Below are 57671 nucleotides of genomic sequence, written 5' to 3' on the forward strand. Positions count from 1 at the left end.
GCTTCATGCACTGGCTTTTAACACACTGTTGAGTTCTCAAGAAACGGACGCGTACACCATCACCCTGACCCGACCAACCGGTCCGGCAGAACTCCGGGGCGTTCCATTTCGTGTCACTATCTTATCGGAAGTGCCGGTTTCGTGTCAAACTGTCGGATTTCCGACTCTCGACTCGATCCCGCCGAACCCGCTAGGATTGCGACTGCCCCGTTTCCAGGGCAACCCCTCTAACTTACTCCAACATCCGGTCGTTGTCCAATCGTGCGGACACGCCCGATTTGCCGGGATCAGAGAGGGTTTTGCTGGGCAATTCGTCCGCCCCAGAAGGTTTAAACCTGGAACTTCGCTGCCCTGCGGAAAGAACACTACCAGGACTCTCACGTCACAGAGACAACTTGCCAACCATCCCGGAGACTCGCGCGTCCCAAACAGTCATAGGAAGTCGAAGCGCGCAACCAGACGTCAAGCCATTCGCAATCGACTCTGGATACGAAGTAGGCGCGAGGGTCAGGATCCTGACTCCGCCGTGGAGGTGAGCACCATGACCCGCTCGGAGTTCGACGACATCCGCGCGCACATCGACGCGGAGGCCGACCATCCAGGTGACCTACTGAGGGTTGCCAGGTCTCTGCTGAACGACCTTGAAGACGCACGCATGAGGGAGGCGACCCTCCGCGCCTACTATCTGCGTCTCCTCACCGCGGCTCGGGCGACGGTCGCCGCGGAGGCGGCCGACTATCCGGAGCCGTTGACCTTCCTCACCGACGAGCTCGCCAAGCGTGGCCAGCTCCCGACATCCGAGGACGAGGTGAACCGGATCCTCGCCGACGCCCATACCGCGGCGGCGTTGCTGGCCTGTCTCGAGGAGAACCCTCTTGGAGCCACCCCGATGGGCACCGGCGGGTCTCGCGCGCGGAGGTGTGCCGGCACAAGCCGTAGCCTCCCACGATGAGGCGTTCCGCGTCATTGACCTGGCCTTGAACCAAGATCTGTAAGACTCCAGGCATGTTGCAGCGAGGGCTGAATTGGGCTGCGGCGACCCTCGTGGGCGTCTTCGGCTTTGTCTGGACCGGTGTAGTGATGTTCGCGGCCGTCGAGACCTCGGGGTGGACCTGGATCGGGCAGGTCTCCTTCGGGGCCTTCCTCACCTGCTGGGCTCTCTACAAGGCGAGCCTGCTGGTACGCCGTACCAAGCCCAGTTTCGTCCCGAGACATCGCCGGGTGAGGGTCAGAGCCTGACGAACGTCATCGCGGGCCGAGTCCCGGCAGCCGCCGACCGGCGCCGGGTCCCGGCCCGTGGCGGTGCCCCGAAGGCCCCGAAGGCATGGCCGGGGATCGCCCCGCGAGCAGGGCCCTTCGGCCGGCGGAGCCCGAAGAGGCTACGAACCCGTCCGGAACGAGCGGAGTTCGTCGGCCACCTCCCGGCACGGCGCCCCCAGATCGAACCGGCTGAGGAGGTGGATGCTCTCCCCCGTGTCGATCTCCAGGAGTTCCGTACGCGAGGTGAAGCGGGTCCGCGTGTCCACCCGGATGCGCTCGACGGATCTCCACGGCACCCGTTCGGATCCGGCGAAGCCCTTCACCACGACGAGGCCCTCGCCGTCAGCGGTCAGCCGTACCGGAGCGAGGACGTCGCGCACCGCCAGGACCACCAGGACCACGGACGCGACACCCGCCAGGATCGCACCTCGGAGGTCGCCGAGGGTCAACACCGTGAGCACCGCGAAGGCGAGCGCGGCGACGATCTTCATGATGAGGAGGTCGCGGCGCACGCGCCAGCGCAGGACAGGTTCGGACGTTTCGGCCACAGCGGCACGCTACCCCTCGGACTCTGCATCTTTCGAAGTACCTCTCGAAGCACCTCTCGTCCACCACGCCCACGACGGTGTGATGCCCCGGCGCAGAAAGACGGTTCCGGCTGCCGGAAATGCGAAAGGCCCTGATCTCTGAGAGATCAGGGCCTTTCGATTGGTAGCGGGGACAGGATTTGAACCTGCGACCTCTGGGTTATGAGCCCAGCGAGCTACCGAACTGCTCCACCCCGCGTCGGTGTGTGTTTGAACAATATCCGGAATCCCCCTCCGGCTGCAAATCGGTACGGGAACGCGGAGTGGCGTGCCCCGCGCCGTCCCGTCCGCGAGGGCTCGTGCCGCGGGGTGATCGCCCAGGTCAGCATGGCCACGGGTGAGGGCGATGAGCCCGGGGCCACAGGGATGGGCCCGGGGCCACTGGCACGTGAATGACGGTGATGTCCGCGCAACCGGTCATCGACCGCGCGAAGCCCCCGAGCACGAAGTGCCACCGATGAAGAGGGCGTGGCCGGGGCGCCAGAGCACCACCGCGGTCACCGACCGGATGAGTCCGAGCAGGTGGACCGGCAGGACACCCGTGCCGTGGTGCGGGCTCAGGGCCTCCGTGGCGCCGTCGGGGCAGCGCCTGGCGGCCGCGGACCCTTGCGTGGCGATGACAAGCGCTGCGGGGCCGGACGGCCCCGGGTAGGGCCCGTGTCGTGGATCCGCGTACCCGCTGTGCGGGCGCGTTTCGCGAGACACGTATCCGGTCTTTGCTGGGAGCGGGTTTTTGGCAGAGGGCCTTTTTGAGGGAAAAGCCGGTCTTTCCCGGAAGGAGCGACAACACAAAGGCCCCGGTCGCCGTTTCCGGCGACCGGGGCCTTCTCTTGTAGCGGGGACAGGATTTGAACCTGCGACCTCTGGGTTATGAGCCCAGCGAGCTACCGAGCTGCTCCACCCCGCGTCGGTGTATGTCTTAACCATACCCGGCTTTGGTGGTGGGCGCGAATCGAATGGCGCTGGGCCCTCGGGTGTCTCCTAGGGACTCGGTGCGGGCGTCGATGTGACCGACGGGACCGGTGTGGCGGACGGTGTCGCCGACGGCGCCGGGGTTCCCGACGGCGAGGGCGACGGGGTGGGGGTAGCGCCCGTCGTCGCTTCGGTGCCCTTCAGCTTCGACAGCGCCGCCTGGAGCTCCTTCTGGGCGTTGCCGTAGTCGGTCCAGTTCGGCGGGTTGGCCTGGAGGGCCTTCTGCGCCTTGTCGTACGCCGCCTGTGCCTCGTCGATCGCCTGGGCCAGTGCGGTGGCGGGCTTGGCCTCCTCGGGCTTGGCCTCGCCGGGCTTGGCCTCCTCCTGTGGCGCCGCCTGGGTGCCACCGCCGAAGACCTGCTCCAGCGCGCCCTTGAGCGTGTCGGCCGAACCGACCTTGCTGCCGTAGGCCACCAGGACGCGGCGGAGGATCGGGTACGGCTCCTGGCCGGAGGCGGCCGCGATCTCCACGTAGACCGGTTCGACGTAGACCAGGCCGTCGGCGAACGGCAGGGTCAGCAGGTTGCCGTAGCGGACCTTCGCCTGACCGAGTCCGAGCAGGTTGAGCTCGCCGGAGAACTTGTTCTGGAAGTTGTTCTGTACCTGGCCCGGCCCGGGGATCGTGGTGTTGGACGGCATGCGCAGGATGCGCAGCTTCCCGTAGTCGGCTCCCGGGGTGGCGTCCACGGCCATGAAGGCGGCCAGGTTGGGCCCCTGGCGCGGTACGAACGTGGTGGTCAGCGAGAACGACGGCGCCGCGGTCTTCGGCATCTTGACCGACAGGTAGTACGGCGGCTGCTTGATGTCGCGCTCGCCCGACGACGGGTCGTTCGGGACGTTCCAGAAGTCCTGGCCGCTGTAGAAGGCGTTCGGGTCGGAGATGTGGTACTGGGAGAGCACGTCACGCTGGACCTTGAACAGCGCCTCCGGGTAGCGGAGGTGCTGCCTGAGCTCAGTCGACATCTCCGTCTGCGGCTTGATGACGCCGGGGAAGGCCTTGCGCCAGGTCTGCAGGATGGGGTCCTTCTCGTCCCAGGCGTACAGGCTGACGGTGCCGTCGTAGGCGTCCACCATGGCCTTCACCGAGTTGCGCATGTAGTTGATCTGGTCGCGCGGCTGCGGGACCACCAGGCGCGGGTCGGTGATGGTGTCGCGCGTCATCGCCTCCAGGCTCTTGCTCTGGGAGTACGGGTAGGCGTTGGACGTGGTGTACGCGTCGGCGATCCAGACCACCCGGCCGCCGACGATCGCCGGATAGGGGTTGTCGTCCAGGCTCAGGAACGGCGCCACCTTGGCGATCCGCGCCTGCGGGTTGCGCTCGTAGAGGATCTTGGAGTTCGTGTTGACGTCACCCGACAGCAGCAGGTTGATCTCGCCGTACTTGGCGGCGTAGAGCATCCGGTTGATGAAGGAGCCGACCGGGACCCCGCCCTTGCCGTCGTAGGTGGTGTTCTTCTGGCCGGTGCCGCCGCTCTCGGGGTAGTCGAGCTCCTGGTCCCGCTGGCCGTTGCCGCCTACGACGACGTACTCGGTCGAGCCGGGTGCCTCGCCGTAGTAGATCCGCGACTCCTTGAGCTTCGTCCGCTCCGCCAGGGAACCGGTGACCGGCATGTCCTTGGCGTTGAAGTTGGGCAGGCCCTCGGAGTCGACCTCGTTGCCGGGCGCGGCCACGAAGCCGTTGCCGTGGGTGTAGACGAGGTGCCGGTTGATCCAGTTGTTCTGCTCCGCCGGCGGTCCGGTGAGCTCTCGCACGGCCACGACGGTGTCGCGCAGCGTGCCGTTGGCGTCGGGGTAGCGGTCGACGTCGAGCGGCTCGTGGAAGTCGTAGTAACCGCGAATTCGCTGCTTCTGCTGGTAGGTCTTGGCGACCAGGCTCGGGTCGAGCAGGCGCACGCCGGAGATGGAGCTGTCGGCGGTGACGTTGACCTTGGCCGGGTCTCCCTGAGCCGTGTAGTCGATCACCTCGGCGTCGTTGACGCCGTAGGCTTTTCGGGTCGCGTCGATGTTGCGCTTGATGTACTCCTGCTCCTTGCCCTGCTGGTTCGGCTTGACCTGGAACTGCTCGACCAGGGCCGGGTATACCCCGCCGATCAGGATGGCCGAGAGCACCAGGAGCCCGAAGCCGACGCCGGGCAGCATTCCGCCGGATCGCACGACCCCGGCGAAGAACAGGACCGCGCAGATCAGGGCGATGACCGCCAGGATGCTCTTGGCGGGAAGCACCGCGTTGACGTCGGTGTACGAGGCGCCGTGCCGGAATCCCCGGTCGGAGAAGACCAGCCCGTACCGGTCGACCCAGTAGGCGATCGCCTTCAGCAGCACGAAGACGCCGAGCAGCACCGACAGGTGCGCCCGGGCGCCGCGCGAGGCGTGCACGCCGGGTGACTGGAGGCGGAACCCGCCGTACAGGTAGTGCACGATCGCCGCCAGCAGGGCGGAGAGCACCACCGCGACGAACAGGAAGTTCAGCACCATCCGGATGAACGGATAGGTGAACATGAAGAAGGAGATGTCGATCTTGAACTGCGGGTCGACCTCACCGAACGGCGTCGCGTTGACGAATTCCAGCCAGGTCTTCCACTGCCCGGAGAAGGACGATCCCGAGAACAGGCCGAGCACCGCCACGCCGATCAGGAAGATCAGCTTGCGGTGCGGGTCGAGGGCCATGCGGTACCGGTCGGCGCCGCTGGCGCCGCCGAACATCCCCGGGCCGAACATCGGCCGCATCCGGTACGCCATCAGCATGTTGCCGCCGACGATGCCCACCATCAGCAACGCGCCGACGATGAAGAGCAGGATCTGCGTGACGACCACACCGGAGAAGACGGCCGTGTAGTCGACCGAGTCGTACCAGAGGTAATCAGTGAAAATGCTGGCAAAGAGGAAGAACAACGCGACTATCGCGACCAGCGCGATCGCGACGGGAACTAACAATCGTGGCCGGCGGGGCAAGCGCATTGCCCTGCCGGCTCCGGGGGTCCGGAAGCTCAAGGCCAACCCCTTGTCGTAAGAGCACGGTCCGTGTCTGGCAACCTACACCGGCGGGAGTTGGGTCGCGTTCAGCCTTTCGGGCACGGTCCGGCCACAACGCCCGCTGGTCTCGGGTCCACAGGTCCAACGTACGAGAGGCCCGATGAGTGCCCCGCGACGAGGCCCGGGACCGGAAAACCTGATCTTTTTCGTGGATCGGGCGTGGCGTCCCGCTTTTCTGGCTTCTCCCCCGCCCGGTTCCGGGATCAGCCGGCCGGGCAGCTCGGCACGGAACCCGAGCCGGTGCGGAGCGCGTCGACCGCCTGGACGGCCTCGTGCAGGGTCGAGACCTTGACCAGCCTGAGGCCGGCCGGGATCGCCTTGACCGCCTCGGCGCAGTTTTCCGTGGGGGTGAGGAAGACCGTCGCCCCCGCCTTCCTGGCGCCGACCATCTTCTGCTGGATGCCGCCGATCGGGCCGACCTCGCCCTCCGCGGTGATCGTCCCGGTCCCGGCGATGGACCTGCCGCCGGTCAGCGCCCCGGGGGTGAGCTTGTCGAGGATGCCCAGGGAGAACATCATCCCCGCGCTCGGCCCGCCGACGTCACCGACGTTGATCTTTACCTGGAAGGGGAACTTGTAGCCGACCCGCATGGTGATGCCCACGATGGGGTTGCCGTCCCTGCCCGCGGCGGTCGGGACGGCGATGGTCACGCTCTGGGCGCCCCGGTTGACGATGAAACTGACCTGCTCGCCCGGCTTGTGCCTGCGGACGGAGGCGGAGACGGTCTCGCGGTCGGACACGGGCGTGCCGTCCACCGAGACGATCTCGTCGCCGACCTTGAACTTCCCGTCGGCCGGCAGGCCCTTCTCGGTGGAGGCCACGGTCACGACCGAGCTGTAGGGGATCTTCAACTCCGTCAGCGCCGCCGCGGTCGCGTCGTCCTGGGAGTTGGTCATCTCCTGGGTGTTCTGCTGCTCGACCTCCTTCGCGGTGGTCGTCGGAGGGAAGATCGTCTCCTCGGGCACGACCGCGATGGTGGGATCGATCCATCCCCTGAGCGCGCTGAAAAGGTCGATCCTGGTGCCGGGCCCGCCCTGGTAGGCGACGGTGACGAGGCTGAGCTTGCCTTCCGTCGGATACGTCTGGTGCCCCTCGACACTGATCACCGGCTTGCCGTCGACGTCGCCGATCGTGTTCTCGGTCGGCCCGGGACTCAGCACGACGTACGGCACCGGAAGCACGGCGCCGACCAGCGCGAGCATGAGCGTGAGGAAGCCCGCCACCATGAGGGTCAGCGCTCGTCGGGACATGGACAAAGCCTATGCCGTACGACAGGTCATGAAACCGCACCCGGACGCCGCCGCGCCGACGGCCGCGCACCCGCCGGCCGGGCTCACTCGCAGGCCCCGACCCACTCGGAGGAGCCGTCGGTGAAAAGCTGGTTCTTCCAGATGGGGACCTGGCTCTTGAGGTCGTCGATCAGCCTGCGGGAGGCCTCGAACGCCTCGCCCCGGTGTGGCGCGGCGACCGCCACGACGACCGCGATGTCGCCGAGTTCCAGGTCGCCGACCCGGTGGACGGCGGCCAGGGCGGTCACGGGGAAGTCCTTGGCGATCTTCTCGGCCACCCGGCGGAGCTCGTCCGCGGCGCTCGGGTGCGCCGAGTAGGACAGGCTCGTGACCGGCTTTCCGTGATCCTGCTCGCGTACTGTGCCGACGAAGACGGTCGTGCCGCCCGCGGCGTGGTCGCCGACGGCGGCGAGCACCTCGTCGACGGAGAGCGCGCTGTCGCGAATATCGAGCAACCGGATGACATCCACGCCGCAAAGCGTACCGCCCGGGAAAAACGGCCTTCGGCCGCTCACCCTCTCGGGGGCAGGCACCCGGGTCATCCTGCCTCGTCGTCCTCCACGCCCCCTGTGGACGACGCGAGCCCCTACGAACCCGCATGGTTCATGCGAACTCATACGAACCGGTACGCCAATCGCGGAACGTTCGCCCCGCGCGAACGTCAGGGGCGGCGCTTCTTGCGGGCGGCGCGGACGATCGCCGCGGTGCCGAGGACGGCGACGGTGGCGCCGGCCGCGGTGAGTGTGGCCTCCTTGCCGGACAGGCGGCGGCCCACGACGGCGTGCTTGCCCTCGCGCAACTCCAGGAGTTGCTCGAACGCGGCCTCGTTGCTCCACTGGGGCTTCCATCCGGCCTCGCGCAGCGCGGCGCAGTCGACCACCCAGGGGTAGACGACGTAGTGCAGGTCGGTGGCCGGGGCCGGGGTGACGCCGAGGCGGTGCAGGCGCTGGGCGGTCCCGAAGGTCAGCCCGGCGGGCAGCTCCAGCCGTCGCAGCCCGGAGATCTCCTCCACCTGCTCCTGCTCCAGCCAGCCGTCGCCGCCGACGGCCACCACCCCCGAGACCGTGCCCAGCGCCGCCATCTCAAGGGCCGAGACGAGATCGTCCACGTGGCAGAACTGCCAGCGGGGGCTGCAGCCCTTGACGGTCAGCAGCCTGGGCGCCTCGAAGTGCCGGGTCACCACGCTGTCGACGCCGGGACCGACCACCGCGGCGGGCCGGACCACGGTCACGTCGAGACCGGGATGGCTGCGCAGGGAGCGCCGGGCCAGCGCCTCGATCTCCAGGTGGTCGCCGACCATGCCCGTGTCGGGCTCGGCGGCGACCGCCGATCCCTCCGGCAGCGGGACGGGATTCTCGGGAACGGCGCCGTACACCATGGCGCTGGTGACCAGCACGACCCGCCGCACCCGTGCGGCGGCGCTGGCGGTGAGCACCGTCTGGGCCGCTCGCAGATTGTAGGCGCGCCGCTCCGCCGGGTTGACGTCGAGCGCGTAGTCGGCCGCCAGATGCACGAGCACGTCAATATCAGATATGCGGTTCGCCAAGAGCGGATCTCGGACATCGAGGACCCGCCAGGTGACGTCGGGAACATCACCACGCTGCTCGTCGATGGCCACGACCCTGCGGAAATCCGCAGACGAGGCGACCTTCGCGAGGAAGGCACGGCCTAGGCCCGAGGCGGCGCCGGTGACGGCGACGACGGGGGGCCGGGAGCGTTTCGAGGTAGGCACCAGGTCCTCACTTTGCACTGACCCGCCATGCGACGGATAACGTGGCGGATGTGGACTCCTCCATCCTGCACGAGGTAGAGCGGTGACTGACTTGCCAGGTCGGGAAAACGACCCCAACGAGAATCCGTTCGCCATGTTCGGCAACCCGGAGCAGATCGCAGCGGCAATGCGCCAGTTCGCCGACATGCTCTCCGCTCCGCCGACCTCAGGTCCCGTCAACTGGGACATGGCGAAGAACATCGCACGGCACGTCGTGGTCGCCGAGGGCGATCCAAGTGTCATGGAGGGCGAGCGGCGCCAGATCGTCGACGCCCTGAATCTGGCCGATCTGTGGCTCAACGAGGCCACCTCCCTGCCGAGCGGGGTGAGCAACCCCCAGGCGTGGAGCCGTTCCGAGTGGATCGAGAAGACCGTCCCGGTCTGGCAGAAGCTCTGTGACCCGATCGCCGCCCGCATGGTCGAGACCATGAGCGGCACGCTCAGCGCCACCGGTCTGCCCCCGGAGGCACAGGCCATGGCCGGGCCGCTGATGGGGATGATGAAGCAGATGGGCGGCATGATGGTCGGCCAGCAGATCGGCCAGGCCGTCGGCTCGCTCGCCCTCGAAGTGATCGGCTCCACCGACATCGGCCTGCCGCTGTCGGACAACGCCGCCCTGCTGCCCGGCGGCGTCGCGGCGTTCAGCCAGGGTCTGGAGACTCCCTCCGAGGAGATCCGCCTCTACCTCGCCCTGCGCGAGGCGGCCCACCACCGGCTGTTCCAGCACGTGCCGTGGCTGCGCGCGCACCTGCTCGGAGCCGTGGAGGAGTACGCCAAGGGCATCACGGTGGACGCCTCCGCGCTGGAGGAGCAGCTCCGCGGGCTCGACATCAACAACCCCGAGCAGCTCCAGCAGGCGCTGAGCGGCGGCAATCTGCTCAAGCCCGAGGAGACCGAGCGGCAGAAGGCCGCCCTGTCCCGGCTGGAGACCATGCTCGCCCTGGTCGAGGGCTGGGTCGGCACCGTCGTGGACGGCGCCGCGGACGGCAAGCTCCCCTCGGCGACCGCGCTGTCGGAGACCGTACGGCGCCGCAGGGCGACCGGCGGCCCCGCCGAGCAGACCTTCGCCACGCTTGTCGGCCTCGAACTCAGGCCCCGCCGCCTGCGCGAGGCCGCCGCCCTGTGGCAGGCCCTGGAGGCCGACCGGGGCGTCGACGGCCGCGACGCGGTCTGGAACCACCCCGACCTGATGCCCACCGCCGACGACCTCGACAACCCCGAGAGGTTCGTACGGGGCGAGCCCGAGCTCGACCTGTCGTCCCTGGAGGGGACCCCGCGGCAGGAGCCTCCGGCCGCCCCGGGCGAGGACGGCGACGACGGGAAGGGCCGCGAGGACGACGGCGGCCGGGACGGCGGCGTGTGAGCCTGCGCGCCGACGCGAAGGAGGTGCTCACGGGATGGACCGCGCCCACGGCGGAGGAGGAGATCCTTCGCAAGGAGTTCCTGGAGCACCTCCACGCCAACGAAGACGCGATGTGGCGCGAGTGCGTCCCGGGCCACCTGACGGCCACGACCGCGGTGCTCTCCCACGACGGCGAGCGGGTGCTGCTGACGCTGCACCCCAAGGCCGGGATGTGGCTGCCCATGGGAGGGCACTGCGAGCGCGGCGACGCCTCCCTGGAGGCGGTGGCGCTGCGTGAGGCCACCGAGGAGTCCGGCATTCCGGGCCTGCGGCTGCTGCCGGGCCCGCTCGCGCTCGACCGTCACCTGGTCTGGTGCCACCCGCCGCACAGCAGCCACCTCGACGTCGAGTACGGCGCCGTCGCCCCCGCCGGCGTGGAGGCCGTGATCAGCGCCGAGTCGCTCGACCTGCGCTGGTTCCCGGTGGAGGAGATCCCCGAGCTCTCCGACGAGGCGACCCGCCGCCTGGCCCGCCGCGCCCGCGAGGTTCTGCGCTCCACGTGACCGGACGCTCGGCCTCGTGCGGCTCGGCGACCGGTTCCGGGCCGTCCTGGGCGTGCCCCGAGGGCGTTGGACCGTTTTACGCGTGTCTCACCTTTCCCCGGATATCTTCGTCCTCATCAGGCTGTACGGAGCGGATCGGGGCACTGTGAGTGTGGACATCGTGGCTGACAGGGGCGTCGAAGGCGTCGGAGGCGTCAGAGGCGTCGGAGGCGTCGGAGGCACAGTCGTGCCGCCGGCGCGGCGCCGCCGCCGGAGGATTCCCAGAAGCCTCGCCTGGGCCGTGGTGACCCCGTTCGCCGCCTGGGCGGTGGCCCGGGTGGCCGGGCTCGAACGCGACTCGCTGACCACCCAGCTCATGACCGGTACCCCGTACGTGGCCGCGGCCTCGCTCGTGCCGGTGCTGCTGTCCGCGCTGGCCCGCAACCGGACGGTGACGGCCGTGGCGCTGGTCACCGCCGCGGCGCTCGGCCTCAGCGTGCTCCCCAGGGCCTTGCGCTCCGGGGAGGCCGTGACGGGGACGCCCCTGCGGGTGCTGACGCTCAACACGCTGTTCGGGCGCGCCGAACCCGGCGCCGTGATGGATCTGGTCCGGCGCCTGAACCCGGATGTGCTCAGCACCCAGGAGCTGACACCGGGGATGGTCGAGAAGCTGGAGGCGGCCGGACTGGGGAGGATCATGCCGTACCAGGTGCTGGAGCCGGAGTGGAGCGCCGGGGGCAGCGGCCTGTACGCGCGGTATCCGCTGACCCCCAGGAAGAACCTGTTCGAGGCGATCGGGCACAACATGCCCGCCGCGCTGATGACCGTGCCCGGCGCCAGGCCCGTCGAGATCGTCGACGTGCATCCCTTCCCGCCGCTGGGCAGGCAGGTGTACGACTGGACGGCGGCGCTGGACGCGCTGCCCTCCGCCGCGCCCGACACGATCCGCGTCCTCGCCGGCGACTTCAACGCCAGCCTCGACCACGCGGCCATGCGCCGTTTTCTGAGCCGTGGCTATCTGGACGCGGCCGACAGCGCCGGGGAGGGCCTCACCCCCACGTGGCCGGTCAACAAGCGCGTCCCCGCGCTGATCACAATCGACCACGTCGTGGTGGACCGGCGGGTGGGAGTGAACGCGGTCAGCGTGCACAGCGTTCCCGGCACCGACCACCGGGCCGTCTTCGCCGACCTACGCCTGCCCCCGCCCTGACGGGCCGGGCACCAGGGCACCCGGTCTCGCGGGCCGTCTGAACCACCCTGAGCCGCCTGGACACTCGGACGGCCGGATACTCGGACGGCTCGGACGGGCGACCAGGCGCGCGATCACCCGAGGCCTCAGGGCGAGAGCAGCGCCCGTGTGTTGTCCCAGCCTTCCAGGCCCGGGTCGAGGAGGCGGATGTCGCCGGGGGTGCGCAGGCGGTGCCAGCCCGGGCCCCTCGCGACCATACGGCTGCCGGGCGCGGAGGCGCGGAGCGTCTTGATCGGATCGAGGTCGTCAAGGCCCACCGCGGCCCAGTCCGGATAGGGCAGGTGGGCGGCCAGCGCGACCGTGCCGCCCCCCGCGTCCGGGCAGACGGCGATCCTGGCCCTGCCGAGCTCGCGGAAGAGCTTTCCGATGAGCAGCGGGGGCAGGTCGGGCGCGTCGGCGCTCAGCAGGACCGCCTGCTCGCCGTACGGCAGGGCCGCGAAGGCCGCCTCGACCAGGGCGCTGCCGGAAAGATCGGGGATCTCGACGACCGGGGTGCCCGGCCAGACGATCTCCTCCATGCCCGGGACGCTCGTCACCACGACGGGAGAGACGAAGTCCAGGCCGGCGACGAGCTCGTAGGCGTCCTCGGCGACGGCGGTGAGGAAGTCGGTGGCGTCGACTCCCGGAGGAGCCGCGTCCGCCACGGAGGGCGTGACGAGAACGGCCACCACTCGGTCTTCCGTCAACATTCCTCCGCGGAACCGTGGGCCGCCGTGGAGAATCCCTCCAGGAAGCCCCGCGCCCGCTCGGCCTTGGGATAGCGTTCCACAAGCGCCCAGAAGCGCGAGCCGTGACTCGGCACCAGCAGGTGGACGAGCTCATGCATGATCACGTAGTCGACCACCCACGACGGCATGCCCCGCAGCCGCGTGGAGATCCTGATGGTGCCGTGATCAGGGGTGCACGAGCCCCAGCGGTGCTGCTGGTTCTCCACCCAGCGCACGCTCGACGGCTTCGCCTCCCCGCCCAGATAGCGGGCCGACAGATCGACGGCCCGATCGAGCAGATCGTCGTCGGAGGGACGTCTGCGCTGCTCCTTGGCCGCGAGGCGATCGAGCATACGGCGCACCCATTGTTCCTCATCGGTGCTACTCAGACCGGCGGGGAGGAGCACGATCGTTTTCTCGCCGTCGCGGTACGCAGAAACCGTCCGCCGGCGGCGAGAACTGCGGCGGACCTCGACTGTCTCGGGGGGCACATATGAACGGTAGCCGAGAATGGCGAATTCACACCAGGGGGTAGAACACGTTCCCGCTGGTCAATCCCCGTTCGTCGATTGTTCAACACGGGTGATCAACTATGACCGTGACTTATCTAATTAACCTGGATATCAGCCGTCTCATGCGTTGCCGAATCGCGGAGCCCGTCGTTCTCTCTGGGCCGCCAGCCCTTCAAGCATGTCACCGGAGATCATCGTGACCGGCTGGGCGAGGGATTCCCAGCGCAGCGCGGCGTCGAGGTCGGCGTGCCCGCCACCCGCCAGGGCGATCTTGGTGAGCCGGGTGGCGGCCGGCGCGCCGGCCGCCGTGCGCGACGCGATCCCCATCACCTCGGCCATCAGCGACTCGCGGGGAAACGCCCTGGTCACCAACCCCGCGGGCGCCGCCTCCGCGCCCGTCAGCGTCCGCCCCGTGAGCAACATCTCCCGGGCCACGCCCACCCCCGCGACCCTGGGCAGCAGGTAGGTCGCCGCCATGCCAGGGTGCAGGCCGAGCGAGGTGAAGGGGACGAGCAGCTTGGCCTCCTCGGCGGCGTAGACCAGGTCGCAGGCGAGGGCGAGGCACAGTCCCGCTCCGACGGCCGAGCCGTTGACGGCGGCGATGGTCGGCACCTCCAGGTCGGCGATCGCCAGCCAGGTCCGGTAGAAACCGAGCATCCGCTCGCGAAGTGCGGGCACTCCCTCGGCGGCCCGCTCGGCGAGCCAGGACAGGTCTCCTCCGGAGCAGAACGCGTTTCCCGCCCCGGTGACGACGACGCACCGGAGGTCGCGGTCCGCCGCGAGATCGGCGACGGCCAGCCGCCACCGGGCGGTCATTCCCTCGGTCATCGCGTTGCGCCGATCGGGGCGGTTCAGAGTGAGCACCGCGACGCCGTCGTCACGCCGGTCGACCAAGAGCTCGTCCATGCCGGGGAGCGTAACCCACGCTCTCCCGCCCACCACCTCCCGGGGCCGCCCGCCCCTCGCCTGCCTCCGCAGCCTCTCCGGCCCGCCCGCCCCCATCGTCCCCATCCCTCCCGTCGCTCTCGAAACCATCCGGCCGTCTCCCCTGCCGTTTCCCGTCCCGGAAGGCGAGACGGATTTCCCGCTCCGGTGAGCGGAACGGGCGTCCCTCGTCCGGGAGAGGCGGAAGCCCCCACGTCCCCGAGACGGGCGCATCCACGGGACGGAGGGGGCGGAAGGCTCGTTTCGGATCGGCCCCGGGGGCGGGTTATCCACAGGGCGGGAGTTATCCACAGGCGCGGGAAAAGGAGTCCGGGACCGTGCGGGGCCATGCCACGCTGGCACACCCGGCCACCCCCGGCCGCCCCCCGGCCTGCTCGTCCCCCGCTCACCGGCTCATCCGCAGGCCGCCCCGAGGAAAGGTTCTCCGATGCGACCACGTCTGAAGCCCGCTCTGCGCCGCGTCGCCCGCGACGGGCGCACCCTGCAGTTCGGGCTGCATCCCCGCCACGCGGTGGTGCTGACCGACCTCGAGCCCGAGGTCCGCCGCTGGGTGGAGAGCCTCGACGGCGTACGGGATCTCGCGGGCGTGCTGGCCGGCGCCACCGAGGCGGGTCTCGGTGAGGAGCGCGGCCGGACCCTGCTCGACCTGCTGGTCAGCCGTGGCGTGGTGGACGACGCGGGTGCGGGTCCAGGCCCGCTGCGCGCGCTCGCGATGGCCGAGCGCGATCGGCTCCAGCCCGATCTCGACGCGCTCTCCCTCACCCCGGGCACGATCGACGGTGGGCTCGCCGCGCTGGAGCGCCGGCGAGAGGCCCAGGTGCGGGTCTACGGCGCGGGCCGGGTGGGCGCGCAGGTCGTCGGCCTGCTCGCCGCCTCCGGGGTCGGCCGGATCTGCGTCATCGATCCCGGTACGGCGCGGCGACGGGATGTCGTCCCCGGTGGCCTCGGCTGGACGGAGGTGGGGATGAGCAGGCAGGACGGCGCGGTCGCGGTGGCCAAGAGGCTGGCGCCCGGTCTTACGGCCTGGACCGGCGACGGGGCGGCCCAGCTGGCCGACGGGGCCAGGCCTCCGGACCTGGCGGTGCTCGCGCCGGTGGTGCCGCTGGACGGTCTCCTGGTCAGGGAGCTCGTCGAGTGGGAGATACCGCATCTGCTGGTCACCGCCTTCGAGGGCTCCGGGTCGGTCGGCCCCCTGGTGCTGCCCGGACGGAGCACGTGTCTGCACTGCCTGGATTTGACCCGACGGGATCGTGACCCCGGATGGCCCGTCGTCAGTGCCCGGCTGGGCGGCTTCCCCGCGGGAGAAATCGCGTGTGGCACGGCGCTGTCGACGCTGGTGGCGGCGTCGGCGGCAGGTCACGCACTCGCTGCGATCGACGGCCGTGAACCCGCTGTGACAAACAGCACAATGGAAATATTGCCAGATTTGAGCTGGAAGAGGCGATCCTGGAGTGTTCATCCTCAATGTCGTTGCTTCCGAAACGAGTTGGGTTCGCCAACAATGGTCGCGTCGGCTACCTGCCGCTGACGGACACACAGCGAAGGGAGGGAGCGGCGTCTCGCTGTACCAGTGGACGCGCCGCCAACCAAGGTGAGTGACCTTCCGCGCCGCGCCGTTGCGCGCTCCGCCAAGCTGGCGGCCCTGCCGATCGGGTTCGCCGGCCGCACCGCTCTCGGTCTCGGAAAACGGATCGGGGGCAAGTCCGCCGAGATCGTCACCCAGGAAATCCAGGAACGCACCGCCGAGCAGATCTTCAAGGTTCTTGGAGAGCTCAAGGGCGGGGCGATGAAGCTCGGCCAGGCGCTGTCCATCTTCGAGGCTGCGCTGCCCGCCGAGATCGCCGGCCCCTACCGCGCCACCCTGACCAAACTCCAGGACGCGGCCCCGCCGCTCCCGGCGGCGACCGTGCACAAGGTCCTCGTCGAGCAGCTGGGCGACGACTGGCGGGAGAACTTCCTGTCGTTCGACGACAGACCGGCCGCCGCCGCGTCGATCGGGCAGGTGCACAAGGCGGTCTGGCACGACGGCCGGACGGTCGCGGTCAAGATCCAGTATCCGGGGGCGGGCAAGGCTCTGCTCTCCGACTTCACCCAGCTGTCCCGGCTCGGCAAGCTCTTCGGGGTGCTACTGCCCGGCCTCGACATCAAGGCCGTCCTGAGCGAGTTGCGCGAGCGGGTGGTCGAGGAGCTCGACTACCTTCGCGAGGCCGAGGCCCAGCACGCCTTCGCCCTGGAGTTCAAGGACGATCCCGACTTCCTGATCCCGGACGTGATCGCCGCCAACGAGCAGGTACTCGTCTCCGAATGGGTCGACGGCACCCCACTGTCGCGGATCATCACCGACGGCACCCAGGAGGAGCGCGACCGGGCCGGACTCCAGCTCGTCCGTTTCCTGTTCTCCTCGCCCGCGCGGTTGGGCATGCTCCACGCCGACCCCCATCCGGGCAACTTCCGAATCGTCGAGGACGGCCGGATGTGCGTGCTCGACTTCGGCGCGGTCAACCGGATGCCCGACGGATACCCAACGGTCTTCGGAAAACTGACCCGCATCTTCAACAACGGCGATATGTCGACCGTGGTGCAGGGCCTGCGTGACGAGGGCTTCATCCAGCCGCACATCGAGATCGACCCCGAAGCCCTGCGGGCGTTCCTGGCTCCCTACGTCGAGCCGACCGCCGTGGAGGAGTTCTCGTTCAGCAGGGAGTGGCTCCAGCGGCAGGCCGCCACGGCCACCGACCTGCGTCCCGGCAACGTGGTGCGCCAGCTCAACCTGCCCGCCTCGTACGTCCTCATCCACCGCGTGCACGCGGCGGGGGTCGGCGTCCTCTGCCAGCTCGGCGCCACCGCCCGCTTCCGCGAGGAGGTCATCCGCTGGGTCCCCGGATTCGCCGACGAGGATTCGGGAGAACCCACCCTCACCAGCGCCTGAGGGATGTTTTTCTTCCCCGGCGCCCCTCGATCCCCTCGGCACCCGGCGACATTCCCCGCCGTCCCGCGACATCCCTCGGCGCCCCTCGGCGCCCCTCGCCAGGTGACCATCCCTCGCCATCCCGCGACGTTCGGCGACATCCCTCGCCGTCCTCCGACATCCCTCGCCGTCCTCCGGCGTCCCTCGCCGTCCGGCGCCGTCCCCTGCCGCCCCTCGGTGTCGTTGGGTGTCGTTGGGTGTCCCGCGACATCCCTTGGCATCCCTGCCCCGCGATGCCCGGTGGCGTCCCGCGGCATGGTGGGCCTGGCGAGACGCTTGAGGGGTGGCCCGCCGGAGCGGGTCACCCCTCGTTCGTCCGTCTCGCTTTTCTCGTCCGTCTCGTTCTTCGATCCGTCTCGCGTGCGACCACGTGTGTCTGTCGTGCGTTCTCCACACGTCGCCGCCGGTTCTTACCGAACAGACACGGCAGATCAGACGAGGCGCAGGATCGCGCTCCGCAGGCGCGCCGAGGCACGCTCCGCGTCGCGCTCCGCGCGCTGGAGGCGCTGAAGGCCGGCGGCCCTGCGATGCTCCTCCGCCTCGCGGTGAAGGGTCCGTATTCGGTCACGGACCAGTTCTTCTTGCATAGACGGCAGGTCGAGGCCTCTGGCGGTGAAGTAGCTCATCGGAATGGTCCTTTCGGAAACGTCCGGCTCGTGATGGCTCGGGTTCTCGGTGGTTCAGGTTCTCGGTGATTCGGTGGTGTGCGGTTCTCGGTGGTTCATGGTTCTCGGCGGTCCGGGCAGCGACCGGATCGTTCAGGCAGCGACCGGGTTCTTGCGGGGACGCCCGCGCGGACGCTTCCGGGGGACGATCGCCCCCCGCAGGACGAGCTCGCCGCCCCAGACGCCCCACGGCTCCTCGCGCTCCAGCGCGCGGGCCAGGCAGGCCTCACGGATCGGGCAGCCTCCGCAGAGCGCCTTGGCGAACTCCACGTCCTCCGGAGACTCGGCGAACCACAGGTCGGGGTCGGTACGACAGGGGATTGTGGCTTCGTCGATCAGGTCCATGACCGTCTGGGCCCCCATCTGCTTCACCTCTCAGCTAGGTGTTGATCTTTGATTACCTCTTGGGGTGGGGGTCAGGAATGACGCGGACAAACAAGAAGGCCGCGGATCCTGGGTGCGGATCCGCGGCCTGAAGGCTTTTTCCTCGGTCAGGTTATGACCGGAGGATGCCCCCAGGGTTGCGGACCGCGCAGTCCACCGTTTCCGATGTGCTTGGTCGTTGCTGCGTAGCTGTCGCCCACTCGGTTACGAGCAGCCGGAACGTCCGTCGCCGGGAAGGCGATCGGAGCGAACCAACGGCCGGTCTCCACCTGGAGATGGGCAGGGTTGGCCTGCAGAACCAGAGCAGCCGCGCCTCTGGCGAGGATGGCCTGGCTGCCACAAGGCAGAACGGTGTTACGGCGCGCGGAAGTGAGCCCCATCTGGGACGACATCAGAATGTTCCTCACAGCGGACTCACCTCCATTCGTGGATCGTCGGACAGTAGCGTCCGACTTGCTTGACCATGACCCTAAACCCCGGCCCCGGGAGGGGGCAACATATTTTCTACCTGCGACTTTGCGACTATCTCACGCGGATCATCGCCTCCTGCACTACCGACACGGCCAGTTCTCCGGACCGGGTGAACATCTCTCCCTTGGCGAGCCCTCTCGCCGCCCCCGACCACGGCGACTCCTGGGCGTAGAGCATCCACTCGTCCACGCGGAAAGGACGGTGGAACCACATCGCGTGGTCCAGCGAGGCACCGGAGAGGTTGGACGCGCCCCATGCCAGGCCGTGGGTCAGCAGCACGGTGTCGACCAGGGTGAAATCGGAGGCGTAGGCGGCGAGCACCACGTGCAGCAGTGGGTCGTCGGGCAGTTCCGTGTCGTAGCGGAACCACACGTTGGTGTTTGAACCGCGCAGCTCAGGGTCGCGGTAGGCCTCCCAGGTGAGGGGCGTCACGTAGCGGGCGTCCACCGGCCTCGGCCTGGACACCCACTCGCGCAGTGGCGAATCCGTCCCCACGGCCTGGAGCATCCGGTCCTGGAAGAGCGGCAGGCCCTCGGGATCGACCACCTGGGGCATCGTGACCGCCTGGTGCTCGACACCGGTCTCCGTCACGTGGAAGGAGGCCGACATCGTGAATATCGCCTTGCCGTGCTGGACGGCCACCACCCGCCGGGTGGTGAAGGACCGGCCGTCGCGGACCCGCTCGACGTTGTAGACGATCGGGATGGCCGGGTCGCCGGGACGGATGAAGTAGGCATGCAGCGAGTGGACGTTGCGGTCGTCGGGCACCGTCCGTCCCGCGGCGACCAGTGCCTGGGCGGCCACCTGGCCACCGAAGACACGCTGGATGCGCTCCTCCGGACTACGCCCTCTGAAGATGTCGAGCTCGATCTGCTCCAGGTCGAGCAGGTCCAGGAGCTCCTTCAACGCCTCGTTCACGCGCCCTCCGTCCGGTTCGCGGCGATACGGCACAGTTCGAGCACCGCCTCGCCATAACGATCCAGTTTGACGCGTCCGATTCCGGTGATCGCCAGCAGGTCCTGTTCCGAGAGCGGCGCCCGTTCGGCGATGGCCTGGAGGGTGACGTCGGTGAAGATCGCCCACTGGGGGATCTTCTCGTGCTTCGCCACTCCCGTACGCCAGGACTTGAGCGACTCGAGCAGCGACTCGTCGTAGTCGGCGGGGCAGCCGGCGCACCTGCCGAGCTTCTGCTCGGCGGCGGCGGCCAGGGTCTTGCCGCAGACCCGGCAGCTGATCGGAGCGGCGACCTGGCGGCGATCGGCCGCCGCGGCCGGGGCGGCGACGCGGCTTTTCTGCGCGGAGCGGCCGGTGAGCCCGTCCAGGAAGCGGGAGGGTTTGCGGGAACGCCGCCCGCCGGGCGAGCGCGCCAGCGCCCACGACAGCCCCAGGTGGGCGCGGGCGCGGGTGACGCCGACGTACAGGAGGCGGCGCTCCTCCTCGATCTGGTCGAGCGTCTCGGCGTAGATGATCGGCAGCATGCCCTCGGTGACGCCGACGAGGAAGACCGCGTCCCACTCCAGGCCCTTGGCGGCGTGCAGCGAGGCCAGGGTGACGCCCTCGACCGGCGGCGCGTGCTGCTCCCCGGCCCGGCGCTCCAGCTCGGCGACGAAGGCGGGCAGGTCGGCGCCGGTGGCGGCGAGGTCCTCGGCGAGGTCGGCCAGGGCCTTCAGCGACTCCCACTTCTCGCGGGCCTTGCCGCCGCCGGGTGCCTCGGGGGTGAGCCCGATGCCGGACAGGATGTGGTGCACGGTCGAGACGAGCGTGTCGCCGGGTTCGGCCGAGCGGGCGGCACCGCGCAGCAGCACGACCGCCTGGCGGACCTCGGGGCGCTCGAAGAAGCGGTCGGCGCCGCGCAGCACGTACGGCAGACCGGCCTTGGCGAAGGCCTGCTCGTACGCCTCGGACTGGGCGTTGACCCGGAACAGCACGGCGATCTCGCGGGTCGGCACGCCGCCGCCGACGAGCTTCTTCACCGCCCGCGCCACACCCTCCGCCTCGGCGGTCTCGTCGTCGTACTCGGTGAAGACCGGTTCGGGGCCGTCCGGGCGCTGGGCGATCAGGGCGAGCTTGTGCGGGGTCCGCGCCCTGTCGAGCACCCGGTTGGCCAGGGAGACGACCTGGGGGGTGGAGCGGTAGTCGCGGACCAGCTTGATCACGGTGGCGTTGGGGTGCTCGACCGAGAAGCCGGTCAGGTAGCGGGGGGTGGCGCCGGTGAAGGAGTAGATCGTCTGGTTGGGGTCGCCGACCACGCACAGGTCGTCGCGCCCGCCGAGCCAGGTGTCGAGCAGCAGCTTCTGCAGCGGGTTGACGTCCTGGTACTCGTCGACCACGAAGTAGCGGTACTGCTGGCGGATCTGGGAGGCCACCTCGCGGTGCTCGGTCATCACGGCCGCGGTGAGCTCCAGGATGGTCTCGAAGTCGACCAGGTGCCGCTCGCGGCGGAGGTTCTCGTAGGCCTCGTAGAGCCGGAAGACCTCCTCGGGGGGCACGGGCGAGGTGCGGCCCGCCTTCCTGGCGGCCTCCGCGTAGTCCTCGGGGGCGATCTGGGTGACCTTGGCCCATTCGATCTCGGAGGCGATGTCGCGCAGTTCGGAGCGGTCCTGGTTCTTGCGCAGGGAGCGGCAGGCGTCGATCAGCAGCGGCAGCTTCGACTCGATCACCCTGGGCGGGTCGCCACCGATGACGCGCGGCCAGAAGTAGGTGAGCTGGCGCAGCGCGGCGGCGTGGAAGGTCCGAGCCTGCACGCCCGGCGTACCGAGCTGCCGCAGCCGCTGCCTGAGCTCACCGGCCGCGCGTGTGGTGAACGTCACCGCCAGCACGCCCTGGGCGTCGACCACCCCGCTGTGGACCGCGTGCGCGATGCGGTGGGTGATGGCGCGGGTCTTGCCCGTCCCGGCTCCGGCGAGGACGCAGACCGGCCCCCGGACGGCTTCGGCCACCTCACGCTGCTCGGGATCCAGTGCCGCCAGAACGTCGTCGGGCCCCACGGAGCCTCCTTACACGCAGTCGAACACACGCGGTCGAACGGACCGGGCGGCAACATCCTCCCAGTCACCGGCCAAGCATCAGTCATTCTGGCAACTTGCCGCCGTCAACCTATGTGGTTCGTCGAGATGCACAAAGCGGGCTTTTTACTCCACAATGGGGGCCGAACGATTCCGGGGAAGGAAGAGGCCCGTGCGAACTGGGGTAACCGTGGGTGCGCTCGCCCTGGCGGCGGCGATGATCGGACCCGCGGTGGTGTACACGACCGCGCATGCCCACGTGCTCTCGACTCCAGCCCAGGCCAGCGGTACGCCCAGCCCGGCGAAGGCCGCCACCGGGGGGACCGCCGACACGGCCGGGACCGGTACCGAGAGGGCCTCCGGTACGGAGAGGTCCGGAGCGGACAGAGCGGACACCGGCAGGTACGGCATGGCGAGGGCCAGCGTGGGAGTGGCCAACGTCGGCAGGGCCGGTGTCAGCAGGACCGGTGCCGGCAGGACCGCCACGGACGCGGCCGAGACCAGGGCCGCCGGAGCCGGCGCGACCGAGGCCAGAAAGGTCGGCGCGGGGAAGGCCGTTACTTCGAAGAGCGGCACGGAAAGGACCGGCGAGGGCAACCCGACACCCCCTCCGGTGGCGGAGCCCGACCCGTTGGCCCAGGGCACCGTCGTCAACACCGTCGCGTACGGCCCGCACGTTCGCCAGCGCATGGACGTCTGGTACCAGACCGACGAGCTGAAGCGGCCCGGTGTCTTCCTGATCCACGGCGGCTGGTGGTCGTCGGGTGACAAGAAGTACATGACCGAGATAAGCCGGAGCTACGCCGAGCAGGGCTACGTCGTCTTCAACATCAACTACCGTCTCTCCACCGACGCCTCCTGGCCGGCCCAGCGCACCGACACCCTCGACGCGATCGCCACCGCGCGGCGGCACGCGGCGCTGTGGTCCTTCGACCCGAAAAACTACGTGATCGTCGGCTTCTCCGCCGGAGGCCACCTGGCCGGTGCGGCGGGCACCTACAAGAGCCGCCTGCCCGGCCTGCGCGGCGTGGTCGGCATCTCCCCGGTGATCTCCCCGCTCACGGCGTACACCGAGGGCACCGACACCTTCGACCTGGAGAAGCGCAAGCTGCGCGAGTCGGCCATCAAGCTCGCCGGGGGCTGTGAGCCCACCGGCAAGTGCGCCCGGGTATGGGCGAGCATGGAGGTCCCCTGGCACGCGAGCCGCGGTGACGCGCCCATGCTGGTCGTGCACTCGGAGGACGAGTTCGTGTCGCCGGAGCACGGCAAGCAGCTCAAGGAGCACCTGCGCCAGGTCGGCGTGCCGGTGACGATCGTCACCGAGCCCGGCATCGAGCACAGCGCGCCTCTTTACCGGCTGCCCGGCGTGGCGGAACGGGTTCAGCAGTGGGTCGCGGAGAAGCTGCTCTCATCGGGAAGATGAACGGCCCTCGCCTTGTTGCCAATGGCGCCGGACATCACATGAGGGGATTTCTCACGACATGGCGCTGACTGTGTACACCACAACCTGGTGCGGCCCCTGCAAGCGACTGAAGAGCCAGCTCAGCCGCGAGGGGATCTCCTACAAAGAGGTCGACATCGAGAGCAACCCGGACGCCGCCACGTTCGTCATGAGCGTCAACAACGGTAACCAGGTCGTACCCACCGTCGTTGTCGACTCCCCCACCGGCCGGATCGTCAGGACCAACCCCTCGGTGATCGAACTCAAGCGCATCCTGGCGGGCGCGGGCGTGTAGCCGCTCCCCCGGGACACCCGAGCCCCGGTTCCGTCTCCACGGACACCGGGGCTCCCGTCTGCCGGGACGGCCTCCATCCGGACGATCTTCCCCGGACGATCTTCCCCGGACGGCCTCACTCGGGACGGCCTCGCTCAGGACGGCCCGCCGGCCGCCGGTCGGTGACGAGGCCTTTCCGCGGCGGGCGGGGTCACCAGCCGCCGGTCAGCGGTTCGCCGTACCAGGTCTCGATGAGCCTGCGGGCGATCGACACCTCGGACGGCAGGCGCACCTCGCCGCTCTCCGTCGCGGCCAGTAGCTCGGCGCGGCTGAACCAGTGGGCCTCGGCGATCTCCTCGGGGTCGAGGACGAACTCCGTCGACGTGGCCCGCGCGAAGAAGCCGAGCATCAGGCTGCGCGGGAACGGCCAGGGCTGGCTGCCCATGTAGCGTGGCTCGGCGACGCGCACACCGACCTCCTCGGCCACCTCGCGCGCCACGGCGTGCTCCAGCGACTCGCCCGGCTCGACGAACCCGGCCAGCACCGACAGCCGCCCCTCCGGCCACTGCGGTCCCCTGGCCAGCAGGCACCTGTCATCGTCGTCGTGGATCAGCATGATCACCGCGGGGTCGACCCTGGGGAAGTGCTGGCTGCCGTCCTTGGGGCAGACGCGCACGTGCCCGCCCGCGCGCACCTCGGTGCCGCTCCCGCACCGGGGGCAGAACTCGTGGGTGGAGTGCCAGGCGTCCAGGGCGACCGCGTACACCAGCAGCCCGGCGTCCAGGTCGCCCAGCAACGATCCCACCTGTCGGAGCCCCGCGGTGAGGGTCTGGTCCTCCGCCAGCTCCGAGGGCGCCAGCGGGGAGAGGATCCGGTTGAAGGAACCGTTGTGGACGCTGTCGGCCAGCGGAGCGGCCACGGCGAAGTAGGCGACGCCCTCGGCGTCGACACCGAGCAGGTAGCGCTCCCCCTCCGGCGCGTCGGCCGTGGGCAGCAGGACCAGTTTGACCTCTCCGCCACTGCGCCGGACCAGCGCCTGCCCGTCGTCGACGACCACGACCCTGGTCGCGGCGTCCGCCCAGGTCCTTTCGAGCCATTCGGCGTCGCCGCGAAGCATCGCCGACCGGTCGATGGCACTGCGCGCGAGCAGCAGCGGCCCCAACAGTCCTTCTTGTGCCGTGATCTCCACGCTGTTCCGCCTCCCCAACCGAGTGCACATACTATGTCGCCGGGCGGGGCCCTCTCCGCCCTTCCCGGCGTACGGGCGGGAGCGGGCGGTACGCGTTCCAGCACATCACCGGCTTTTCCCTCCTCCCTCTCTCCTCCCTCCCCCTCTCCGTCCCCGCTTCCCGCGGTCCGGGGTTCCCCGGGCTCTCACGGCTTCTTCCGGGCTCCTCCGGCACGAGCCCGAGGTGCGACCGGGGATCCGGGGAGGGGAACACGACGCGGGCGCGGGCACCGGGACCTCTCTCCCGATACCCGCGCCTCTCGTGGCACGCTCCACCCGGCCGTCCCCGTGGCGCCGAGCCGTCAGCTCGCGAACACGATCACGTTGTCACGGTAGCTGCGCCGCTCGCGGTCGAAGGTCCCGCCGCAGGTGATGAGCCTCAGCTCGGCTCCCTTGGCGGAGCCGTACACCTGCCTGTCGGGGATCCGGCTCTTCGGGAAGCGGGCCAGGCGCCGGACGGTGAACGTCACCGTGCTTCCGTCGGCCCTGTCGACGTGGACGCGGTGTCCCGGGCGGAGTTTCCCGAGCCGGTGGAAGACAGCGGGTCCCGTCCTGGAGTCCACGTGCCCGGCGATGACCGCCGCACCGGCCTCGCCGGGCTCGGGACCGGCCTTGTTCCAGCCCACCCTGTCGAAGCGCACCGGAGCGACCAGCTTGTTCCTCGCGTCCAGTTTCAGCGCGATCACCGCGGTGGAGACCCCGATCGCCGGGACGCGGAGCCGCACCGGGTTGGCGACCTCACCCCTGGCCGGAGGTCGTACGACCTGGGCGGCGGTGAAGACCGTGGAAGCTTCGGAGGCTGTGGAGGCTGTGGAGGCTGTGGAGGCTGTGGAGGCTGTGGAGGCGCTGTGCGCGGCGACCTCGGTGGAGCACGCGGTCATGGCCACGAGGGCGGAGAGAGTGGAGAGAGCGGCCACGAGGGCACCGGGAGTCCGCACGGTCAGCTCCCCGAGGTGAATCGGCGGCTGAACCAGAAGCCGCCACCCGCCAGCAGCCCGGCACCGGCCAGTCCCGCCGGCACCCAGAGCGGCACGCCCTCCTTCTCGGCCGTCCCGCCGAACCCGGTCTCCACCCCACCGGCCGGAGCCCGGTCATCGTCATCGTCATCGCGCGACGCACCACCCTGACCGGTGTCCACACCACCGGCCGGAGCCCGGTCGTCGTCATCGTCATCGCGCGAGGCGCCGCCCTGGCCCGTGTCCACCCCACCCGCGGGCGCCCGGTCATCGTCGTCGTCATCGTCATCGCGCGACGTGCTGCCCTGGCCGGTTTCCACGCCGCCCCGGGGGAGGTCGTCGTCCCGGTCGTCGGCGGGTCCGGCTCGCCGGTCGTCCTTGTCATCGCCGTCATCGCCGTCATCGCCGCCGTCGCGGTCATCCCGGTCGTCGCGGTCGTCGTCACCGCCGTCGTCGTCATCACCGCCTCTGTCGTCATCATCGTCATCGTCCGCGACGTTGGCAACCGCCGTGGGCGGAGCCGGGAACGCGGATGCCTGGGCCGCCGGGATACCGGTGAGGACGCCGGTGGGCCCGAGTCCGAGGGTGATCGCGATGGCGAGCAGGGTCCGCCGTAGTACCAGGCTCATCTGGCCCTCCTGAAAGTCGTTCCGCACCTTCTGTGCGGATGACTCCAGATTTCCGGTGGCCGGTGGACCCATCATGAGCGCGGGATGAGAGGACTCTCACCGGACCCGCAGGCGGTAGCCGGACCCCCTGACGGTCTCGATCCGCTGGTTTCCCAGCTTGCGGCGCAGGTAGCGGACGTAGACGTCCACCACGTTCGAGCCGGGGTCGAAGTCGAACCCCCACACGTGGCTGAGCAACTGCTGGCGGGTGAGAACCTGGTCGGGGTGGCGGCAGAAGATCTCCGCGAGGGCGAACTCGCGGGTGGACAGGTCGACGGAGCGCTCGCCCACGTGAGCCCGCCGGGTCCGCAGGTCCAGGGCGAGGTCGCCGACGCGCAGGACGGTCGTCTCCGGGACGCGCTCAGGGCGCAGGCGGAGCCGTACCCGTGCCAGCAGTTCCTCGAAGGAGAAGGGCTTGGCGAGGTAGTCGTCGGCCCCGCCCTCAAGACCCGCGACGGTGTCGGCGACGCTGTCGCGGGCGGTGAGGATGATCACGGGGATGGTCGCCATCTCCTGCCGGAGCCGTCGCAGGACCGTGAAGCCGTCGCTCAGCGGAAGCCCGATGTCCAGGATCATCAGGTCGAAGCGACCGGCACGGGCGTACTCGTACGCCGCGACACCGTCCGCGACGACGGTGGTCGTGAACCCGTTGCCTCTCAGGCCCTTCTCCAGGAAGGACGCGATCCGGCCCTCGTCCTCGGCTATCAGGATGCGGTTCACCCTCGGCTCCTCCCTCGGGGGACTGTCACGGTCGCGCCTTCCACACCGTGCGGCGTGGCAGGACATCGGGGTTCTCCTCGTACGGGGACATCAGTGCTCGTACGAGAGCGTCACGGGGATCTCCTCGTACGGGAAGGAGATCAGGAAGAGCGCCCCGCCCTCGTCGGCCGCGCGGACCCGCGCGGTGCCCCGGTGCGCCTCGGCGATGGAGCGGACGATGGCGAGACCGAGCCCCGCGCCGTCGTGCGACCCGGTGCGGCTCGCACCTCGGACGAAGCGGTTGAAGATCCGTTCGCGATCCTGGGCGGGCACGCCGGGACCGGTGTCGCGCACCCACAGTTCCACCCTGCCCTCCCGTACGGCGGAACCGACCGCGATCAGGTCGCCTGGACCGGTGTGCCGCACGGCGTTCGCCACGAGCTGGATCAGCGCCTGGGTGAGACGCTGCCGGTCGGCCGTGACCTGTTCCTCGGCCACCTCGTCCACCCGCCAGCGACGCTCTCCCAGGGCGCGGGCCTTGGCCACGACCTCGACGGTGAGATCGGCGAGCTCGACCTCCCCGAGGGTGAGGAAGCCCGGCTGCTCCGACCTGGCGAGCATGATCAGATCGTCGACGATCCTGTTCATCCGTCCCAGCTCGTCGGTGACCAGGGCCAGGGTGGCGGCCCGCTCCTCGGGATCGTCGCCCATGAGTTCGAGGTGGCCGCGGACGACCGTGATCGGGGTGCGCAGCTCGTGCCCGGCGTCGTCGAGGAAGTCGCGCTGCACGGCGAAGGCGCGTTCCAGCCGGTCGAGCATGTGGTTGAAGGTCGCGGCCAGCGCCGAGACGTCGTCGTCGCCGGAGACGGTGAGGCGCCGGCTGAGATCGCCGGAGCCGCCGATCCGCTCCGCCGTCCGGCGGACCAGCCGCACGGGGGCGAGGACCCTTCCCGCGACGAACCATCCGCCCGCCCCGGCCAGGAGGAGCGCCGCCAGCGCGGTGAGACCCAGCACGCGTACCGCCTCGACGACCTCGCGGCGTTCGAGGTCGTAGAAGACGATGGCCACGAAGGCGCCCTCGACCTCGCCGTCGGCGATCACGGGTGCGACCGCCCAGCGGACGAGCCCGGCGGTGCTGTGGGCCCAGTCCCAGGTGGGTTCGGTCGCGGCGGCCATCCGCGCCACCAGCGTCCGGTCGGTGTCCAGCACTGCCGGGGGTTCCGCGTACGTACGCCAGCGGACCTTCCCGTCGAGGATCACGAAGAAGGTCTCGTGGCGGTCGGGCGCGTTGACCTTCAGGTACTCCTGGAGCAGCTCCGGCGGGGAGGCGGTCGAGTTCTTCGCGTACCAGTGGAGTTTCTCCACCTCGTTGGCCAGCTCGGCGTTCACCCGGTCCTCGAGCCTGACCAGCAGGATGGTCCAGGTGGCGAACACCGAGACGCTCAGGGCGAGGGCGACGACCGCGAGCGTCCAACCCACGATGCGGGTCCGCGCGCTCACCGCCCGGCCGTCGCCTCTGCCGCCGCCGTTCCGGCCGTCACCGTCCCGGTCGCCGTCCCACTCGTCGCTGTCTCAGTCGTCGCCGTCATCGTCGCCGCCGTCATCGTCGCCGCCGTCATCGTCGCCGCCGTCATCGCCACCGTCATCGTCGTCGTCTCCCCCGCCTCGCGGTGGCGGTGGGGGCTGCACCCGTTCGGCCCGCTCCCTTCCGGCCAGGCGGGACGCGCCGGGCTCGCCGGAGGTCGCGGACCCCGGGGGCGTCCGGTCGTCCCGCGCCTCCGGGTCGCCGGGTGCCCCGGAGTCGTCCGAGGCTCCCGGGCCGGCCGGTGCCGTGGAGCCTCCGGCCGGCCGCGGCTGCGCGGTGCCCGTCCCGGCCGTCTCCCCGCCCCGTTCCCTGTCGACCACGACGGCCTCCCCGAGGCTGCCCGGACTGCCTTGGACCAGCACCACGACCGAGAACATCGCGACCGCGGTGACGAGTATCCCGATCACCATGCTGACGGTTGATGTCCTGCGGCTCATGGCGTCCACGCTAGGCGCCGCCATAGGAGATCAGGCTGGGATGGAGATGAGAAGACTCTCATCATCGGACGACACGGACATGTACTGTCAATAGGCCGATCGCCTCCGCGTGCTGATCGGCCTCAGGCTAGGATCACCGAGTTAGGTTAGCCTTGCCTGATATCGGGGGTCCCTGCATTGCGGCTTTACCTCACCGCGCTCAAGCCGACCGACTCGGTCACCGACGGCTTCCTCCCGGCGGCACGCGCGCTCGGCTGTGAGGTCACGATCCTCACCGACCGCCCCGAGCGGTACCGCGACTCCGGGGCGGAGGTACTCCGCTGCGACGTGCGCGACGCGCGGGCCGTGATCGACGCCGTCGCGCACCACCGCGTCCCGGACGCGATCTTCTCGAACTCCGACCACATCCAGGCGGAGACGGCGCTCGCCGCCGCCTACTTCGGTCTTCCCGGCAAGGACTGGCGGGCCTGCGTCGACACCAAGAACAAGGCGCTCACCCGGCGGCGACTGGCCGCCGCCGGAGTCGAGACCGTTCGCTCCGCGCGGCTGGCACCGGCCGACCCACCGCCCGCCGGCATGCCGTTCCCCGCGGTCGTGAAGCCGCGTGAGGGCGTGGCCAGCGAGGACGTCGTGCTGGTCCGCGACACGGGCGAGCTCGCGACGGCCGTCGCGGCCATCAGGGACAGGCGGCCGGGAGAGACACTGGTCGTGGAGGAGTATCTCGACGGGCCGTTGCACACGATGGAGACGCTCGGCGACGGCGAGCGGATCAGGGTGCTCGGCGGTTTCCGCACCACTCTGGGGCCGCTGCCGCACTTCGTGGAGGAAAGGCTCGACTGGGAGCCGCCTCCCGGCCGGGACCACGTGCTGCGGGCGCTGGAGGCGCTGCGGGTGGGGTTCGGGGCCTGCCACACCGAGTACGTAATGACCCCGGCCGGGCCGCGGATCGTCGAGGTCAACTACCGGGTGATCGGCGACCACTGCGACTTCCTGCTGGCGAGCATGCTGGACGCGCCCCTGTTCGAACTCGTTCTCAGGGTGCATCTCGGGGCCGAACCGAAGCTCCCCGGCCGGGCGGAGGGGCACGCGACCGCGCTGAGCCTGGTCGCCGACCGCCCGGGGACCGTGGTGAGGTCTCCCGGAACGATCGTCCCCGCGCCCGGCGATCCGGTCCGGATCTGGCACCGGCCGCTGCGCGCCGTGGGTGACCGGATCGACCTGAGCAACACCAACCGCGACTACATGGGCATCGTCCGCGCGATCGGGCCCGACCGGGCACGCGTGGACGCGGCCGTCGCGGCCTTCACCGGGGAGAACCCGTGGGTGATCGCATGAGCCGGGAGTCCACGGGCGACCGCGTGAACCGGGGTTCCACGGGCGACCGCGTGAGCCGGGGACCCGCGGGCGACCGCGTGACCCGGGGATCCGCGAGTGACCGCGTGAGCGGCGCAGGCCCCGTGAGCGGGCGGGAACGATACCTCGCCACCCGGGTGCTGAACGCGCTCCTGCGCGAGGACTACGGCGGCCTGGCCGGGCGGGTGACCCGCGGCAAGGACGGCGTCGCGCTGGTCCTGCCCGGGGGCAGGCGGGTCCGGCTGACCCCCGGTTCGCTGTTCCAGGACTTCGTGGCGGCCCCGGAGGAGGCACTGCGCCTGGAAGAGGTCCTGAGCACCCTGCGGGAGATCTCCGCTCCCGCCGACGCCGCCGGGGTCGAGTCGTTCGTCACGGAGTGCCGCGAGGCGCTGCGCGCCCTCGACCTTCACGACGTCCACCGCGAGGAGGTGCTCGCCAGGCTGGACGCCACCATCGCCGCCGCTCGCCCCGGCCTCACGCGTACGCCGGACCAGGGCCAGAAAAGCGGGCATACGGCGGAAAACGGAATCGGGCCCGCCGCGGGCGGCGGGAGCGAACATACGGCGGGCGGGAGCGAACATGCGGCGGGAAACGGGACCGCGCGCACGGCGGGCGGCGGGAGCGGACGCGACGGCATGTGGTACGAGACGCTGGCCGCGTTCGTCGATCACCCCGTCTACCCGACGGCCCGGTGCCGGATCGGCCTGTCCGACGAGGCGCTGACCGCGTACGCGCCGGAGTTCGCGCCATCCTTCGAGCTGCGCTGGGCCGCGGTGCCACGGGAGCGGCTCACCGGGGCGGAGATGCCTGGGGCGCCCGGATTCCCCGCCGTCGGCCTGGCCGCGGAGCTCGCGGAGACCCACGTGCTGTTCCCCGTGCACCCGCTGACGGTCCCCGCGGTCGAGGAGATCCCGGGGACGGTCGTGGCCCCGCTGGCGCGCCTGGAGGTCAGGCCCACGCTGTCGATGCGCACGGTCGAGATCGCCCCGGGCACGCACCTGAAGCTGCCGCTGACCACCAGCACCCTCGGGCTGCGCAACCGGAGGTCGCTCAAACCGGACACGCTCGCCGACGGGGCGCGGGCCGAGCTGCTCCTGCGGGCCATGCCCGATCCGGAGGTGCTCCTGGCCGACGAGCAGACGTACGGGCACGCCGGGCACGAGTACCTGGGCTGGCTCCTGCGCCGCCACCCCGCGGGGGAGGTCGTCCCGGTCGCGGCGCTGACGGCGCCGCTGCCGGGGGGCGGGCTGGTCGTGGAGGAGCTCGCGGGAAGATGGTCCGGCGGGGACGTCGCCCGGCTGCTCGGCCGGTACCTGCGGGTGCTGTTCCGCTTCCACGTGCGGCTCTTCGTCAGGTACGGCACGGCGCTGGAGGCCCACCAGCAGAACCTCTCGCTGGTGTTCGGCGGTGGGGAGGCCACGGGTGGCGGCGCCACGGGCGAGGGGGTCGTACGGCTGCTCGTCAAGGACAACGACGGCCTGCTGACCTCGCCCGACAGGCTGAGGGACGCGGGGATCGCGGTGCCGGACCTCGCCGACGCGCGGATGTTCACCGACGACCCGCACGCGCTCGCCGACGTATTCGTGACCATCACCCTGCACCTGGCCGCCGCCGCCGTGACGTTCGGCGCGCTGCCGCCGCCGGCCGCCTCCGAGCTGGTCCGCGGCACGCTCGCCGAAGCGCTCGACGAGTACGGGGAGGATCCGATGGCCAGGCTGTTGCGGGCCAGGACCCTCGACGCCGCCCGGCTCGTCGGCAAGTCGATGATCACCGCCGGAACCCTGGTGGACAAGGCGCGCACCGGTGCGCGGGACGTGAACAAGTTCTACGGCACGAGCGGGCCGAACTATCTCCGCCAGCCCTCCCAGATCACGCAAAGGACGACATGACGAGCCTCGCCCTCGACTCACCCGCCGCCGTCGCCATCGCCGAGGAGGCCTCGGTGTCGGCGCTGCTGCGCTGTTGCGTAAGGGAGATCGCGGGACCTCGCGGGCAGGTCGGGTACGAGGAACCGTACGTGCTGCTGCGCGTCGCGGGCACCCGCCTGCGGGCGCGTACGCACGGCGGGCTCGCGCTGCGCTTCGAAGGGCGGCCCGAGTGGCTGGAGAACGACTCCTGGCAGCCGCTCTCGGCGGACCTGCTCGTCCGGCTGGTGGAGGCCGAGCTCGGCGAGAGTGACGGTGAGGGTGAGGGCGAGGGCGAGGGCGAGGGCAACGACGAGTTCGGCGCCCAGGTGGCCGCGAGCAGGGACGCCCTGGCGACGCTGATCTCGGCCCGGCGGGAGGTCCCGCCGCCCGCCGACCCGTGGCTGGCCTCGGAGCAGGCGCTGGTCTTCGGGCACCCGTTCCATCCCAGCCCGAAGGCGCGCGGCGGCGAGGGCTGGCTGCGCTACGCGCCCGAGGCGCACGCGAGTTTCCCGCTGCGGCTGCTCGGGGTCAGGGACGACGTGCTGGCCGAGGCGGGCGACACCGGCGCGCTCGACGAGCTCGGCCAGGCGCCGTCCGGCTACTCGCTGCTGCCCGCGCACCCGTGGCAGCTGGAACTGCTCGCGGCGGACCTGGCCGCGCCGCTGGCCGACGGCCGTCTGGTCGACCTGGGCGACAGCTCCCGGACGGCGGTTCCCACGTCGTCGGTCCGCACGGTCTACGAGCCGCTGATCGACCGGTGCCTGAAGTTCAGCCTGGACGTGCGGATCACCAACTGCGTGCGGAAGAACTCCTGGTACGAGCTGGCGGGCGCGGTCGAGCTGAGCCGTCGCCTCGAACCGGTGTTCCTCGACCTGGCGGCCGCCTTCCCCGGCACCCGCTGGCTGCCGGAACCGGGCTACCGCTCCGCGGAGCTGGGCACCCGGCTGCTGGAAGGGCTCGGCGTGATCGTCCGGATGAGCCCGTGGTCGGTCTGCAGGCCGGGGGTGACCCCGCTGCTGAGCGGGGCGCTGGCCGCCGGGCGGCAGGGGGCCGGCGCGGTGGCAGGCGACGTGCCGGCCCCCTGCCGCCCGGCGGATCCGGCACCGGGCGGCGCGCCGACCATGGCCGGGTGGCCGGTGGCCGATCCGGTGCGCTGGTGGCGGGCGTACGTGGAACGCGTGGCGCCGCCGGTGCTCGACGCCTACCTCTGCCACGGCGTGGTGCTGGAACCCCACCTGCAGAACGTCCTGATCGGCGTGGACGCGGAGGGGCTGCCCGTGGAGGCCGTCTTCCGCGACCTGGAGGGCACGAAGCTCGTCGCCGGGCGGCACGACCTGTCCGGGTTGCCCGGCCGGGTCGCCGAGGCGCTCACCTACGACGCGGCCTCCGGCTGGAACCGGGTGGTCTACTGCCTGATGGTCAACCACCTCGTCGAGATCGCCGCCTCCCTCGCGGGGACAGGGTCCACGCGGGAGCTGTGGGCGGTGGCCGGGGAGGTGCTGGCGGGGTACGCGGCGTCGCGCGGATGGCCCCGGCCGCTGTCGGACCTGCTGTCGGGGGCACCGCTGCCGGCCAAGGCCAACCTGTCGGTCCGGTGGGCGCGCTCGGCGGACCGCTCCGCGGGGTACGTGACGGTCGCCAACCCGCTGGCCACGGCCTGAGCGGCGGGGAGGGCGGCGGCGGTCACCGCCCTCCCCGCCCTCCGTGTCAGCGGGGATAGACCTCCAGCTCATAGAGGGAGTAGCCGTACGACGTGCCGCGCGTGACGCCCTGCATGCGGACGTAGCGGGCACTGGTCGGGGCGAACCTCACGTTGTCCACCCCGCCGTTTCCTGTGGTGGTGGAGTGGACGGTGGTCCAGGTGGAGCCGTCGGCCGAGGTCTGGATCGAGTACGCGGCCCCGTAGGCCGCCTCCCAGCGCAGCAGGACCCTGGAGACGGTCGTGGCCGTCCCGAGGTCGACCTGGAGATACTGGTTGTCGCTGGAGGAGCTCGACCAGCGGGTGGTGGGGTCGCCGTCGACCGCCCTGCTCGCCGGGTAGAACAGCTGGGTGCTCGACGCCCTGGCGCTCTTGCCCTCCGCCACGTTGGCGATCGCCTCGCCCCGGTGGGCGGGGAACGACACGACCTGCTGGTAGGTCGGCCGGTTCTGCCAGGAGATCAGCGAGTGCGTGATCCCGCCGAGCGGTGAGTGCTCGACGGCGTCGGAGCACCACTGGTCGCCCGCCGAGCACACGTTGTCTGCCGGGTAGGTCGTGGTCGCGGGCTCGGCGAGCGCCGCCGCCAGGCTCTCCAGCAGCACGGTACGGCAGCCGGCCACCGTGCCGTTCCCGCAGTACCTGGCGGGCAGCGGCCCGGAGACCGGGTCGCCGAGCACGCTCCTGACGTCCTTGCTCACGTAGCCCCACCAGCCGTACTGGAACGCCGACCCCTTGTGCGCCTGGGCCTCGTTCGCGGAGGTGGGCAGGGTGGACAGGTCGCCCTGCTGGTGTCCGGAGGGTGACTCGTTGATCTGGATGGCGTTGACCACCGACTGGTAGAGGCCGTCGCCCAGCCCGGGCCTGAACTGCGCGCGGACGAGCTTGGGCCACCACGCGTCGAACGCGCGGATCGCCTCGGCGTGGGCGTACGCCTTGCTGCCCTGCGAGGTCTCCAGCCTCCGCGAGCCCGCCGACGTCCAGGCCGACAGCTTGGCGACCGCCGAGGCGAGGGCCGGGTCGGTCACCGCCGCGCTGTTGATCACCCGGAGCAGGTCGGGCAGGACCTTCTTGCCGCGCAGGTCGGTCACGGCGGCGTCGGCCATGATCTTCGTGGTGCCCGCCCGGTCGAGCTTGCCGCCTCCCGACAGGGCCGCCTTGATCGGGGCGTCCAGCAGGTCGGCCCGGTGAACCGGCCCGAAGCTGAAGTTGCCGTCCGCGGCGCCGTAGTCCTTGGCCTGCTTGTTGTTCCAGCTGACGAAGTAGTCCTGGTTCACCGCCTGCGGGTGGGTGGCGGGGGCCGTGTAGGTCGCGGTGTTGGCGGCCGGGTCGTAGCCCGCCCACTCGTGGGCCGCGTCGGCCGTCATCGGCAGGTTCGGGTCGGACACCGCGGACCTGACCGGGGTGTTGCCCGACATGAAGTACGCCGAGTCCCTGGAGTTGACGTAGAACCAGTTGAACGCGAAGCCGATGGTGGAGGCCGAGTTCGTGAACGCCGCCGGGTCGCCCATCTGGGCCGGGTCGTTGAACATCTGGAAGCCGATCGCCGAGTCGACCTCGTGGTGGTACGTCGACCGCAGCGTGGTGAAGGCGGTGGGCTGCCCGCCGACGGTGCCGCGCCAGCTCACCAGGCCGTACTTCGTGCGCTGGATGACGAGGTCGTAGGAGCCGCGCGCGGTGGAGTCGGCCACGGTTGGCTTCCACGAGTTGGTCTTCCTCAGCGTCTCCATCTCCGTGCAGACGCCCCGGTAGAGGTAGTGGTTGGACGCCGCGGTGACCGCGCCGCCGCCGGGCTCGCAGAGCTGGAGGGCGTAGGTGTCGGTGAGGTCCTGGCCGCTGGAGGTCGCGCTCCAGGCGTAGTCGGTGCCCCGGCCGAGCAGCACGTAGAGGTTGAGCCCGGCGAAGGCGGCGCCGCGCGCCCGGATGCCGGGTCCGGAGAGCTCCTGCAGCATGAGCAGCTGGGGGGCGAAGTAGCCCGTCTGCGGGCCGAACACCGCGACCGGGTTCCCGGTCGACGACTTGGCCGCCGAGACCACCACGGCGTTGGACATGCCGGGCTTGGAGTTGTCGACGAGCAGTCCGTCGAGCACGCCCTCCTCGGCCGTGGCCGAGGAGGTGGCGGCCGAGGTGGCGGAGCCGGTCTCGTTCGCGGTGATGTCGACGGGCGCCGTCGACGGGTCGGGGAGGACGACCCCGGTGGCTCCGGCGGGCGCGTCGCCGAACGGGAAGCTCTGGCCGTCGTGCAGGGTGAGCGTCGTCTCCGGGTCGTTCTGCGCCCGGAACGCCGCCCAGACCTGGTCGCCGGCCGCCGTGCCGTACTTGGCGCGGGCCGCGACCCGCACCAGCGCGGACTGCATCTCCGCCCCGCCGCCGCCGCCGAACAGGCCGCCGATCACGCCGGAGATCGCGACGAGGTCGGTCATGGTGAAGTCCACCGGACTGCCCGCGTTGGTGATCGCGTCGAGGTGCCCGGTCAGGACGTACTCGCCGGGGCAGTTGCGGTCCGCCATGCAACGGTCGATGTAGGCGTTGACACCGGCGATGTAGTTCTGCACGTCGGTGTAGAGCTGCGCGCCCCGGGGGCCGGAGTCCCTGACCCTGTTGATCTGCGCCTGGAGGTCCGCCTCGGTGTAGGGGGAGTTGCGCCACGCGCTCTGCTCCAGCGCCCGGTTGCCCGGCGCGCCGCCGGCGAACGGGGTGAGCTCGCCGCGGCCCACGTGCCGCATCAGGTCCATCACCCACAGGCGGTCCTGCGCGCCCGCGTACCCGGCGCCGAACATCGTGCCCTCGCGGGTCGTCCCGGTGATGTGCGGGACACCGGTCGCCCTGTCGCGGACGATCGTCACGTCCGATCGCGGGCTCGTGGTGCTCTCCACCTGTCCCGCGGGGACGCCGAACGAGGCGTCGTTGAAGAAGTCGGCGATCTGGTCGTTGGTCAGGCCGGTGTAGCCGGACAGGAGGTTCGCGTACCTGCCGAGCTGGTCGTCGCTGTGTCTCGGCTTGGTGCCCAGGGTCTGGTGGGCGAGGATCCCGGCCAGGGTGGCGTTGCCGTTCTGCCCCGGGGGCAGGATGTCGGAGCACTCGCCGAGGCAGTAGTCGTCGGGAGGGAGAACGGCCGCCGCCGTGGTTCTGGACGCGGTTTCGGACACGGTTTCGGACGCGGTGGCGGATGCGGGCACGACGGGGGATGCCAGTGCGAGGACCAGCGACAACCCGGAGGCCATCGTGATCACCCGCCGGAGACGTGCATGCATTAGGAGGGTCCCCTAAACATGAGGCGTACTCGGATGGTGAGAGGAACATACGTTCCGCCCAACACCGAATCAATGGCCGCTGTGATAATCGCCCGTACCACTTGTGACTCGTTGTCAGAGGGGCCGGTCGACCCTCTCGTGGAGCCGGGAGGCCGGGGTCAGGTCCGCACAACCGACGGCGGTCCCGGAGCGGGAAACCTCCCACGCGGCCCACACCGTCTTGCCGTCTCCCTCGGCTTCGACGGGAACGACACCTCAGCGGCCGGATCTCGGCGACGCTGCGGGCATGCCGTCCCCGAGTTAATGTCCCACGAGCCGCTGCCGAGGCCGGACCTCCCACGGCTCAGTGTGGCTCCGGGTCCAGACAGGTCCCGGTCTCGTGCGCCTGGTCCGGCGGTGGGGGGTCGACGAGCACATCGCTGCCCCAGTCGGTGAAGTCGACCTCGATCACGGTGCTCTCGGGCTGGTCGTTCTCAGCCATGGGGTAGGTCGAGGTGAGGTGCACCCGACGGGGAAGCCGGTCCGGTCCGACCCACAACCGCCAGGAGACCTGCGGCAAGTCGCGCCACTCGCGCAACCGGGCGACGACCACGGGGTCGTCATGCAAAGTCGCGTCGCCGAACTCTCCCAGCGAGCCGCTCCCGGCGTGCACGACGGTGGCGACTCCGTCGATGGCCTCCCCTGACGAGGGGACCGGGGCCGCCAGTTTTCGCAGCACCTCGGGTGAGACGAGGTCGCGTACGCCGAGTGAGCCGATGGCGCGCGACAACTGCTCGCACTCGGAGCTGCGGCTGTGAAGCCAGGACTTGCCCGCGGGAACGTCCTGCCAGTCAGCCCGGTGTCTGTAGGTGCCGGAGCCCGCGATCGTGATCGTCCTGGTCGTCATGAAGGACAGGTCGGTCGGGACAACGCTTTTCAGCTCATCGGGGACGTTGGTCCGGTAGTAGGTCGTGGTCAGGTCGGAGGCGGTCGCGCCGAGGACGCCGGTGGTACGGCTCTCGCTGTATTCGCCGATGTCGACCGGCACGACGAAGTCGTCCTCCGCCGGAGGGGTGAACACTCTCTCGCCGTAGTCCAGGCGGACGAGCCTGGCGACCTTCACACCGGTCGAGCCCTTCATCCGCTGGGTCACCGCCTCGGCGGGCGTTCCCGCCGCGACCGCCTCGCCGCCTCCGCAGCCGGCCGTCAGGGCAAGCATCAAGACGACCGTCGCGATCCTCGGTAAAACCACCCGGTGATCATAAGGGCTGCCTGGCGAGACCTCTCCCCGCACACCTGCGCGGCAGCGCGGCATACGCCCCGGCCACTGCGGCTCCGACGGGACCAGCTGTCACGCCGAGCGTCTTGGACAGGAAGGCCCGTCGGCCCGAGGTTTCCATGTCGGCGCGCCGATGCCCGTCTTCCGCCGCAGGGACCTCTCGAGAAGCCCGGCCCAGCGCTGGTTACCGCCATATGTGACCGATTCGGCGACCTACACACACCCCGACCCCCTCTGTCCGGGTAACGGGGGGTCAATGCGGTGATCGCCTCATCTCGCTGCCAGAACGTGAAAGACTCTCTAAGATCACTCCCAGACAAATGTGGGAAAGTCTGGAGAAACCGTGGATGATCAGGCTTCGCCGGCCGGGGTTGACCCGAGTGTGCCCAACGTCGCCCGGATGTACGACTACTACCTGGACGGCAAGGACAACTTCGCCGCCGACCGGGCCGCGGCCGAGCAGATTCTGAAGCTCTTCCCCGACACCCGCGACTCCGCGCGGGAGAACCGGGCGTTCCTCGCACGTGCCGTACGCCATCTGGTCGAATCGGGTGTCCGGCAGATCGTGGACCTGGGCTCCGGGTTGCCCACGCGGGGCAACACGCACGAGATCGCGCACGAGAGCGCGCCCGACACCAGCGTGGTCTACGTGGACTACGACCCCGTCGTGTGCGCGCACAGCCGGGCGATCCTGGGGAAGGGCGACAACGTCACCGTCGTGCAGGCCGACGTGCGTGACCCGGAGACGCTGCTGGCCGAGCTTCGCGAGCACGTCGACCTCGACCGGCCCGTGGCGTTCCTGCTGCTCGCCATCCTGCACTTCGTCCCGGAAGAGAACCCCGACGGCGCGGGCGCCTACCAGATCGTCGAGCGGCTGCGCGAGGCGAGCGCGCCGGGCAGCTACCTCGTTCTCAGCCACGCGATCGACCCCAGCGCCGACAGCACGCCGGAGGCGCTGGAGGTCTACAAGCGGGCCACCGAGGCGCTGAACCTGCGCACGCGCGAGGAGATCGCCCGCTTCTTCGACGGCTACGAGCTGGCCGAGCCCGGCCTGGCGTTCCCCCAGGACTGGCGCCCCGTCGATCCGCCCCTGATCGGAAAGCGGAACACCTCGATCGGCTACGTCGGGGTGGGCCGCAAGCTCTGACCGTCACGCCCTCCCGGCACGTGTGACGTGCCGGGAGGGCGAACGGGGCCGCGTGGGCGCGATGGTGTCAGCCCTTGACCGCGCCCGAGGTGAGCCCCTCCACGATGTAGCGGCGCGCGAAGGAGAACAGCACGAGCGTCGGGATGACCGAGACCACCGTCGCGGCCGCCATCGGGCCCCAGTCGATGTCGTACTGCGTGATGAACGAGTTCATCGCGACCGGGATGGTCTTGGTCTCCTCGCTGTCGATGAAGGCGATCGCCAGGAAGAGCTCGTTCCAGCACTGCACGAAGCCGAAGATGAAGGTGGCGGCGATCCCGGGCAGCATGACGGGCACCACCACGCGCACCATCGCCGCCAGCCGTGAGCAGCCGTCGACCATGGCCGCCTCCTCCAGCGCGGCGGGAACCCGTTCGTAGAAGCCGCGCATAATGATCGTCGAGAACGGGACGAGCATCGCGACGTAGACGAGCATCAGCCCGCTCAGCCGGTTGAGCAGGTCGAACCCGGACATCATCAGGTACAGCGGGCCCAGCGCGATGAACAGCGGGATCATCTGGGTGACCAGGTAGGCGAGCATGAGCGCCCCGCGCCCCGGGAAGTGGAAGCGCGCCAGCACGTAGCCGCCCAGCACCCCGGTCGCGGTGACCACCGCGGCCGAGACCAGCGAGACGATCAGGCTGTTGCCGAGATACGTCCCGAACGAGGCGAAGGAGAAGAGCTCGCGGTAGTGGTCCAGCGTGGCGCTGCCGGGGAGATAGCGCAGCGGCACCGCGAAGATCTCCGAGGTGGGCTTCAGCGAGGTGATCAGGATCCAGTAGAGCGGGAAGACGGTGATCAGCAGCCAGACGCCGAGGACCACGGCCTTCGCGATCCGGGCGGCCAGCGGGGCCGGGCGGTTCACGGGTCAGTCCCTCGCCTTCTCGAACCGGGTGGCGTTGAGGTAGAAGATGCTGAACGAGAGCAGGAGCCCGAGGACGAAGATCCCCACCGCGCCGGCCTTGCCGTAGTCGCCGTTCTGCACCTGCTCGATGAGGTAGGTCGTGGCGATGTGCGTGCTTCCCGCGGGACCGCCGCCGGTCATCGAGTAGATGAGGTCGGGAAAGTTGAGGATCCAGATGACCCGCAGCAGGACGATGAGCACCAGCGTGGTCCGGATCGCCGGCAGCGTCACGTGGCGGAACTGCCGGAAGCGGGAGGCGCCGTCGACGTCCGCCGCCTCGTACAGCTCGCGGGGCACCGACTGGAGCGCCGCGATGATCATGATGGCGAAGAACGTCACGCCGTACCAGACGTTGGCGATGATGATCGAGGCCATCGCCCAGCCGGGCGAGGAGAGGAAGGGGATCGGCTCGTCGGCCAGGCCGGTTTTGATCAGCAGGTCGTTGACGACGCCGAACTCGCCGTTGAACATCCAGCGCCACAGCAGGCCGATGAGGAAGCCCGACATGGCCCAGGGGAAGAAGACCCACGCCTGGTAGAGCCCGCGACCCCGGAAGTGTCTGCGCAGCAGCAGGGCGAGGCCGAAGCCGAGCACGAGCTGGAACACCACGGACACGGCCACCCAGATGCCGGTGTTGGCCAGCGCGGTCCAGAACTGGTCGTCGCCGAGGACGGCGCGGAAGTTCTCCAGCCCGACGAACGGCGTGGAGGTCAGGTCGAACAGGTTGTAGCGCTGGAACGCGAGCACGCCGCCCCGGATCATCGGGTAGTACGTGAACACCGCGACGAACACGACCCCGGGCAGCAGGCAGAGCGCGATGAAGCGGGCCCGCCTGGCGTCGAAGACGGGCCGGGCCGCGCCGCCGGTGCCGCCGGTGACCCGCCCGCGCGACCCCGCCTTCCCGACCACCGTCACGAGGTCTTCTTCGTCGCCTGGTCCGTCCAGAACGCGTCCCAGGCGGCCAGGACGTCCGCGGCCGTCTTGCCGCCGGTCAGCAGGGACTGGATGTCCTTGTCGGCGGCCTGCTGCCACTCGCTCCAGCCCGGGTAGTCGACCGGCCGGATCGTGATCACCTGCTTGTCGTCCTGCTGGGCGTCCAGGTACGCCTTCCAGGCTCCCTGGGAGAACTCGGGGTCCTGCTCGGCGGCCTTGGCGATCGGGATGAGCGAGTTGCCCTTGGCGAACTTGATGCTCTGCGCGCTCTCGCTGAGGAACTGGACGAGCTTGGTCGCCTCGTTCCTGTACGTGCTGAAGGACGTCACGCCCCAGCCGGCGTACCCGACGGGCTGCAGCGCGTACCCGCCAGGGCCCTTCGGGATCGGCGCGGCGCTCCACCCGTCCTTGGGCACGCCGCTCTCCTGGATCGTCTTGATCACTTCGGGGTCCTGGATGAGCATGCCGGTGACGTTGGAGGTGAAGCCCTGCACCATCTCCGGGAAGCTCCACGAGACCGAGTCGGCGGGGGACGCCTCCTTGAACAGCCGGACGAACAGGTCCATGGCCTGCGCGGCCTCCGGCGTGGACCAGATCGTCTTGCCGTCCTTGAGGAAGAACGACTTCTCCGGGTCCACCTTGTCGCCGTTGAAGGCACTGACGATCAGGACGGCGTAGTCGAAGCCGCCCTTGCCGCCGCGGAAGGAGTATCCGTAGCGGCGCTTGCCCTTGTCGGTGAGCCGCTTGGCGGTGTCGTGCACCTCCTGCCAGGTGGCGGGCGGCTGTGCGACGCCGGCCTCGCGCAGCCAGTCCGAGCGGTAGAAGAGCACCTTCTCGTAGAAGCCGTAGGGAATGAGGTACGGCTTGCCGCCCACCTCGACGGCCTTCTTCTGGGCGAGCTCGGTCAGCTCGCCCCAGCCGGGCCAGCCCTGCGTCGGGAGCTCGGCCAGCCAGCCGTTGTTGGAGAACGACTTGGCGGTGTGGTCTCGGACCTCCAGGACGTCCACGCCCTTCCTGGTCTGCAGCACCTGGGTGATCTTCTGGTCGGCGCTCTCCAGGGGCGGCGAGATCAGCTCGACCTTGACCCCCGGGTTCTGCCGCTCGAAGTCGGTGATCAGGCTCCTGAGGAGCTTGGTGCGGTCCGGGCTGGTCAGGCTCTCGATCATGCGCAGCCTGACCGTGCCCGCGGCGTCGTCGGCGCCGCAGGCGGCCAGTGTCATGGTCAGCACGCCGACCATCAGGGCGGCGAACCTGGGGGGTGTCTTCATGGTCTCCCCAACGGGGTTGGCTCAACGGAGGGCAGTGCCTTTGACAGCGCTGTCACAACTCTGGATGACGGGGATGCTACGGAGCCCTCAGTGGTCCGTCAAGACTTCTCCAGGGCGTTCGCGAGATCGGCGATCAGCGTGGCGGGGTCCTCCAGCCCCACCGAGAGGCGGACCAGACCCACCGGGATCTCCATGGTCGCGCGCACGGAGTCCAGCGTGGTGAGCGCCGGCGCGTTGACCAGGCTCTCGTAGCCGCCCCACGACACGCCGATGCGGAAGTGGCGCAGCGCGTCCACGAAGCGACCCACCTCGGCGACGTCCTCGGTGTCCAACTCGACGCTGAAGACGCTGGAGAAGCCCGTCATCTGGGTGCTCGCGAGCTCGTGCCCCGGATGGCCCGGCAGGCCCGGGTGGTTGACCGCCCGGACCGCGGGGTGCTTGACCAGGAACTCCGCCACCCGCAGCCCGCGTTCCTGGTGTGCCGCCATGCGGATCGGCAGGGTCCGCAGCCCCTTGATCGCCTTGCTCGCCTCGTGGGCCGACAGCGCGGCGCCGTACAGCTGGTACTCGGTCAGCGCCAGCGGCCTGACCAGGCGCGCGGGACCCGCCACGACGCCGCCGACGAGGTCGCTGTGGCCGCCGATGTACTTGGACAGCGAGTGCACGACCAGGTCGACCCCCATCGTGAGGGGCTTTTGGAAGATCGGCGTCGCCCAGGTGTTGTCCATCACGGTGGTCAGGCCGCGGCCGCGCGCCCACTCGGCGAAGGCGCGGATGTCGATGACCCCGTAGCGCATGTACGAGGGTGACTCCAGGTAGAGCATCCTGCTTTTCGGCTTGACAGCGCTATCAAGAGCGGCAGGATTATCGGTGTGCACCGTCGTATGCGACACCCCGAACTTCTCCAGATAGCGGAGGAACTGGGTGGTCGGACCGTAGACCGCCCCGAGCACGATCACGTGGTCGCCCGCGGAGACCAGCGAGGAGATCGTCGCGGCGATGGCGCCCATGCCGGAGCCGAAACACTTGGCCCGCTCCGCCCGCTCCAGCGCGGCGAGCTTGCGCTGGAGCAGGTCCACCGTGGGATTGGTGCCGCGCGAGTAGACGTAGTTCTCGTCCTCGGCCGCGAGGCTCTGCGACAGCGCCCCCGCCGTGGGAAAGGTGAACAGGGAGCTCTCGAAGACCGGCGGGTTGACCGCGCCGAGCATCCAGGGCTCGTCCTCGCCGTACCGGCTGCAGATCCAGTTGTCGTCGATGTGTTCGTACATGACTGCGCAAGGTACAACATGTTCCGGAAGATCAGCTCGACCAGTCCGGGAAAAGGGTGGGAATGAGCCCTCGCAGGACCACGATGGCCGACGTCGCGCGCCACGCGGGAGTCAGCCTCAAGACGGTCTCCCGGGTGGTGAACCAGGAGCCCCACGTACGGCAGGACGTGGTGCGACGCGTCCAGGACGCGATCACGACGCTGGGGTTCCGGCGCAACGAGGCCGCCAGCCGGCTGGCTCGGGGCGGCTCGGTCCTCACCCTGGGTCTGGTGATCGAGAACATCTCCAACGAGTTCTACTCGCGGCTCGCCAAGGCCGTGGAGTCGGCCGCCTCGGCGCACGAGGCCCTGGTGGTTTTCGGCAGCTACGAGGAGCGGGCCGACCGCGAGGTAATGATCATCGAGACGATGTACGGGCGAGGCGTGGACGCCATGGTCATCGTCCCGACCGCCGGTGACCACTCCTGGCTGGCGGAGTACGTCGCGAGCGGGCTCACCGCGGTCTTCGTCGACCGCGTGCCCGAGGGGATGGCGGAGGTGGACACCGTGCTCCTCGACGCCGGCGCGGGCGGCCGGATCGCCACCGAGCACCTGCTCGCGTACGGCCACCGGCGGATCGCCCTGATCTCGGACAACGACCCGTTGAGCTCGGTGCACGCCCGGGCCGAGGGGCACCGCGCGGCGCTGCGCGCGGCCGGGGTCGCCGCGGACCCGGCGCTGTGCGTGACCGGCGTGTTCGACCCCTGGCGGGTGGAGCAGGAGGTGCGGCGGCTGCTCGCGCTGTCCGACCCGCCGACCGCGTTCTTCGCGACCAACAACCGTGCCGCGCTCGGCCTCGTCCAGGCCCTGCGCGACCATCCGGGTCCCCGCCCGGCCTTCGTCGGCTTCGACGACTTCGAGATGGCGGGGGTCTTCAACCCGGGGATCACCGTGGTCCGCTACGACGTCGGCCGTCTCGGCAGCGCGGCGGTGGAGCTCCTGCTCGACCGGCTGCGGGATCCCGCGCGCCCGAGGCAGCGGGTGACCGTGCCGGTCGAGCTCGTCGTCCGCGGTTCGGGAGAGCTGCCGCCACCGAGGTGACGCCCGCGCGGGCCCGGCGGACCAGCCGGGGACGATCAGCGCAGGGCCGGCACCGACTCGACGAGGGTGACGAGGCCGCGCTCGTCGAGGAGGTTGACGGGGCGGACCGTCTCGTTGAGCAGGACGTAGTGAAAGGCCGCGCTCACCCGGTCCAGGGGGACGGCGGCCAGGTGGGACCAGGCCAGCCGGTAGGCGGCGAGCTGGACGGCGGCGGCGGCCTCGGCCTTCTTCCCGTTGGGGCGGCGGCCGGTCTTCCAGTCGACGACCTCGTAGCGGTCGTCGGAAATCTGGAAGACCGCGTCCATCCGGCCGCGGACCACCCGGTCGGCGATCATGGTCTCGAAGGGGACCTCGACGTCGAACGGTTCCCTGCCCGCCCACTCGCTCTCCTCGAAGCGGGCGCGCAGCTCGTCGAGGTGGGCGTCGGGCTCCTCGAAGTCGTCGGAAGCGCCGGGCAGCTCGAACTCGTCCATCAGCCGCTGCTGGCCCCAGCGCCCCTCCAGCCAGCGGTGGAAGGAGGTGCCCCGGCGCGCCAGCGGGGCGGGCTTCTTGGGCACCGGGCGGCGGATCTGCCGGGCCAGCGCCTTGGCGTCGGAGGCCAGGGTGACGAGGGAGGACACGGTCAGGTGGGTGGGCAGCTCCACCCGGCCGCCACCGCGCCGCCGGTTCAGCTCCCGCTCCCTGAGCAGGAGCTCGATGTCGCGCTCCCACGCCTTCGCGCGCTCCCTGTCCCACCCCCGCAGGTCGGCCGTCGGCACCGGCCGCCGCTCGGGCGGCTCCCCGGCCTCGGCCTCGAACCCGGCCCAGGGCTCGGACTCGGCTTCGGTTCCGGATTCGGTTTCAGCCTCGGGCTCGGGCTCGGGCTCGAGCTCGGTTTCGGGTTCCGTATCCGCCGCCGCCGGCTCGGACCGGTCCTCCAGGTCGTCCGGGAAGGACTCGTCCCACGGGTCACCGGGGAAAGGCACGCTCTCGTCGTCCGGGAAGGGCACGTCCGCCTCCTCCGGGAAAGCCTCCGGGGCCTCGAGGTCCTCCGGGAAGGGGACATCCTCGTACGCGGACGCGGGACCGGCCCCGGACCCGCTGCCGGTCGCGGGAGCCGCGCCCCCCGCCAATGCGGCGAGGGCCGCCTCGACCATGGTGGCGCCGTCGAGGACCGCCGCGTAGCGGACGTCCTCCGGGGCGATCGGCCATACGGACTCGGCGGGCTCGGCGAGGAGCGGGTTGGTGGCCCCCTCCTCCGCCTCCGGAGCCCAGAAGGCCACCCGTCCGCAGGTCTCGCGGATCTCCACCAGGAAGTCGGACGGCTCCAGCGGCTTGGCCGCGGTGCCCCAGCGGTAGCCGGAGGCGATCAGGAGGTAGTGGGCGCGGGTGACGGCGACGTACGCCAGGCGGCGCTCCTCCAGCAGGTCGCGGTCGCGGCAGCGCTCGTCGAAGTCGGCCAGCTCCTCCTTGGCGAGCCCGGCCAGCTCCGGCAGGTCCGAGGCGTCGCCGCGCAGCGGGTAGGGCAGCTTGCGGGGGTTCTCCGTCCACTTCGGGCTGGTCGTGGCGCGGGCGGGGAACATGGTGCCGACGGTGAGCGTCCCGGCCTTGGACAGCGCCTGGGACAGGCCGGGCACCACGACGACCGGCCACTCCAGGCCCTTGGAGGCGTGCACGGTCATCAGCTTCACGCTGTTGCTCTCGCCCACCCGCCCGGCGTCCAGCCCGTTCTCCTCCTCGTCGGCCGCCTTCAGGAACGCCAGGAACGCGCCCAGCGTCGGGTCCTCGGAGTCGCCGGCGAACCGGGCCGCGGCGTCCAGGAAGGCGTCGAGGTCGGCGCGGGCGGCGAACGGGCCGACGGCGGTCCCCCTGGCCGCCACCTCGATGTCCAGGCCGAGCGTGCGCTCGATCTCCAGGATCAGGTCGGGCAGCGGCTGGCCGGTGTGGGCGCGCAGGACGCGCAGCTCCTGGGCCATCGCCACCAGCCTCACCGCGGCCAGGGGGGAGAACAGATCCTGCCACGCCGGGCGGTCGGGCAGCTCGTCGAGGGCGTCGACCAGGCTGCCGCGCTCCTCGGCCATGTCCGCCACGACCTGGTCCAGCGGGTCGGCCACCGGCGAGGAGCCCTCGCGGGTCTCCCGGTTCAGCTCGCGGGCCCGCTCGCCCAGCTCCTTGAGGTCGGCGGGGCCGATCCGCCAGCGCGGACCGGACAGCAGCCGCACCAGGGCGTCCCCGGCGCTCGGGTCGTAGATCACCCGCAGGGTGGAGACGATGTCGGCCACCTCGGGCACGGTGAGCAGGCCGCCCAGACCGACGATCTCGACCGGGATGCCGCGCGCCTCCAGCGCCCTGCGCAGCGCGGGGAACTGCGAGCGCTTGCGCGCCAGGATCGCCACGTCGTGCGGCTGGAGACACTGCGGGCCGCCCCAGGCGCTCTGCTTGGCCCTCTTGCGCTCGCCCTCGCCCCAGGGCATGCCGTCGGGCGCGCTCTCCGCGCCCAGCACCCTGGCGATCCCCGAGGCGATCCACTCCGCCTCGTCGTCGGCGGTCTCGTGGAAGGCGCACACCACCCGGCCGCGATCGACCCGGTTGCCGCCGGGCACCAGGACCGGTACCTCCCTGGCCTCCATCCGCAGCGGCAGCTGGAGCCGGGCGGCGACGTCCAGCACGGCGTCGCCGTTGCGGAAGCTGACCGACAGGCGGTTGATCGGGGCGAGCTCTCCGGAGGCGGTCCTGAAGTCGCGGGGGAAGCGGGTCAGGTTGCCCGCGGAGGCTCCGCGCCAGCCGTAGATGGACTGGCAGGGGTCGCCCACGGCCGTCACCGGGTGGCCTCCGCCGAACAGGGCGCGCAGCAGGACGAGCTGGGCGTGGCTGGTGTCCTGGTACTCGTCCAGGAGGACCACGGCGAACCGCCCGCGCTCGATCTCGCCGACGTCGGCGTGCTTGGCGGCGATCCTGGCCGCCAGCGCCATCTGGTCGCCGTGGTCGACGACCTCCCTGCTCCGCTTGAGCCGGTCGTACGCCTCGACCAGCGGCAGCAGCTGCTCCCTGGCCCGCTGGACGGCCAGCGGCCTGCGCTGGTCCTTGACCGGCGTGCCGGGCAGCGCGGCGTACCGGCCGGCGAGCCAGGCGCCGACGTCGCGCACGTCCTGCGGGGTGCGCAGGTGCTCGGCCAGCTCCCCGGCCAGCTCGAGCACCGCCCGCGTGACGGTCGCCGGGCTCCACTCGACCTGCTCCATCGGCCCGTCGTACGCGCTGACCACCCGGCCGGCGAGCTGCCAGGAGACGGCAGGGGACACCAGGCGCATGGTCGGCTCCAGCGCCTCGCGCAGGGCGTGGTCGGTGACCAGGCGGGCCGCGTAGGCGTGGTAGGTCGAGATGGTCGGCTCGCCCTCCATCAGGTCGGCGGGCACCTGCTTGGTCTCGACCAGGCCGTTGAGCCGCTCGCGCACGCGCGCGGCCAGCTCTCCGGCGGCCTTCCTGGTGAAGGTCAGGCCGAGCACCTGCTCGGGGCGGACCAGGCCGTTGGCGACCAGCCAGACGACGCGCCCGGCCATGGTCTCGCTCTTGCCCGACCCGGCTCCGGCCATCACCACCATCGGTTCGAGACCGGCCTCGATCACGGCGGCCTGTTCGGGGGTCGGCGGCAGGATGCCCAGCTTGGCGGCCAGCTGGACCGGGCTCAGCACGTGGCGCCCCCGTGACGGGCCGCGCGACGCGAGCCCGAACCTCCCGTACGCGCGACACGGCCGGGCGCGGGCGGCGGGCCTCCCGCACGCGTGACACGGTTCAGCACGGGGCGTCCCCCGGGGTCGTGCGGCTCAGCACACCTGATCTCCGTTCTTGCTGACCGGGCAGCTCGACCGCACGGCGCAGGTGCGGCAGCCGTCGTTCACCTTGGCCTGGAAGAACGGCCCCGACATGCCGACGGCGACGGTGTCGACCATGTCGCGGGCCCAGCCGGGGTCGGGGTCGTCCGCCAGGGGAGGCTGGATCTGTTCCTTGGCGGCCTTCTTGCCCGCCGCGTCGCCCACCTGGACCAGGGCCGCACCGCCGGGCTCGGTCATGCCGTGCCGCTGGAAGGCGCCCAGCAGCGCGGCGAGCTGGTAGACGCCGAGCTGGGGGTGGCGTTCGAGATCGGCGTCCTTGGGGCCGTTCTTTCCGGTCTTGATGTCGATGATCACGGCCCGGCCCTCGCCGTCGCGCTCGACCCGGTCGACCCGGCCCTTGATCTGCACGCCCTCGGAGACCATCGCCGTGAACGCCTCCTCCAGGCCGACCAGCTCCCGGGGGTTCTCCTCGTGCCAGCGGACGAACTTGGAGATCATCTCCTCGGCGACCCTGCGCTGCTTGCGGTTGTACCAGACGCCGCCGAAGTCGAGCTCGTGCCAGACGTCGTCCAGGCGCTTTCCGAGGGTCTCCTCGGTGGGCATGCCCGTCGCGGCGAGGACGGCGAGCGCGTGCACCACTGTGCCCAGGCCGCGGGCCACGTCGGTGCCGCCCGCGCCCACGGAGGTCTCCAGCAGCCAGCGCAGGCCGCACTTGCTGAAACTCTCCACCGCCGAGGGCGAGACGCGCACGATGTCGTCGGGCCAGCTGAGCGGGCGGTCGTCGGAGATGGGGGTGAGGGCGTACCACTCGTTGGGGTGGGCGCCGGGCACCCCGGAGGCCGCGAGCCTGGCCAGGTGCTCGGCCGCGGACCTGCGCAGCGGCTCGGGCCTGGTGGAGTCGGCGACCGCCGAGCGCAGGTCGGCGACGAGCGCGGACATGCTGAGCCAGCGGGACCGCTCGTCGACGCCCGCGCCGTCCTCGGCAGAGCCGGGGACCAGCTCCGTGAGGAAGCGGGAGGGCCGCTCCTCGGTGTCGTCGCCCCCCACGGCGGTGACGATGAGCCTCTTCCTGGCCCTGGTGGCGGCCACGTAGAACAGGCGGCGCTCCTCGGCCAGCAGCTGCGAGGCGAGGGCGGCGGAGACGGCCGCCGGGTTCTCGTGCTCGGAGCCCTCGGCCCTGGCGACCATGTCGTCGGTGCTCAGGATGGACCCGCGCAGCCGCAGGTCCGGCCAGGCGCCCTCCTGGACCCCCGCGACGATCACCACGTCCCACTCCAGGCCCTTGGAACGGTGCGCGGTGAGGATGCGGACCGTGTCCCCGTCGGGGGCCCGGTCGGCGAGGGAGTCGCCGGGGATCTCCTGGGCGACCAGGTCCTCGACGAACACGTCCACCCCGGCGTGCGGGAGCCGGTCGACGAACCTGGCCGTGTGGTCGAACAGCGCCACGACGGCGTCGAGGTCGCGGTCGGCCATGGTGCCCCTGACGCCGCCCCTGAGGCTGATGTCGGTCCACTTCCTGGCCAGGCCGGTGGCCTGCCAGACGGCCCACAGCACGTCCTCGGCGGTGCCGCCCTGCCGTACGGCCTCGGTGGCGGCGGAGATGAGGCCGGCGAGGCGTTCGGCGGGCAGCGCCACGTGCGGCTCCACCCTCACCAGCTCCCGCGCGTCCTTCAGCGCCGCGACCATCAGCTCGCCCGAGGAACGCGGGCCGGGGCTCTCGCGCTCGGCGACGCGTCCCACCATCTCGTCCACGCCGTCACCGTCGTCAGCGTCGTCCGCGTCGTGCTCGCCGGGACCGTCCGGCACCTCGTGCTCGCCGGGGTTGGCCAGCGCCTCGTGCTCGGCGATCCGCAGGGCGCGGCGCAGCCGGCGCACCCCGATCATGTCGGTGCCGCCGAGCGCCCCGGTCAGCAGCTCCTCCGCGACCCCCTCGTCGAGGGTCTCCGGGTGCAGCGCCACCTGGATGAGCCTGATCAGCGGCCGCACGCCCGGCTCCTGGAACAGCGGCACCTCGCCGCCGCCGACCACGACCGGCACCCCGGCGGTGACCAGGGCGCGGCGCAGCAGCGGCACCTGGCGCGTCGCCGACCGCACCAGCACGGCCATCCGCGACCAGGGGACGCCGTCCAGCAGGTGCGCCCTGCGGAGCGTGTCGGCCACGATCGCCGCCTCCTGGGTGGCGCCGTCGGCCACCAGCACCCGTACGTCGCCGGGCTCGGCGTCCGGCAGGGCGCGCAGGTCGCGGTGGGCGGCGCCGCCGGGGGTGGCGGGCAGGCGGGCGGTGACACGGCGGGTGGCCCGCAGCAGGTCCCGGCCGCTGCGGCGGCAGACGCGCAGCGCGACGACGGGGGCCTTCGCGCCGTCGGCGGCGCGGAAGCGGTCGGGAAAGTTCATGATCCCGCGGACGTCGGCGCCGCGGAAACCGTAGATCGACTGGTCGGGGTCGCCGACCGCGATCAGGTCGCGGCCCTCCCCGGCCAGCTGCTGGAGCAGGAACTCCTGCGCGGGGTCGGTGTCCTGGTACTCGTCGACGAAGACGGCGTCGTACGCCGACCGCTCGCGGGTCCGCACCTCGGGGTCGGAGAGCAGGGCCCCCGCCGCGCGGATCAGCTCCGCGTAGTCGAGGACCGGTTCGAGGTCGAGGTCGAACCTGGCCTGGTAGCGGTCGGCGAACCCTCCGGCCGCCACCCAGTCGGCGCGGCCGTGGCGGCGGCCCAGCTCTCTCAGCTCGGGCCCGTCGAGGCCGCGCTCGGCGGCGCGGGCCAGGAAGTCGCGAAGCTCGGAGGCGAAGCCGCGCGTCTTGAGCGCCTCGTGCATGTCGTCGGGCCAGTGCGTGGCGCCGTCCTCCAGCTCGCCGTGGAGCAGGCGACGGATCTCCAGGAGCTGCTCGGGACCGGTCAGCAGCCGCGGCGGCAGCCCTCCGGCGAGCACGGCCTCGCGGCGCAGCAGCGCGTAGGCGTAGCTGTGGAAGGTGAGGGCGAGGGGGGTGCGGGTGGTGCGGCGCATCCGGGCGGTGATGCGCTCGCGCAGCTCCTCGGCGGCCTTGCGGCTGAAGGTGAGGACGAGCACCCGCTCGGGGTCGACGCCCCGGCGCTCGATCCTGTCGACGACGGTCTCGACGATCGTGGTGGTCTTGCCGGTGCCGGGCCCCGCGAGCACGAGGAGCGGGCCGCTCTCATGGGCCACCACCGCCCGCTGGTGCTCGTCGAGCACAGGGGCAACAGCCCTCCCCGCGCCCTCACGACGTATCAGCCGCCAGTCCTGACCACTCACAACTCGCCATTCCACCAGATCCCGGACGATGATCGTGCCGAGTCGGCGGGTACGGCATGGCGGATTCTCCACCGAACACGGCGGGCGGCGGGCGGTTTCCGGAAGATCCGCCGGACCGATCACCGCGCGGACCTGGGCCGAAGCCCCCGAGGGGAGAGGTCAGGGCGGGTTCACGGGTGGGACGGGCGTCGTGCGGGCCACTCGCGGAACCACCGGAAACCGGTCAGGGATCACGGGACATAGGGATCACGGGACATCCGGAACGGGCCGGGAACCGGTCAGGGACCGCGAGACGACCGGGAACGAGTCGGGAACGGGCCGGGGACCGCGAGGCGGCCGGGACGAGTCGGGAACGGGCCGGGGACGCCCTCGCGGAGCGAGCCCGGAGACGGCTTCGGGGGCCGTTTCCGGGAAACGGCCCCCGAAGCCGGTCGGATCACCCGGACCGGCGCGGGACGATCAGGTCGGGAAGACGTGGTCGACGAGCCTCGCCGTCGCCTTGCCGTCGTCGCGGGGCGCGTAGGTGCGCTGGAAGAGGTCGTACTTCTCGGCGTGGGCGGCGGCCACCTCGTCGATCGACCGCAGGGCCTTGATGACCTCCGCCCCGGTGGACAGCAGCGGGCCGGGGGCCTCGGCGGCCAGGTCGAGGTAGACGCCCCGCTTGGACGAGTAGCGCTGCAGGTCGTAGGTGAAGAAGAGCATCGGCCTGCCGGTCGCCGCGAAGTCGAACATGACCGACGAGTAGTCCGTGATCAGCACGTCCGCGATCAACAGCAGATCCGTGATATCCGGATATGTCGTGACGTCGCGTCCGAGGCCGGCACGCACGTTCGGCGCCGCCTGCATCGAGTGACCCCGGATCAGGAACTCGTGGCCCGGACCGAGCACCCGGTGCGCCTCGGCCAGGTCCAGGCGGATCGAGGCGTTCTTGCGGTCGTAGTCGCGGTAGGTCGGCGCGTAGAGAACCACCCTGGCGCCCTCGGCGATGCCGAGCCGCGCGCGCACCGCCGCGGCCAGCTCGTCGCGGTCGGGGGCGACGAGCACGTCGTTGCGCGGGTAGCCGCTCTCCAGGACCTCGCCCTGGTAGCCGAACGCCTTGCGAAGGACACGGGTCGCCCAGGGGCTCTGGGAGACCAGCAGGTCCCAGCCGCGCACCTCGACGGCCTGCCGGTGCCAGGCGGGCGGCTTGGGGTCGCGGGACATGTGCGGCAGGTCGTTGCCCAGGCGCTTGACCGGGGTGCCGTGCCAGGTCTGCACGACGACCTGGTCCTCGCGGGACCGGAACCACGGCGGCAGGAAGCCGTTGGTCACCACGTAGCGCGAGCGGGCCAGCGCCGCGTAGTGCTCGCGGCTGCCCGCGCGCACCACGGTCGGGCCGGCGCCCGTGCCGAAGCCGAGCTCCCGCGGGCCTGGAGGCACGAACGCGCCGTCCTTGACCACCCAGATGTGCTCACCGGCGTCACCGCGCCGCATGCGCTCCTCGTAGACCGCGCGGACGCTGCCCTCGTACTGCCGCCCGTCGTAGGCGGCGTAGACGGTCGCGTCGTTCAGCTCGCGGGTCCGCTCGGCGGGGTAGAAGTGCCGGCGCAGGGCGTACAGGCCGCCGGCGCCCTTCTCGTCGTCGGGCAAATGCTCGGCGACGGACAGCACCGGGATGTCGAAACGGGTGGAGATCAGGCGGTACTCGCGGCCGTCGAGGATCTTCGTGTCCTCGTCCAGCCCGTCGAGGATGGCGTGGTCGACGCGGAACGGGACGATCTGCCCGGCCGCGTCGCGGACCGCCATGCTCCAGGTGCCGCTGCTCAGCGGGGCCGTGTCGCCGAAGCGGGGTATCGCGGCGGGCGCGAGCCGGACCGTGAAGCGGGAGTCCTCGCGCTCCAGGGGGACGGCGTGGATCAGCCCGCTGCGGTGCTTGAGGGTCAGCGCGGCCTCGCCGGAGCCCGGGTAGGAGCCCTCCAGGGTGAGCACGCCCCGCTCGTCCCAGGTCGCCGCGGTGATGACCGGGCGGATCCGGTGGGCGGAGACGCTCACGCGGTCGCGCCGGTCGCGCAGCACGGTGATCTCGCGGTCGCCGACGACCGTACGGCTCTCCTGAGCCTTCCCGATCATGACGGAGGCGGCGGGGTCGCCCTTGGGCTCGATCCAGAGCCGGCCGCCGTCGCGCTCCTGTAGCAGGGACGCCGTCGCGAGCGGCACGACGACGGTGGTGCCGCCCTCGACCGGGGTGAAGTCGGCGGCGATCCGGTGGCCGTCCAGGCGGGCCTGTCCCCTGGTCACGCCCTTGCCCGGCAGGAAGACCTCGACCTCCAGGCGCTCGCCGGCCAGCCGCACGCCGACCAGCTCTGCCCGGGTGGGCTGCAGCACGATCTGGAGGGCGCGGTCGGAGGTCCAGACGGGACGGATCCACCAGCCCTTGCCGAGATCCAGTCCCGCCGGGCGCTCGGTGCGGCCGATGGAGGGGCCGCGCAGGAGGCCGCCGGCGCGGGCGCCCCGGCTCCAGATCACGATCTCGGTACGCCAGGTGGTGGTGTCCTGCACGGTCGCGCGGCGGCGCAGCAGCCGCTTGCCCCCGCGCACCACGGCCCGTACGGCCGAACGCCAGCGCAGCGGCCACGGGCTCATCTCGGCGGTGAAGCCGGACCAGTCGTAGTTGCAGCCCGCCTCCTCCGCGCCGTGGGTCGCCTCGGGGTGGAAGACCCTGCGGGTGCGGAGCCGCACCGGCGGCAGCCAGCGCGGGCCGCGCAGCACCACGCTCGCCCGGTTGAAGCGGCGGCTCCGCACGGACAGCCCGGCCAGGTAGGCGTGGCCGCTGATGTGCAGCCGCCCGCCCGACCAGGAGACGTCCTCGATCTGGGTCATCGGGATGAGGTCGGCCGCCCGCAGCCGGTACAGGGCCTCGGGCAGCTCGTCCTGGAGTGGCAGGTCCGCGTACCAGCGGAGGCTCTTGCGGACCCGCTTGGACGGCTCCGCCGCGGCGGTCACGAGCTTCTGCAGCGCGTCGCCTTCGGCGAGATCGTCGATCCCCCGATGCTCGATCAGGTGGAAGGCGATCCTGCGGGCGACCGGCAGGTCGCGCTTGACCTTCGCGTCGACACCGGTCACGTACGGCTTCAGGAGCGTGACGAACTCGCGGCGCCTGGCGGCGCCCCGCTTGGCCGCGATCTCCAGCCGGGAGCCCAGGGGGCCGGCCAGCGCGTCGGCGTCGAAGCGGCGGCGCTCAGCCGGTTTCAGCCCGTCGGCCAGCACCGCCGCCATGATCGAGTCGAGGGGTTCTCCCCGGTCGCAGAGATCCTGGACAGCCCGCAGACGATCAGCGACGGGGTCGCCGCTGGATCGCGCGGGAGTGGCACCGGTGGCCATGGGGAAAGCACCGCCTTTCGGACAGAGCGCTGTCCTAGGCCATGGTAGTGCGCCACGGCAGGGCCGGTTACGCCGTGATTTACGGGCTTGCAGGATTTACAGGCATTTGTGATCTAGCGGGTTTCCCCCGCCCTCCCGCCGCGCGATCCACGGCTTCCCGTCCCACCTGGCCGCCCGCACCATCCATGCTTCCCACCCCACCTGGCCGCCCGCGCGATCTACGGCTCCCCGTCCCACCTGGCCGCCCGCATGTCGGCGCGGGCGCCCCTGAGCGGAGTCCGCTCCTCGCGCCAACTCGCCAGGCACCGCTGCTCGTGGCCGGGCGGCGGGGTGCCGTCGGCGTGCACGACACGCCACCAGGGCACGCCCCCGCCCCAGGTGGACATCACCCTGCCGACCTGGCGCGGGCCCCCCTCGCCGAGATACTCGGCGATGTCGCCGTAGGACATCACCATTCCGGACGGGATGCGCTCGACCAGGTCGAGCACCCGCTCGGCGTACGGGGTGGGATGGCCTACTGGCTCCATACGGTCGGTCCGGCGGAGAGGATCTCGTCGAGCTTGCCGAACTCGTAGGCCGCCGAGCCGTTCAGCTGCTCGACCAGGCCGCCGCGGATCGCGTAGGACTCGCCGTCCTCGCCCACCAGCCGTGCTCCCAGCAGGGCGGACACGCGCGCCAGCTGGGCCACCTGCCAGTCGGATCCGGGAGTGCCGGAAAGGCGGCCGTCCCATACCGCGATGGCATGGACCGCGCCGTTGTGGCGGGCCAGGATCTCTCCCGACTCCTGCGAGCCCCTGAACTCGAACCCCGCCTGCCCCAGCACAGTCGCGAGTTCCGCGAAGGCGAGAGGCGCAGGGCGCTCCACGCGCAACTCGTACCCCATAACGCGCGAGACTAGCGAACGTTCCCGGTTTTCCGGGGCGTGAATCCAGACATCCGGGCTACCGCATCCGAACGGTGTCCAAAACGCGTTCGAATTGCAGTCGAATTACGGTTACCTTCGCGATCTACCGCGCCGGACCGGCTCGAAGGCCGCCATCGCCGGCCCGGCCCTGCCGGAGTGCCGGTTGAGCATCGCCACGGCCCCCGCGAACGCCAGCAGGCCCCCCGCGAGGCCCACCCCATACAGCCAGAGGCGCACGGGCTCGGGGCCCGGCCTGCTGGGCTCGGTGGGCAGGGTGCCGTCACCGAAGCGCCTGCCGTCGGGCACCGGGACCTCCGCCGCGCCGGCCACCAGCCGGCCCGCCTTGGCCAGGGCCGCCGCGGCGTCGACGACGCCGAACCCGATGTGGTCGTCGTAGCCGGTGGCGGGACCCGCCGTCGCCGTGGAGGTGAGAGCCTGCGACACCATTTGCGGCGACATATCTGGATATTTTGCTTTTATGAGGGCGGCGACCCCGGCGACCAGCGCGGTCGCCGAGCTGGTCCCCTCCGAGGATCCGTACTTCCCGCCGGGAACGACCACCGGCACGTCGACGCCAGGCGCCGAGACCAGGACCGACAGGTTGTCGCTGCTGAACGTCGCAGGCCTGCCCAGGTCGTCCACCGCGCCCACCCCGATGACCCCGGAGTATCCGGCGGGAAAGTTCCAGAAGGAGGTGGCGTTGTCCATGGCGTACTGGGAGTCCCCGTCGTTGCCCACGGCGGCGACGAGCACCACGCCCCGGGAGAGCGCGTAGGAGACCGCCTCACGCTCGCTCCGGTGCGGCCCGTAGGCGCCCAGCGACATGCTGACGACCTTGGCCCCGTGGTCGGTGGCGTAACGGATCGCGCGGGCCAGGGGGCTGTCGTTGCGCGAGCGCAGGTCCTCCTCCGGCAGGGCGGACCCGTCCTCGGGCCGCTCCTCGACGATCAGCGGCAGCGAGAGGATCCTGGCCTCGGGCGCGACACCGAGAAGGCCCCCCTCCCCCTTGCCCGCCCCGGCGATGAGCGAGGCCATCGCGGTGCCGTGCCGCCCGGCGTCCGGGATGTCCCTGTCGAACCTGATCGACCCCATGTCGGGCCCGGAGATCACCCGCCCCCGCAGCTCGGCGACCTGGTCGTCCACCCCGCTGTCGACCAGTGCCACGATGACGCCCGACCCCTTGGTGACCTTCCACGCCTTCTCGGCGTTGAGCATCTCCAGCACCCAGC

Annotated in this window: 44 protein-coding genes and 2 tRNA genes (1 of these 46 running past the window's edge); 14 read left to right on the forward strand and 32 right to left on the reverse strand. The window is 70.9% G+C overall.

The window, feature by feature from the left end; all coding sequences use genetic code 11:
- Positions 1 to 541: 541 nt before the first annotated feature.
- Together ACTOQ2_RS16805 and ACTOQ2_RS16810 are read left to right on the forward strand one after the other, a co-directional pair.
- Positions 542 to 952, forward strand: coding sequence for a hypothetical protein (locus ACTOQ2_RS16805; RefSeq protein WP_440068588.1), 411 nt, complete (start codon positions 542 to 544; stop codon positions 950 to 952).
- Positions 953 to 1005: 53 nt separating this feature from the next.
- Positions 1006 to 1239, forward strand: a complete 234-nt coding sequence (locus tag ACTOQ2_RS16810) for a hypothetical protein (protein ID WP_440100482.1) — start codon at positions 1006 to 1008, stop codon at positions 1237 to 1239.
- 140 nt (positions 1240 to 1379) lie between these two features.
- On the opposite strand, the gene ACTOQ2_RS16815 is transcribed toward ACTOQ2_RS16810, so the two are convergent.
- The 7 genes from ACTOQ2_RS16815 to ACTOQ2_RS16845 all read right to left on the reverse strand — a co-directional run bounded on the left by ACTOQ2_RS16815 (position 1380) and on the right by ACTOQ2_RS16845 (position 8876).
- Positions 1380 to 1808, reverse strand: coding sequence for a PH domain-containing protein (locus ACTOQ2_RS16815; protein WP_440100483.1), 429 nt, complete (start codon positions 1806 to 1808; stop codon positions 1380 to 1382).
- A 161-nt stretch (positions 1809 to 1969) separates the two neighbouring features.
- Positions 1970 to 2046, reverse strand: a tRNA-Met gene (locus tag ACTOQ2_RS16820).
- 634 nt (positions 2047 to 2680) lie between these two features.
- Positions 2681 to 2754 (reverse strand) — tRNA-Met (locus ACTOQ2_RS16825).
- A gap of 74 nt (positions 2755 to 2828) precedes the next feature.
- Entirely contained in the window at positions 2829 to 5777 is a 2949-nt protein-coding gene (locus ACTOQ2_RS16830; RefSeq protein WP_440100484.1) for a UPF0182 family protein, read from the reverse strand.
- A gap of 278 nt (positions 5778 to 6055) precedes the next feature.
- Positions 6056 to 7102 (reverse strand): YlbL family protein, encoded by a 1047-nt coding sequence (locus tag ACTOQ2_RS16835; RefSeq protein ID WP_440100486.1) that lies wholly within the window; start codon positions 7100 to 7102, stop codon positions 6056 to 6058.
- Between the two features lie 83 nt (positions 7103 to 7185).
- Positions 7186 to 7611, reverse strand: coding sequence for a molybdenum cofactor biosynthesis protein MoaE (locus tag ACTOQ2_RS16840; RefSeq protein ID WP_440100488.1), 426 nt, complete (start codon positions 7609 to 7611; stop codon positions 7186 to 7188).
- Positions 7612 to 7802: 191 nt separating this feature from the next.
- Entirely contained in the window at positions 7803 to 8876 is a 1074-nt protein-coding gene (locus ACTOQ2_RS16845) for an NAD-dependent epimerase/dehydratase family protein (RefSeq protein WP_440068603.1), read from the reverse strand.
- Between the two features lie 79 nt (positions 8877 to 8955).
- Here ACTOQ2_RS16845 and ACTOQ2_RS16850 point away from each other — a divergent pair, with 79 nt between their 5' ends.
- The 3 genes from ACTOQ2_RS16850 to ACTOQ2_RS16860 all read left to right on the forward strand — a co-directional run bounded on the left by ACTOQ2_RS16850 (position 8956) and on the right by ACTOQ2_RS16860 (position 12006).
- Positions 8956 to 10275 (forward strand): zinc-dependent metalloprotease, encoded by a 1320-nt coding sequence (locus ACTOQ2_RS16850; protein ID WP_440100489.1) that lies wholly within the window; start codon positions 8956 to 8958, stop codon positions 10273 to 10275.
- A complete protein-coding gene (locus ACTOQ2_RS16855; RefSeq protein WP_440100490.1) occupies positions 10272 to 10817 on the forward strand; it encodes an NUDIX hydrolase in 546 nt (181 codons plus the stop codon). Before ACTOQ2_RS16850 ends, ACTOQ2_RS16855 begins: the two co-directional genes overlap by 4 nt.
- A gap of 283 nt (positions 10818 to 11100) precedes the next feature.
- On the forward strand, positions 11101 to 12006 hold the full coding sequence (locus tag ACTOQ2_RS16860; protein ID WP_440100491.1) for an endonuclease/exonuclease/phosphatase family protein: 906 nt from the start codon (positions 11101 to 11103) through the stop codon (positions 12004 to 12006).
- 125 nt (positions 12007 to 12131) lie between these two features.
- Here the strand turns inward: ACTOQ2_RS16860 and ACTOQ2_RS16865 are convergent, their stop codons facing one another.
- From ACTOQ2_RS16865 to ACTOQ2_RS16875, 3 genes are all read right to left on the reverse strand, one after another.
- Positions 12132 to 12731 carry a DUF2064 domain-containing protein gene (locus ACTOQ2_RS16865; RefSeq protein ID WP_440068572.1) on the reverse strand — a complete coding sequence of 200 codons (600 nt, stop codon included), beginning with the start codon at positions 12729 to 12731 and terminating at the stop codon, positions 12132 to 12134.
- Positions 12728 to 13243 carry a M48 metallopeptidase family protein gene (locus ACTOQ2_RS16870; RefSeq protein WP_329085638.1) on the reverse strand — a complete coding sequence of 172 codons (516 nt, stop codon included), beginning with the start codon at positions 13241 to 13243 and terminating at the stop codon, positions 12728 to 12730. The genes ACTOQ2_RS16865 and ACTOQ2_RS16870 overlap by 4 nt, the downstream gene beginning before the upstream one ends.
- Before the next feature lie 141 nt (positions 13244 to 13384).
- The gene (locus ACTOQ2_RS16875) at positions 13385 to 14170 is read right to left on the reverse strand and encodes an enoyl-CoA hydratase/isomerase family protein (protein WP_440100492.1); all 786 of its coding nucleotides are present in this window, start codon (positions 14168 to 14170) and stop codon (positions 13385 to 13387) included.
- Between the two features lie 466 nt (positions 14171 to 14636).
- On the opposite strand from ACTOQ2_RS16875, the gene ACTOQ2_RS16880 reads away from it, so the two are divergent.
- Both ACTOQ2_RS16880 and ACTOQ2_RS16885 read left to right on the forward strand, forming a co-directional pair.
- On the forward strand, positions 14637 to 15737 hold the full coding sequence (locus ACTOQ2_RS16880; RefSeq protein WP_440100493.1) for a ThiF family adenylyltransferase: 1101 nt from the start codon (positions 14637 to 14639) through the stop codon (positions 15735 to 15737).
- A gap of 63 nt (positions 15738 to 15800) precedes the next feature.
- Positions 15801 to 17138 (forward strand): ABC1 kinase family protein, encoded by a 1338-nt coding sequence (locus ACTOQ2_RS16885; RefSeq protein WP_440100494.1) that lies wholly within the window; start codon positions 15801 to 15803, stop codon positions 17136 to 17138.
- 470 nt (positions 17139 to 17608) lie between these two features.
- On the opposite strand, the gene ACTOQ2_RS16890 is transcribed toward ACTOQ2_RS16885, so the two are convergent.
- From ACTOQ2_RS16890 to ACTOQ2_RS16905, 4 genes are all read right to left on the reverse strand, one after another.
- Positions 17609 to 17803 carry a hypothetical protein gene (locus ACTOQ2_RS16890; protein WP_440068564.1) on the reverse strand — a complete coding sequence of 65 codons (195 nt, stop codon included), beginning with the start codon at positions 17801 to 17803 and terminating at the stop codon, positions 17609 to 17611.
- A 132-nt stretch (positions 17804 to 17935) separates the two neighbouring features.
- Positions 17936 to 18205, reverse strand: a complete 270-nt coding sequence (locus tag ACTOQ2_RS16895; RefSeq protein ID WP_329085648.1) for a WhiB family transcriptional regulator — start codon at positions 18203 to 18205, stop codon at positions 17936 to 17938.
- 543 nt (positions 18206 to 18748) lie between these two features.
- Positions 18749 to 19615: an acyl-CoA thioesterase II gene (gene tesB, locus ACTOQ2_RS16900; RefSeq protein ID WP_440068562.1), complete on the reverse strand. Its 867-nt coding sequence runs from the start codon at positions 19613 to 19615 to the stop codon at positions 18749 to 18751.
- Entirely contained in the window at positions 19612 to 21684 is a 2073-nt protein-coding gene (locus ACTOQ2_RS16905; RefSeq protein WP_440068560.1) for an ATP-dependent DNA helicase UvrD2, read from the reverse strand. Before ACTOQ2_RS16905 ends, tesB begins: the two co-directional genes overlap by 4 nt.
- A 190-nt stretch (positions 21685 to 21874) precedes the next feature.
- Here ACTOQ2_RS16905 and ACTOQ2_RS16910 point away from each other — a divergent pair, with 190 nt between their 5' ends.
- Entirely contained in the window at positions 21875 to 23125 is a 1251-nt protein-coding gene (locus tag ACTOQ2_RS16910; RefSeq protein ID WP_440100495.1) for an alpha/beta hydrolase fold domain-containing protein, read from the forward strand.
- Between the two features lie 58 nt (positions 23126 to 23183).
- Entirely contained in the window at positions 23184 to 23438 is a 255-nt protein-coding gene (locus ACTOQ2_RS16915) for a glutaredoxin family protein (RefSeq protein ID WP_440100496.1), read from the forward strand.
- Between the two features lie 190 nt (positions 23439 to 23628).
- Here the strand turns inward: ACTOQ2_RS16915 and nudC are convergent, their stop codons facing one another.
- The 6 genes from nudC to ACTOQ2_RS16945 all read right to left on the reverse strand — a co-directional run bounded on the left by nudC (position 23629) and on the right by ACTOQ2_RS16945 (position 28990).
- Positions 23629 to 24606: an NAD(+) diphosphatase gene (nudC, locus tag ACTOQ2_RS16920; RefSeq protein ID WP_440100497.1), complete on the reverse strand. Its 978-nt coding sequence runs from the start codon at positions 24604 to 24606 to the stop codon at positions 23629 to 23631.
- A 341-nt stretch (positions 24607 to 24947) separates the two neighbouring features.
- Entirely contained in the window at positions 24948 to 25583 is a 636-nt protein-coding gene (locus ACTOQ2_RS16925) for a class F sortase (protein ID WP_440100498.1), read from the reverse strand.
- Positions 25584 to 25585: 2 nt separating this feature from the next.
- A complete protein-coding gene (locus tag ACTOQ2_RS16930) occupies positions 25586 to 26230 on the reverse strand; it encodes a hypothetical protein (protein ID WP_440100499.1) in 645 nt (214 codons plus the stop codon).
- Between the two features lie 96 nt (positions 26231 to 26326).
- Entirely contained in the window at positions 26327 to 26989 is a 663-nt protein-coding gene (locus ACTOQ2_RS16935) for a response regulator transcription factor (protein ID WP_362837064.1), read from the reverse strand.
- A 90-nt stretch (positions 26990 to 27079) separates the two neighbouring features.
- Positions 27080 to 28468, reverse strand: a complete 1389-nt coding sequence (locus ACTOQ2_RS16940) for a sensor histidine kinase (RefSeq protein WP_440100500.1) — start codon at positions 28466 to 28468, stop codon at positions 27080 to 27082.
- Positions 28469 to 28540: 72 nt separating this feature from the next.
- Positions 28541 to 28990 carry a hypothetical protein gene (locus tag ACTOQ2_RS16945; RefSeq protein ID WP_440100501.1) on the reverse strand — a complete coding sequence of 150 codons (450 nt, stop codon included), beginning with the start codon at positions 28988 to 28990 and terminating at the stop codon, positions 28541 to 28543.
- A gap of 177 nt (positions 28991 to 29167) precedes the next feature.
- Here ACTOQ2_RS16945 and ACTOQ2_RS16950 point away from each other — a divergent pair, with 177 nt between their 5' ends.
- From ACTOQ2_RS16950 to ACTOQ2_RS16960, 3 genes are all read left to right on the forward strand, one after another.
- Positions 29168 to 30325: an ATP-grasp domain-containing protein gene (locus tag ACTOQ2_RS16950; protein WP_440100502.1), complete on the forward strand. Its 1158-nt coding sequence runs from the start codon at positions 29168 to 29170 to the stop codon at positions 30323 to 30325.
- Between the two features lie 104 nt (positions 30326 to 30429).
- Positions 30430 to 32232, forward strand: coding sequence for an IucA/IucC family protein (locus ACTOQ2_RS16955; protein ID WP_440100503.1), 1803 nt, complete (start codon positions 30430 to 30432; stop codon positions 32230 to 32232).
- Positions 32229 to 33911 carry an IucA/IucC family protein gene (locus ACTOQ2_RS16960; RefSeq protein WP_440100504.1) on the forward strand — a complete coding sequence of 561 codons (1683 nt, stop codon included), beginning with the start codon at positions 32229 to 32231 and terminating at the stop codon, positions 33909 to 33911. Before ACTOQ2_RS16955 ends, ACTOQ2_RS16960 begins: the two co-directional genes overlap by 4 nt.
- Positions 33912 to 33957: 46 nt before the next feature.
- Here ACTOQ2_RS16960 and ACTOQ2_RS16965 read toward each other — a convergent pair whose 3' ends face one another.
- Positions 33958 to 37200 (reverse strand): penicillin acylase family protein, encoded by a 3243-nt coding sequence (locus ACTOQ2_RS16965; protein ID WP_440100505.1) that lies wholly within the window; start codon positions 37198 to 37200, stop codon positions 33958 to 33960.
- A gap of 343 nt (positions 37201 to 37543) precedes the next feature.
- Positions 37544 to 38398: a hypothetical protein gene (locus tag ACTOQ2_RS16970; RefSeq protein ID WP_440100506.1), complete on the reverse strand. Its 855-nt coding sequence runs from the start codon at positions 38396 to 38398 to the stop codon at positions 37544 to 37546.
- A 403-nt stretch (positions 38399 to 38801) separates the two neighbouring features.
- Here ACTOQ2_RS16970 and ACTOQ2_RS16975 point away from each other — a divergent pair, with 403 nt between their 5' ends.
- Positions 38802 to 39605, forward strand: a complete 804-nt coding sequence (locus ACTOQ2_RS16975; protein ID WP_440100507.1) for an SAM-dependent methyltransferase — start codon at positions 38802 to 38804, stop codon at positions 39603 to 39605.
- Positions 39606 to 39672: 67 nt separating this feature from the next.
- Here ACTOQ2_RS16975 and ACTOQ2_RS16980 read toward each other — a convergent pair whose 3' ends face one another.
- The 4 genes from ACTOQ2_RS16980 to ACTOQ2_RS16995 all read right to left on the reverse strand — a co-directional run bounded on the left by ACTOQ2_RS16980 (position 39673) and on the right by ACTOQ2_RS16995 (position 44017).
- On the reverse strand, positions 39673 to 40509 hold the full coding sequence (locus tag ACTOQ2_RS16980; protein ID WP_440100508.1) for a carbohydrate ABC transporter permease: 837 nt from the start codon (positions 40507 to 40509) through the stop codon (positions 39673 to 39675).
- 3 nt (positions 40510 to 40512) lie between these two features.
- Positions 40513 to 41463: a carbohydrate ABC transporter permease gene (locus ACTOQ2_RS16985; RefSeq protein WP_440100509.1), complete on the reverse strand. Its 951-nt coding sequence runs from the start codon at positions 41461 to 41463 to the stop codon at positions 40513 to 40515.
- Positions 41460 to 42749, reverse strand: a complete 1290-nt coding sequence (locus tag ACTOQ2_RS16990) for an ABC transporter substrate-binding protein (RefSeq protein ID WP_440100510.1) — start codon at positions 42747 to 42749, stop codon at positions 41460 to 41462. Before ACTOQ2_RS16990 ends, ACTOQ2_RS16985 begins: the two co-directional genes overlap by 4 nt.
- Before the next feature lie 98 nt (positions 42750 to 42847).
- Positions 42848 to 44017: a trans-sulfuration enzyme family protein gene (locus ACTOQ2_RS16995; RefSeq protein WP_440100511.1), complete on the reverse strand. Its 1170-nt coding sequence runs from the start codon at positions 44015 to 44017 to the stop codon at positions 42848 to 42850.
- A gap of 62 nt (positions 44018 to 44079) precedes the next feature.
- Between ACTOQ2_RS16995 and ACTOQ2_RS17000 the strand changes: the two genes are divergently transcribed.
- The gene (locus ACTOQ2_RS17000) at positions 44080 to 45096 is read left to right on the forward strand and encodes a LacI family DNA-binding transcriptional regulator (RefSeq protein ID WP_440100512.1); all 1017 of its coding nucleotides are present in this window, start codon (positions 44080 to 44082) and stop codon (positions 45094 to 45096) included.
- 35 nt (positions 45097 to 45131) lie between these two features.
- On the opposite strand, the gene ACTOQ2_RS17005 is transcribed toward ACTOQ2_RS17000, so the two are convergent.
- From ACTOQ2_RS17005 to ACTOQ2_RS17030, 6 genes are all read right to left on the reverse strand, one after another.
- Positions 45132 to 48764, reverse strand: a complete 3633-nt coding sequence (locus tag ACTOQ2_RS17005; RefSeq protein ID WP_440100513.1) for a UvrD-helicase domain-containing protein — start codon at positions 48762 to 48764, stop codon at positions 45132 to 45134.
- A gap of 132 nt (positions 48765 to 48896) precedes the next feature.
- A complete protein-coding gene (locus tag ACTOQ2_RS17010; protein WP_440100514.1) occupies positions 48897 to 52118 on the reverse strand; it encodes an ATP-dependent helicase in 3222 nt (1073 codons plus the stop codon).
- 519 nt (positions 52119 to 52637) lie between these two features.
- Complete coding sequence (locus ACTOQ2_RS17015) at positions 52638 to 55538, reverse strand: CDP-glycerol glycerophosphotransferase family protein (protein ID WP_440100515.1); 2901 nt, start codon at positions 55536 to 55538, stop codon at positions 52638 to 52640.
- A gap of 218 nt (positions 55539 to 55756) precedes the next feature.
- Complete coding sequence (locus ACTOQ2_RS17020; RefSeq protein ID WP_440100516.1) at positions 55757 to 56065, reverse strand: MGMT family protein; 309 nt, start codon at positions 56063 to 56065, stop codon at positions 55757 to 55759.
- Entirely contained in the window at positions 56053 to 56403 is a 351-nt protein-coding gene (locus ACTOQ2_RS17025; protein ID WP_350947866.1) for a hypothetical protein, read from the reverse strand. The genes ACTOQ2_RS17020 and ACTOQ2_RS17025 overlap by 13 nt, the downstream gene beginning before the upstream one ends.
- Before the next feature lie 129 nt (positions 56404 to 56532).
- Positions 56533 to 57671: the 3' portion of a S8 family peptidase gene (locus ACTOQ2_RS17030; protein ID WP_440100517.1), read on the reverse strand. The gene runs 250 nt beyond the window's last position; only the last 1139 of its 1389 coding nucleotides appear in the window; its start codon lies off the right edge, out of view — the gene reads right to left on this strand; the stop codon is at positions 56533 to 56535.

Source organism: Streptosporangium sp. H16 (assembly GCF_051918855.1).
Lineage (GTDB): Bacteria > Actinomycetota > Actinomycetes > Streptosporangiales > Streptosporangiaceae > Streptosporangium.

What these genes read in the sequence shown, in the direction of transcription:
- ACTOQ2_RS16805 (WP_440068588.1), top strand. Translation starts at nt 542, where the DNA reads ATGACCCGCTCGGAGTTCGACGACATCCGCGCGCACATCGACGCGGAG.
- ACTOQ2_RS16810 (WP_440100482.1), top strand. Translation starts at nt 1,006, where the DNA reads ATGTTGCAGCGAGGGCTGAATTGGGCTGCGGCGACCCTCGTGGGCGTC.
- ACTOQ2_RS16830 (WP_440100484.1), bottom strand. Translation starts at nt 5,777, where the DNA reads ATGCGCTTGCCCCGCCGGCCACGATTGTTAGTTCCCGTCGCGATCGCG.
- ACTOQ2_RS16835 (WP_440100486.1), bottom strand. Translation starts at nt 7,102, where the DNA reads ATGTCCCGACGAGCGCTGACCCTCATGGTGGCGGGCTTCCTCACGCTC.
- ACTOQ2_RS16875 (WP_440100492.1), bottom strand. Translation starts at nt 14,170, where the DNA reads ATGGACGAGCTCTTGGTCGACCGGCGTGACGACGGCGTCGCGGTGCTC.
- ACTOQ2_RS16880 (WP_440100493.1), top strand. Translation starts at nt 14,637, where the DNA reads ATGCGACCACGTCTGAAGCCCGCTCTGCGCCGCGTCGCCCGCGACGGG.
- ACTOQ2_RS16890 (WP_440068564.1), bottom strand. Translation starts at nt 17,803, where the DNA reads ATGAGCTACTTCACCGCCAGAGGCCTCGACCTGCCGTCTATGCAAGAA.
- ACTOQ2_RS16895 (WP_329085648.1), bottom strand. Translation starts at nt 18,205, where the DNA reads ATGGGGGCCCAGACGGTCATGGACCTGATCGACGAAGCCACAATCCCC.
- ACTOQ2_RS16915 (WP_440100496.1), top strand. Translation starts at nt 23,184, where the DNA reads ATGGCGCTGACTGTGTACACCACAACCTGGTGCGGCCCCTGCAAGCGA.
- ACTOQ2_RS16930 (WP_440100499.1), bottom strand. Translation starts at nt 26,230, where the DNA reads ATGAGCCTGGTACTACGGCGGACCCTGCTCGCCATCGCGATCACCCTC.
- ACTOQ2_RS16945 (WP_440100501.1), bottom strand. Translation starts at nt 28,990, where the DNA reads ATGAGCCGCAGGACATCAACCGTCAGCATGGTGATCGGGATACTCGTC.
- ACTOQ2_RS16960 (WP_440100504.1), top strand. Translation starts at nt 32,229, where the DNA reads ATGACGAGCCTCGCCCTCGACTCACCCGCCGCCGTCGCCATCGCCGAG.
- ACTOQ2_RS16965 (WP_440100505.1), bottom strand. Translation starts at nt 37,200, where the DNA reads ATGCATGCACGTCTCCGGCGGGTGATCACGATGGCCTCCGGGTTGTCG.
- ACTOQ2_RS16970 (WP_440100506.1), bottom strand. Translation starts at nt 38,398, where the DNA reads ATGCTTGCCCTGACGGCCGGCTGCGGAGGCGGCGAGGCGGTCGCGGCG.
- ACTOQ2_RS16990 (WP_440100510.1), bottom strand. Translation starts at nt 42,749, where the DNA reads ATGAAGACACCCCCCAGGTTCGCCGCCCTGATGGTCGGCGTGCTGACC.
- ACTOQ2_RS16995 (WP_440100511.1), bottom strand. Translation starts at nt 44,017, where the DNA reads ATGTACGAACACATCGACGACAACTGGATCTGCAGCCGGTACGGCGAG.
- ACTOQ2_RS17000 (WP_440100512.1), top strand. Translation starts at nt 44,080, where the DNA reads ATGAGCCCTCGCAGGACCACGATGGCCGACGTCGCGCGCCACGCGGGA.
- ACTOQ2_RS17015 (WP_440100515.1), bottom strand. Translation starts at nt 55,538, where the DNA reads ATGGCCACCGGTGCCACTCCCGCGCGATCCAGCGGCGACCCCGTCGCT.
- ACTOQ2_RS17020 (WP_440100516.1), bottom strand. Translation starts at nt 56,065, where the DNA reads ATGGAGCCAGTAGGCCATCCCACCCCGTACGCCGAGCGGGTGCTCGAC.